This is a genomic window from Natronococcus amylolyticus DSM 10524 (assembly GCF_000337675.1).
GTDB lineage: Archaea > Halobacteriota > Halobacteria > Halobacteriales > Natrialbaceae > Natronococcus > Natronococcus amylolyticus.
In genome coordinates, this window is record NZ_AOIB01000037.1 from 56,668 (window position 1) to 101,311 (window position 44,644).

Here is a 44,644-nt window from a genome sequence, read left to right on the forward strand (position 1 = left end):
GACGTGGATCGTGCCGTCCTCGAGGATCGCGCGAAGGACCTCGCCGGTCTCGCCGGCGTGGTCGCCGCGCATGACTTCGACGGTGTCGCCCGCGTTGACACGGGTCCGTCGCGTGTCGTACTCCTCGCGGAGGTCATCCGAGAGCGTCGCGTGAAGCTGCTTCTGTCGCTTGTGCAGCGGTGCACGCTCCGTCTGCGTTCGCTGTTTGTGTGGTTGTTTGCTCATACTCAGACGATCATCGTTGCGGTCGAGGCGATCGCGCCGAAGCGTTCGGCGACTTCGCGAGCGATCGGGCCCTTGATCTCCGTTCCGCGGGGCTCTTCGTTTTCGTCGATGATGACCGCCGCGTTGTCCTCGAACTTCACGCGCGTCCCGTCGGGCCGGCGGATCGACTTCCGCTGGCGGACGATGACGGCCTCGAGGACCTGGCGGCGCATCTCGGGGGTACCCTTCGTGACCGAAACGGTCACCTTGTCACCGAGTCCCGCCTTCGGCTGGCGGTTCTTGGTGCCCTGGTAGCCCGAGACGCTGATGACCTTCAGTTCGCGTGCGCCGGTGTTGTCGGCACACGTGACCAGCGACCCCTTCTTGAGTCCCTGGGTGACGTCGGCTTTCATCGCCTCCATCACTGATCACCCTCGACGGCTTCCTCCTCGGCATCCTCGGTGACGTCGCCGGTCGAAAGCTCACGGTCAGGCTCGGCCTGACGGGTGAGCGCGGCGATGTCCTCCGCGGTTGCCTCTTCGGTTACTTCGACGACCACGTGCGATTTCGTCTTCGACAGTGGTCGGGTCTCTGCGATCTTGACCGTGTCACCGACCGAGAGCGGCTCGAGCACGCCCGGTACGTGGGCCGGGATGCGCGAGCGACGCTTCATCTGGCGGTCGTACTTCGGAACCGCCACGTCGTACTCTCGTTCGACGACCACGGTCTTGTCCATGTCCGTCGAGATGACGGTCCCCTCGAGGATCTGACCTCGGACGGAGAGCTCGCCGTAGAACGGACACTTCTCGTAGTCGTATTCCTCCGGGTTTTCCGGTTCCGGAGGGGTTTCAACGTCTAATCCTATTGCCATGGTGAGTCACCATTCGTTTCCGTGCGTCGGGCGGGTTGTGAGAGCAGTCGCGAGCCATCGACCGTAACGTAGGCCACGTCCTCGCCGGCAGCGTGGCGGCGATTCCGTGAAGAATCGTCGCCACGACAGTCGGCGGCATCGCCGCCGACTCGGTCTGCGAGGACGGACGAATCGTCCGCCCCTGCAGGTTGAGTGTCGGCCAGTTTGGACGCGGTCCCCGACGCCTTCGCGGCGTCGGCGGCGTCATCTGTGATCGCGAACTCGAACGTCGAGCCCGACTTCGGCACCATCACGACCCGAGACGCGCCCTGCTCTCGAATTTCGACGGAGAGCGTGTTGGTCGTCTCGATGACGACCCGTCCCTCAAGACCGACCCGCGAGGCGTCGTCACTCTCGACGACGCGGACGGGCAGGCCGTTGAGTTCGTGTCGGGGCAGCGTTTCGGGTGTCAGTGCCATTGTGTGTCTGTTATTCGTCGTCTTCGAAGTCGCCTTCCTCTCGCTGGATCGTCTTGATCCGAGCGATGGTGCGACTCAGTTCGCCGATTCGACCCGGGTTTTCCGGGGCGCCACCGGCCGCGAGGACGGACTTCTGGTTGAGCAGCTCGGTCTCGAGCTCCTCGAGTTCGGCCTCGCGTTCGGCAGCGGTCATGTCGCGAACCTCTTCGACGTGGAGGATCGCCATCAGGCGTCACCTCCCTCGTCTTCGTCTTCGTCTTCGTCTTCCTCGTCCATCTCGGCCATCAGCTCCTCGGCCTCGGCTTCGACGTCCTCCTCGAGCTCGTCGAGGTCCTCCTCGATCGGGGCCTCGTCGGGAATGTCGACATCGTCGTCCTCGGCAGCGTCGACTTCCGCTTCGATGACCTCTTCGATGTCCTCTTCCTCGGGCTCGGGCTCGACGGCGTCCTCGGCGGGGGCTTCGGCGCCTTCCTCGGCGGCCTCGGCCTCCTCGGGCTCGCCTTCGAGCAGCTCCTCGACGCCCTCGGCCTCGTTGGCCTCGACGGCGTCGGGGACGACCTCTTCGGGGTCCATCTCGTCGTGGACCTGGAAGTCGTCGGGGAGTTTGGCACCCGGCGGGATGATCTTCACGTCGACGCCGATCGTGCCGAGTTTCATGACCGCGACGCCCTGGCCGTGGTCGACGACCTCTTCGGCGGGCTCGCCGTTGTGCTTGATGTAGCCGCGGTTGAACTTCTCGACGCGTGAGCGAGCGCCCGTGACCTTCCCGGAGAGGACGATCTCTGCGCCGAGCGCGCCCGAATCCATGATCCGGTCGATCGTCGTGTGTCCGGCCTTCCGGAAGTACCAGCCACGCTCGAGTGCGTTGGCCAGTCGGTCCGCGACGATCCGTGCGTTGAGGTCGGGTTCGTCGACCTCCTGGACGTCGATCTGGGGGTCCTCGAGGTTGAACTTCTCCTCGAGGGCCGTCGTGACCTTCCGGATGTTCTCGCCGCCCTTGCCGATGACCATCCCTGGCTTCTCGGCCTTGAGAACGATCTGGGTACCCATCGGCGTCTTGGCGACGTCCATACCGCCGTAGCCCGCGCGGCCGAGCTCTTCTTCGAAGAACTCGTCGATCTGGGACCGCTGCAGGCCGTTTTCGATGAACTGGTGTTCGTCAGCCATTAGTTCTCATCCTCCTCGTTCTCGTCGGCTTCCTCGACGACGATCTCAACGTCGACCTCCGGCGTGTTCCAGGCGGTCGCACGCCCCATCGCGCGGGGCTTGCGGCCGACGGACTCGCCGACCTTGTGGGCGGCGATGTGAACGATCTCCATCGAGGCGCCGTCGAAACCCTGGTGGTCGGCGTTGGATTCGACGTTCTCGAGCAGATCGAGGAACTCGCCCGAGACCTTCTCGGGGTACTTGCCGGCGTCCCAGCCCTCGACGTCCGAGCGGTGACCCGCACCGGAGTTGTGGGACTTGAAGGGTACCGACTGCTCCTCGTCGATTACGTCCTGAAGGTACGCCTGGGCGTCCGCGACGGTTCGGCCCTTGATCTCGCGGGCGACCTCCTTGCTGTGCTTGTGGCTCATGTGACGCTCCCGGAGCATCGCTTTCGCGGTGGAGTCCGGATCCGCGTCGACTGAGTAGTTGATTCCCATACGATGATCACTTCAGTGGGACGAACTTCGACGATCGAGTCGCGCCGATACCCGCCTGTCCGTGCTCGACGGAGGTGCGGGTCAGCTGGAACTCGCCGAGATAGTGTCCGATCATCTCGGGTTCGACGCGAACGCGCTCGAAGGACTGTCCGTTGTACACGGAGAAGGTCAGTCCGACGAACTCCGGCAGCACCGGCATGTCGCGCAGGTGCGTCCGGATCGGCGCGTTGGCGGTCTCTTCCTCGCCTTTCCCGCGGGCCTTCTCGAGCAGCTTCTCCTGCTCGACGGAAAGTCCGCGCGTGATACTTCGCCGCTTGCGTGCGGGCAGCAGTTCCACAACCTCGTCGAGCTCCATCTCCTGCAGCTCCTCGAGCGTGTGACCGCGGTAGGTGAACTCACCTTCGCGGCCGGTTCTGTACTCCTGACTCATTTGTTTCCACCTCGGCCGGTACGGCGCGAGGAGATGTCACCGACCTTCCGTCCCGGCGGGGCATCCCGCGAGACGGACTTCGGTTTGCCGGGGTGCTGTCGGCCACCGCCACCGAACGGGTGGTCGATCGCGTTCATTGCAACACCGCGGACGCGGGGCCACTTGGTACCCCGGGCTTTCATCTTGTGATACTTGTTTCCGGCTTTGACCATCGGCTTCTCCGTGCGTCCGCCACCGGCGACGACGCCGATGGTGGCACGACACTGCGGATCGAGGCGCTTGACCTCGCCGCTGGGAAGCTGGATGACCGCAGCGTTGCGGTCGTGGGTGATCAGGTCCGCGTTGACACCCGAGGCGCGGGCGAACCGACCGCCGTCGCCGGGGTTGGCCTCGATGTTACAGACCGGAACCCCTTCCGGGATCTCGGCCAGCGGCATCGTGTTGCCGGGCTTGATCTCCGCCGAGACGCCGACCTGGATCTCCTCGCCGACGGTGATCCCTTCGGGGGCCAATACGAGGCGCTGGTCGCCGTCCTCGAACTCGATGGCCGCGACGGGCGCCGAGCGAGCGGGGTCGTGTTCGATATCCACGACGGTCCCGCGGATCACGTCGTCGTCTTCCTCTTTCTTGTGGTCGAGCTTCGCCTTGTATCGGTGCGACGGGGCACGGAACGTCGGGGTTCCGCGACCGCGTCGTTGTCCCTGAATTCGTCGTCCCATTGTTAGAACACCCCGATACGCGAGGCGACTTCCTGGGCGTCGTCGTCCTCGGAGAGTTTGACGGTTGCTTTCTTCTTCCCGTTCATCGTCATCTGTGTGTTGACGCTATCGACCGAGACCTCGAAGCGTCGCTCGACTTCCTCCCGGATCTCGGGTTTGGTGGCGTCGGGGTTGGCGACGAACTGGAGCTTGTTCTCGAAGTCCATGTCGTTCATCGCCTTTTCGGTCACGAGCGGGTGGTCGATCGCTCCGCTCATCGGTCGGCCACCTCCTCGAGTGCGCTCTCGGTCCAAACGGTCAGCCGTCCGGGCTGGGTGCCCGGCGCAAGATCCTCCGCGTTGACCTCCGCGGCCGTCGTGACGTCCGCGCCGGCGAGGTTCCGGGCCGCACGGGACGGGCCGGACTCACTGGAGGTGACGAAGAGGATCGACTTGGGCTGTTTGTACTTGCGTCCGCGGGTCTTTCCGCGACCCGAGCGCACGCTGCGACCCTCGTCGGCTCGCTCGACGTCGTCGGCGAGACCGGCGGCCTCGAGGAACTCGACGACCTCCTTGGTCTTCTGGAGGTCCTCGAACTCGTCGCTGACGACGATCGGTGCCTCGACGTCCGCGTCGAACTCGTGGCCACGGTCGGCGACGAGCTCGGCGTCGGTCGTCGCGGCGATGGCGCTGCGGACGGCCAGCTTCTTCTCTTTCGTGTTGATCGATTCGGTCCAGTCCTTCTCGGCTTTCGGCGGGTGTCCCTTTCGTCCCTTGACGGTCTGGGGAACGCGTCGAGCGCGTCCGTTCTGTCGGGGGACGTGGGCCATCCCACGGCCGCTACCGAACGATTCGGCCGGCGTTCGAAGGCCGGCGAACTCGTCGGCGCCGTAGTCCTGTTTTCGGTTGGCCTGGGCGGCGCGAACGGCACGGGCGATCAGGTCCGGGCGGTACTGCGTCTCGAAGACCGCCGGGAGCTCGATCGTGTCCGCGTCCGAGCCGTCCAGGTTGCGTACTGTTGCGTCCATATGTTATCCCTGGTTGGATGCGGTGGAGACGAACCGGACCTCGGGATCGAGGCGCGGCTGGTCTCCGGGTCGGATCGCCGGGCGGAAGCGTACGAGACGCTTGTTCGGCCCGGGGAGCGAGCCCTTGATCAACGCGTGCGGTCCGTCGACCTCGCCGTAGTTGACGAAGCCGCCGTCGACCGTCGCGTCGGCGCCGTCGCCGATGTCGACGAGGCGCTTGTTCAGTTCCGTCCGCTGGTGATATCCGGTCTGTCCCTGCTGGGGGACCGTCGAGCGGACGCGGGAGGGGTTCCAGGGGCCGAGGTTGCCGATGCGACGGCGCCAGCCCTGCCGGGCGTGTTTGCCCTTGCGTTTCTGGACGCCCCATCGCTTGACGGGACCCTGGGTCCCTTTCCCTTTCGTGACGCCGCTCGCGTCGACGTACTCGCCGGCGCGGAACGTGTCGTTCATGACGTGTTCCCCGCCGTCGGCGATCAGCTCGAGCGCGAAGTCGACGCGCTCGTCGACCGAGCCGCCGCCGACGCGCGTCTCCATCACGTCCGGTTTCTTCTTCGGTACCGATGGTACCGCCGAAGGCACCGTGTGCGTGATGACGCGAACGTCGTCGACGCGGCCGTCCTCGAGCAGCTCTCGAAGCTCGTCTTCGGCCGTGTCGGCGTCGTAGTCGTCACCGGGAAGGTCCAGAACGCGGTCGAGTTCGGGAACGAACTCGTCGGTCCAGACCTCGGTGATCGGTTTCTTTCCGTACGGTGTGTCCTCGTACGCACGCAGGGCGACCGCGCGCATCGGCGGCGTCTCCACGATCGTGACGGGGACGGTCTCCTCCATCCCCTCGGTCGGCGAGTTCGCTTCGTCGTCGACCATCACGACGTGGGTCATGCCGGCCTTGTAGCCCGCGAAACCCTGGAGCGTCGGCTGTCCGTCGTCGTCCGGCCACGAGTTAAAGCGCGGAACCTCCGAAGAGGCGCGCTGTCGTGGGCCGAACCCGAGTGAGCCTTTGCGTGGTGAATTTGGTTGTGGCATTCTATCACTCTCTGAGAGTGAGGGATGCGAGCGTGGCGAACAGAGCCTCTTCCGTTCGCACCACGTCGCTTCCCTGGTCCGGAACCGTATTCAGCCAGAGGTCGAACCCCGGATCGATGGGTTCGACTCCGTCACCGTCGACGCCGTCCCAGTTGGACAGCGCGTCGACGGCCTCCTCGTCCATTCCGAGGATGTCCGGCAGCCCTCTCTCGGGTGCCCCGAAGACGACGGTCATCCCGTCGCGCTCGCGGCGTCCGGCCAGCGTCCCCAGCCGCCCGACGGTGAGTTCTGCACCGAATCGGGAGGCTGCGATGCGGACGCCGGCGTCCTCACGGCCGAGTGCTGCCTGGAGGTCCGTCCGCTCGACGTCGAGCCCCGGAAGGGGCTCGTCCTCGAGTTTCGCCCGGACCGGTCGTCGCGAAGAGATCCTGACGGTCACGCGCTCCCCCTCCTCGAGCTCCATACCGGGAGGCACGTTGAGGGAGATCGGGTGTTGCAAGCCGCAATTGACCCGCACGCGTTGATCAGGTCCGACCTCGGTCACGATTCCTTGTCTTGACGACCCCGAACCGTTCGATTCGGAGCCGGTCTGTGACACGGCGCGGAGCGGGGGCAGGATGCCCGCGTACTCGAGTTCGTCGCGCATCCCCCAGGCCTCGTTTCGGAGGTAGGGGGGCGTCGTCGCGTACCGCAAGACGGTGTCGACGAACTCGCCGCCGAATCGCCCGCGTTCGCCCTCCCGATCGGGGAAGACGACGAGCCGATCCGCCCGGAACACGGTCGCCGCGCGGGCGACGTATCCGAGCTTGCGAGTTGCCTCGCGTTTGTCCTCGGCTTCGCGGGTGAGCGACGACGGCACGAGCACGCTAACGGTCATGCCCACGCTTCGGCGCCGCGTCACTAGACTGTAGCGATGTCTTGCCGACAAAGTCTTAAAAGGGTAGCGGATTCGATTCCGGCTGTGAACGGCTCACAGGTGGGAAATCGACGCATACGGGTCTTCGGGGCATACTGTCACGAGTGACGACCCGTTTTCCGCGCGAGCGCGTCCTCGAGACCGTGAGACGGTCACTACGCGATGGAGAGCGGTCGACGAATGGTACGCCTGGACGAGTCACACATCCCTCGATTCGCAATCCTTATACAGCTACCAGAGATAGGTGAGAGTGCAACAGGGCGCTGGTAGTGTAGTGGTATCACGTGACCTTGCCATGGTCACAACCTGGGTTCAAATCCCAGCCAGCGCATTTTCACTGAACAACAACGACGAGCGTCGCGTGGCGCTACGCGCCACGGTATTGCGAACGGCGAAGCCGTGAGCGAAGCGAGTCGGCTGTTCAGTGAAAATCGCACTAGATTTGAACGAGAGAAGTCGCAGCGCCGAGCGAAGCGAGGCGACCGTCTTCGCGTTGTTCAAATCCCAGCCAGCGCACGACACCGACGAACGCCTCGAGTCGCTCGAACAACTCGAGCATCCTACCGAAGCGATCCAGGTCGCTGCCGATTACCGGGATGGGGTCGGGCGGTCAGATCCGGGCTCGAGTCGAGCGATTCGTAACCCTTATCAATTCACTCGAGAGACGTGAAATTGCAACAGGGCGCTGGTAGTGTAGTGGTATCACGTGACCTTGCCATGGTCACAACCTGGGTTCAAATCCCAGCCAGCGCACTTCTCCGACTACAACACCGCGAGCACTGCGTAGCAGTGCGAGTATTCGTAGTCGGAGAAATCGTTCTTGGATTTGAATCAGGCCAGTCGCGCGCAGCGCAGCGAGCACGTCTGGCCGTGGTTCAAATCCCAGCCAGCGCACTTCTACGGCGAACAACTTCGACGAGCACCGCGTAGCGTGTGCTCGTCAACCCGTGAGCCGTGAAGTCGCCCTGAATTTGAACGAGAGAAGTCGCAGCGCCGAGCGAAGCGAGGCGACCGCCTTCGCGTTGTTCAAATCCCAGCCAGCACACGGCTTCCAGAAACGCCTCGAGGACCCCGAACCCCCTCCCTCGAGAACCCCGCGCTTTCACGACCGAGTCCTCCGTTCCGAATTTCTGGAAACCGTTCGTCCTCGAGTCGCACGGTTCGACGGCGAGTTGCCAACCGTCGATTGGCGCGAGTAACTCGAGATGAACCGCAGTCGCGCTCCCCGCCGACGTGAAACCACTGGCGGGCTTTAAGTCGGCTCGTGGCGGCGTCGAACCCGGGATGATCGGACCAGACGACGAGCGAACGAGAGAGCTGGGTGTCGAGTTCGGACCGCTCGCTCGCGAACTCGAGGAGCATCAGTATCCGGCGACGAGCGACGAACTGGCCGAGCGCTACGGCGACGCGGTACTGGGACTCCCGAACGGCGAGCAGACGCTGCGCGAGCTGTTCGAGCTGGTCCCCGACGAGCGCTTCGAGTCCGCGGCGGACGCGCGGGTCGCGATCTTCAACACCGTCGGCGATCGGGCGATCGGACGGAAGGGGTACAGCGACCGAACCCCGCCGGCGCTGGGCGAGCGCGAGGAGTGGCCCCACGAGTCGTTCTGACTCGAAGTCAGGGCGTTACAAGCGCGGTCGTCGAGCGAATCCAACCGCGACGTATCGACGCCGTTCGCCGAAGCGATCAACGCCCACGACTGTCGGTTCCGAGAAGCGTTTCCGACTGCGAGTAGCTTTTATACTCCGGGACGATACCCACCAGCGAACAGCCGAACGAACAGGTTCCCATGCAAACTGAGTCCACATCAAGAGACGAGAGCGGCGAACTCCAGTATGAACAGGGCGACGACCGCTACGTCTTCCACTACGACGACGACGACACGGCGACGCTAACCGCGACGATCGTCCACGCGCTCGCGTCGATCGCGGACACGGACGTTTCCCAGGGGGAGTTCTCGCTGTACGACAGCATCGATCCCGACGCCCTCGATCGGATCTTCCGGCCGAAGGCCGACGGCACCGAGCGCACCGGCGGCCACATCGCCTTCACGGCCCTCGAGCACGAGGTGTACGTCTACGCCAACGGCGACATCGTCATCTACCCGCCCGCCGAAACCCGTCGGCCGGGACCGCGTCGATAACCTCCCCTCGAGTTCGTCGGCTGCTTTTTTCGAGCCCGAGAGTACGTCCAGCGTCGTCTGCAGGGATCGAATTTACGGGCCGCAGTGCGGACAGTGTCGAGTATGACCGTTGTTGCACTACTCAGCGTCGCACCGGTAACCGAACAGAGCATGGCCGACGAGGTCGCGAAGGCCGTCGAGGCCCTCGAGGAGTACGACGTCGGCTACGAGACGAACCCGATGGGAACGGTGATCGAGGCCGACTCGACCGACGAGCTGTTCGCGGCGGCCCAGGCGGCCCACGAGGCCGTCGACGGCGACCGGGTGAGCACCGTGTTGAAGATCGACGACAAGCGAACCCGCGACGCCGCCGCCTCGGAGAAGGTCGAGGCCGTCGAGGAGGCGCTCGGCCGTCCCGCGTCGAGCGACCGATAGTACGGTCAGCTCGGGACGACCATTACCGGATGGTTCGTCTCGAGTAGCACCGACTGGGCGACGCTTCCGAACACCGCTTTACCGACGGGCGACCGACGGCGAGCGCTGAGGACGACCAGGTCCGCATCGAAGCGTTCGGCCGCGTCGAGGATCGCCGGCTCGGGACGGCCGGTCGCCGCGTGGACGTCGGTCTCGACCCCCGCCTCCCGCAGCGCCGTAGCGATTCTCGAGACCGTCTCCGGGAGCCCCTTGAGCTCCGTTAGCTCCTCCTCGAGCGTGCCGACGGCGACGTCGTCGATATCCTCGGCTGAGAAGTCGAGTTCCTCCCGCGCGTGGAGTACGTCGACGGCGATCGATTCGTTCCCCGCGGCCAGCTCGCGGACGGCCTCGAGCTGTGCGTCGACCCGGTCGCCATCGCCGTCGACCGGAACCAGAACCGTGTACATGCTCGAACCGACTGCGGGGACGCATATCAAACCACGAGTCGGTAGCCGGCGGCCGGCCGACCAATGCGGAAGACCGAACTGTCCCGAGTCGCGACCGGGAGTATGGAACAGACGACCATCGACGTACGCGGGATGTCCTGTGGCGGCTGCGAGGAGAACGTCACCGACGCCCTCGAGGCGCTCGAGGGCGTGTCGTCGGCCACCGCGAACCACGAGGCCAACGAGGTTCGCGTCGAACACGACGAGGGAACGACCGTCGACGCGATCGGGAGCGCGATCGAGGACGCGGGGTACGAGGCCGACGCCTGAGACGGTTCGTCGTAACGACAGACAGCAGCCAGTGTGGATTCCCGCGACGACGGTCGAGGGACCGAACTGACAAACTGTTTTACGCCAGACGCTAGAGGGAGGGTATGGAGAGTCTCAACCGGATGGCGATCGAGCTGGTCGACGAAGCCCTCGACTACGCCGAGGAGCTGAACATCGGCGGGTTCGACCTCGAGAACGAGGCGACCGTGCTCGACTTCGGCGTCGAGTTCGACGGTGGGGTCGAGGCGGGACTGCTGCTGACGGAGATCCAGACTGCGGGGATGGCGACGCCGAGCCACCTGCTTGGCGAGGTCGACGGCACCTCGATCCCCTACGTCGAGCTGACGTCCGACCAGCCCGCGCTCTCGCTGCTGTGTTCGCAGAAGGCCGGCTGGGAGCTCGCGACCGAGGACTTCGAGGGGCTCGGCAGCGGCCCCGCACGCGCGCTTGTCGCGCGCGAAGAGGAGTTTCGACGGGTCGGCTACACCGACGCGTTCGATCTGACCGCGCTGGCCGTCGAGAGCGACGAGCTGCCGCCGGCGTCGGCCGCCGAACAGGTCGCCGAACTCGCGGAGGTCGAACCGAGCAGCGTCTTCCTGCTCGCCTACCGGACGGCGAGTCTCGCGGGCAGCATCACGTCCGCGGCGCGGGCGGCCGAGCTCGCGACCTACCGGTTGACGGAGCTCGGGTACGACCCGAACGATATCGTCTCCGCGACAGGGCGGGCACCGGTCGCGCCGATCGCGGGCGACGAACAGACCGCGATCGCCCGGACGAACGACGCGCTGGCCTACGGCGGCCGGGCCCACCTGACGGTCCGGAAGGACGACGACGTCTTCGACTCGATTCCCTCGACGGCCGCGGACGCACACGGCCGTCCGTTCGCCGAGGTGTTCGACGATCTCGACTGGCAGTTCGAGGAGGTTCCCGCGGATCTGTTCGCGCCCGCGGCGGTCACCGTCGACGTCCTCGGCGGGCCGACCTACAGCCACGGCGAGACCGACGAGGAGCTCCTCGCGGAGTCCTTCGGCCTGTAGGCCGGTCCGAGGGTCACCGGCGATCGACCGATTTTTCTCCCGATCGCGCCTTCCGACGATCGATGAGCGATTCGATCGACACCGTTCTTTTCGATCTCGACGATACCCTCTGTCGGTATCGCCGTGGCGCCGACGAGGTGCTTGAGCTCGCGTTCGAGCGCGCGGGCGTCGGCCCCGTTTTCGAGCCGACGACCTACTACGCTCGGTACCGCGAGTACCTGGAGCGGGCCGACGGTTTCGCCGACTTCCACGAGCGGTGTTTCGGCGATCTGGCCGTCGACGCGGGCCACGATCGCGCGGACGGCATCGCGGTCGCCCGCGAGTTCCGCGAGGAACGCGACCAGCGCAACGTCGAGGCGCTACCGGGAGCGGCGGCGACGCTGGAGGCGCTGGCCGACGAGTACGCGCTGGGGCTGATTACGAACGGGCTGTCAGCGATGCAACGACAGAAACTCGAGGCGACCGGACTCGATCGCGCGTTCGAGACGACCGTGTTCGCGGGCGAGGACACCGCGCCGAAACCCGATCCCGAGCCGTTCTCGGTCGCTCTCGACGAACTCGGCTCGAGCCCGGAGCGGGCGGTGTACGTCGGGAACTCCCTCTCGTCCGACGTCGCCGGCGCTCGAGCCGCGGGGCTCGATTCGGTGTGGGTTCCTCGAGGAACGAAAACAACGAATCCGGAGCCACGGCCAAGCTACGTCCTCGAGTCGCTGGCCGAACTGCAGTCCCCGCCCTGGCGGTAACGCTGCTGCTTGCGACCGGCGCGAGGCCGACTAGTCCGCCGGACGGACGTCGGTGACGGTACCGACGCCCTTGCTTCGTCCCTCCCGGAAGACGAACTTCTGGCCCTCCTCGATCAGGTACGGACGGAACTTGAACCGGACCGTGGTTTCGCCGGTGTCGCCCGGCAGCAGCCGTCCGTTCTCGGGCGAGAAGGAGGCGGCCTCGCCGATCGTCTCGAGGTGGACGACCGGTTCGTAGCCGTCGCCGATTCTGGTGGGATGGTTCAACACCATCACCTCGGCCTCGAACTCGCGGACCGGATCGGGGTCGGCCTCGCGGGGGAGCAACACCATTCCGCGCTCGATCGCGCTCTCCTTGACGCCCTTGAGCGCGATCCCGACGATCCGGCCGGCGCTGGCCTGGTCGACGCGGTGGTAGTGCATCTCGATCGAGCGGACCTCCACCTCCTGGAAGCGCCCGTCGGGCATCGGCCCGAGCAGGAGTTCGTCGCCGGCCTCGACCTCGCCGGACATGACGGTGCCGGACGCCACGGCGCCGACGCCGGTGACGGAGTAGCTCCGGTCGACGTACATCCGGAACTCCCCGGCGTCCTGGGAAGTCTTCGGCAGTCGGTCGAACAGCTCGTCGAGCGTGTCGAGCCCGTCCATCGTGATCGCGCTGGTCGTCACGATCGGGACGACGCGCTCGCTGATCTCCTCTACGGCGGCGTCGACGCCGTGGCGAGCGACCCGCAGCGGCGACTTGTCGACGTCCCGGAGGAGCCGTTCGACCTCGCGTTCGACCTCCTCGCACCGCTCGTCGGAGACGGCGTCGGTCTTCGTGATCGCGACGATCGTCGGCAGCTCCGTCGCCAGCAGGACGCCGAGGTGTTCGCGGGTCGTCTGGGTCGGTCCGTCGTCGGCGGCGACGACGAGCAGCCCGTAGTCGAGTTTCTGGCCGACGAGCCCGCGGATCGTCGTTCGCAGCCAGGGCTCGTGCCCGACGGTGTCGACGAACGAGACGAGTCGATCGGCCTCCTCGACGACCTTCGCGCGGTCGGCCTTGCGGTCTGGGTTGCGAACGTGGACCGGACCGTCGTCGTCGAAGCCGTAGACGGCGTAGGAGAGATCCGCCGAGAGGCCGCGCTCGACCTCGTGGGGCTGGACGTCGAGGTACGCACGGGTCGCGCCGTCGCCGTCGTCGGCGGTGCCGGTGACGAGCGATCCGACCAGCGTGCTCTTGCCGTGGTCGACGTGGCCGGCCGTTCCGACGACGAGGTGTTCGTCGTCGGTCTCGAGGATCGATCCGTCCCGAACCTGCGCGACGCCGACGAGCCCATCCTCGACGCCCCAGGTCTGGACGTCGTCAATATGGGCGTCGGCCTCCTCGGCGAGCAGGGAGAGGACGTCCATCGATTCGGAGAAGGTGTCGTGGCCGATGCCGGCGAGCCCGCCGTCGTCGGTGACGCCGACGACGTACGTCGCCTCGCCGTCACCCGACAGCAGGCGATGTCGAAGCTGCGCGGCCAGACTCTCCCGGCGTCCGCCCTCGAGGTGGACGTCCCGGAGGAGCCGCTCCTTGAACTCGACGCTTCCGCCGTCCTGTTCGCCACGGTCCAGGGCCCGTTCGAGGAGGACCCGGTCACGGCTCATGAGAGGGGGTAGCTGGCGAGCCGATAAAAACTTCCCGGCGGAGAGACGTGTTAGCACGGGACTCTGTTGGTCGACGGGCGCGCGGCCGACGGCGGGCCCGTTTCGTCGGTCACAATAGCTGATTAACCCCGCCCGCGGGTCGGTAACAGTCGTCTACTCTCGATCGGGCGTGCCACCTGTTCCGGAACAACGACTATCGATCCGGGCGTAGTTAACCGACTAATAGCTATTCCTCGTGAAGCGGTATCGTTCGACGCGATGTCCTCGAACAACGATACGTTACGGACGTTCCTCGCGGAGCACCCACGACTGATCGGCGCCCTGTTCGCGGCCTGTCTCCTGCTCTCGCAGGTCGGAACGGCCGCGGCGGACGTCGGAATCGCCGGCAACGGCGGCGGCACCTGGTAGGCCGTCCTTACTCGGCGAACCGATCGTCCGTCGACCAGTACCATTCTTCGCCCCAACGAACCGGGATCTCCGCCAGCCTGAGGAACCGCGAGACCGCCCCATCGGAGACCACTATCGGCGGGAGTTCGGTGCCCGCGAGGAAGTGTCGGTCGACGCCGTCGATGTAGGGGACGTACTGGGCGCCGGGTCCGCTATCGACGTGGTGAAGCTCGAGTCGAAGCCGGCGCTCGCCGTCCCCGATCGGTTCGACTCGGGCGGTGTTCGGGACCCCACTGCCGGCCTGACCGACGGTAACGCTCCCGTCGCCGACGACGGTGTACTGGTTGCCGACGAGGCGCTGACTGCGGGCGATCGAGGTCGCGTCCCGGATCGAGAATCCGTTGTTCAACAGCCGCGCGACGAGCCGGCCGACGGCGATCGCGTCCCGGTTGCCGACGTCGCTGAGCGTGACGACGCCGCCGACGCCGCCCCGTTCGATCACACGAACGCCGACGTCGTACGAGCGACAGCCGTTGATCAGGAAGGCGTCGACGCCGACGTCGACCAGCGTTCCCGCCTCGAGCGACCCGTCCGAGCAAACGAACGCGCCGTTCTCGACGTGGCCGGCGTAGTGGAGGAAGTCGATGTCGGTCGCGAACAGCTCCCGGAGCTCCTCGGCGGAGACGGATCTGTGTACCGTCACCTCGAACGGGAGCTTCTCGCGTTCCCCGTAGAGGGCGCCGTCGGTCGTATCGAACTCCGCGACCATCTCGGGGTCGTTGCAGACGATCGCTACCTCGACGGCGTCGCCCGAGGACGAGCGCTCGAGCCCGTTCTCGAAGGCGCTTCGCAGGAGCTTGGTCGCGCCGATCGGGACGCCCTCGCCCAGCCACGCCTGGCCGAAGGCGTCGGTCGACGGCGGGGAGACGTACGAAAACTCCGCCCCGCGGTCGACTCCCGCGCGAGAACGCGTAAACTCGTCTATCGCGAGCGCTGTCGGCGGGGTCGGGTCGGTCCCGGACCGGTCCTCGGGTGCCGGTCGCACGATCGACAGTACGTCGGCGAGGTACGGAAGCACGGTCGCGTTCTCCGGCTCGGCCGTCGCGTGCGTAACGAGGTTCCACCGCGGCAGGAGGTCCGCGATCGAGTCGTACGGAATCGAGAGGACGGGTTCGAGCCGGTCGGCGAGCTCGGCCTCGTACAGTTCGCCGAGTGCGAGATCGAATCGCTCCTCGAACCGGTCGCGCTCGTGGAGATCGACCCGATAGAGCCCCTCCGTCCGGGCCACGCAGTCGACGAAGAACACCTGCTCGAGCGCGCGTTCGATCGCTCGGACGACGGACTCGGTCGTCTCCCCGAGCGGATAGACGAATCCGCCCTCGGTTTCGATCCGCGGGTCTGTCCCTGTCTCGACCGTCGCCGCGAGATAGTACGCAAGTGGGCTGGCGGCGTAGATCGCCGACCGATCCGGGGGGACGACGAGGCGGACGCCCGAGTCGGGCGTGTCGACTGCCGACGGAATTCGAACCGCCGATCCCAGCTCCAGTCGGGGCGGGTGGCCCCGAAGCGACGGCAGCGAGCGATCGCAGCTGTGGGTCTTCAACGCCGAGCCGAACGTCGAGACGGCACGCGCCAGGTCCGCCGGCTCGGCCGTCGTTGTAACCGTGGCGGCGGGACGTTCGTGTCGCGACCGCGCCCCGAGACGCACCGTCGTCGACTCGCCGAAGTCGAACGCCAGCCGGTCGTCAGCCGACGCGATCGTCACCGGACTTCGGACGCGAACGTAGAGCTGGATCGGCGCCATCAGCTCGAGGACGTACTCTCCCTCGGGGAGCCGTTCGTAGGCACAGGAGTCGGTCTCGAGCAACATCTCGCCGGTCGGGTCGCGGACGTACACGGGGACGACGTACGGAAACACCAGTTCGGAAGTCGTCAGCTCGACGGCGCCGTCGACGGGGCGGGAGAATCCGGAGGGTTCGATCGACCGGGGCGAGACCGGGTCGTCAGTTCGGAACGGACACTGTCTGTTCTCGATCGGATCGACGACGGTGAGCCCGGCGCCGTCGTCGAACGGCTGGAATCGCGGATCGGCGGTCATCGCTCGCCGGATCGGGCGAGTCCGATCCAGTCGGTCGTATACCCGCTTTCGTGGAGGTGCCAGCGCTGCTGGGGACCGCAGTCGCCGACGCGAAGTTCGACGGTTGCGTCGAACAGCGACTCGAGGGCGTCGACGAGGGGCTCGTCGCGGTCGACCGGCAACACGTAGTGGCCGAGTCCCGAGACGTCCCGGACCGCCTCGCAGATCGGCTCGAGGAGGGCGACGGTGCCGTCGGTCCCGTGCTCGTCGAGCATCGGCCGCAGCGAGTCGATACAGAGCCGGAGGTCTCCGGGTTCGGAGAGGGGTGTCTCGGTTCCGAACGCGCGGATCCGTGCATCGACCGCCCCCTCGAGTTCGTCGAGATCGGTGGGTTCGTCGACGACGGCGACCGCGTCGGTGACGGGCGTTCCCGTCGACGCGACCGAACGTGCGGTCATCGCGTAGTCGACGATCTGTGCCGACGCGATATCGGTCGGCGCCAGTCGATCGGAGACGACCCGTCGGTCGCGATCGAGCAGCGCGAAGAGGTGACGGCGGTGTCGGTCGGGATCGCCGAGGAGGTTCGCGCTGGCGACGTCGACGAGGTCGTCGGGGACGCCGCCGGCGATCAGCACGTTCCCGCCCGTTCGCTTCAGCCGTCCGAGCGTGGAGCCGACGCTGACCGTCCCACCGGGGTCGACGACGACGTCGTGGCCGAGCACCGAGAACAAGACCGTCGCGCCGGGGCGCGAGATCCCGTTCTCCCGCTGCTGGCTGAGGCGGGCCAGTGCGTCCGGATCGATCACGTCTTCGATCGCCGTCCGTACTCGGTCTCGGTCCCGGCTGGATCGACTCGCGATGGCCGACGCGATGCGTACTACGACGGCTCGCTCGCCGGGTTCCGCGACGATCGAGACGTGAGTCCACTCGTCGATGGCGGAGACGTCGGTCTCGTCCGGGTTCGTGAGTTCGATCACTCCGTCGGCGGTCGCCCGAATCCGGCGGTTCGCGTACCGGAAGACGACGGTCGGCCACGGACTGTTCGGATCGTCGGCTTCGAGCAGTCGGTCGAGCGCGTCGACGTCTACCGTCTCGTTCAGCGGCGGTAACTCGAGGGGGGACCGATCGGTTCCGTCCGCGACCCGTTCGACGATCGAGATACTCGGACGAGACTGGATCCCGACGGCTGTTTCGTCTCTCCCGTCGACTTCGGCCTCGTTCCGGGATCGGTCGTTCGTCATCCGTCACCCGGTACGACGGTCGCTTAGGAAAAGCTCGCGGATGTTATGCAACTTCTGAGAATAAGACCAAGCCAGGAATGGACAAATTTATTTAATTTTCCCGGCTAGTTTTTGTATTGATTTCGTACGTTCCGGCGTAACAGCTCTCTAGCAAGTTTATTAGCGTCGATCAATATCGGACAGATATATGGTTGACTATCGTTCGGAAGACCGGGAGGACCACGCTACGACGGCCGACTCGGGTGTCGAACTACCCGCCGTCGGCGAGCAGCGATCGTCGGTGGACGAGTCCCTCTCGCTTCTCAGTAACCGGCGACGCCGCGACGTACTCTACTGCCTTTCCGAAACGGAGGTCGCGAGCATCGAGTCGCTGGCAACGGCGATCGCCGCTCGCGAGCTATCGGTCCCTGCCGAACGGGTTTCTCCCGACGATCGGGAGCAGCTACTGATCGACCTCTATCACACCCACCTCCCGAAGCTGGCGGATCGGGGACTGATCGAGTACGATCAGCGAAGCGGAACCGTCAGATGGTCCACGGTCAGCGACGAACTCGAGGCGCTGCTCGAGCGCTGCTACGAACTCGAGATCGGAAGCGCGTGATCGACGGTCGCCGTCTGTCGGGACCGGATCGGTCGAGTGGGCGTTGCCGGGTTCCCTTTCAAGCCGCTCGAGTCCGTACGATCTATCATGAGCATCAGTGGCCTCTGCCAGATCTGTGAGTCGGAGCCGGCTCAGGAGCGGTGTGCCAACTGCGGGACGCTCACGTGTAAAAAACACTACGAGCCGGGACCGGGGCTGTGTACCGACTGCGTGGCTCAGGGCCAGCCCGACCGTCAGTCCGACGACGTCGACGTCCACCGGTTCTGAGATGGCAGGTACCCGCCGATGACGTCGATCCGCGACCTGCTGGGCGACTCCCTCGCCGTCGGCGAGCGGTTCCGCCTCGAACTCGAGCAGCGAGACGGGACTCTCGTCGCCGCGCACCCTCACGACGCCAGTCCGATGGACGTCGCCGTCGTCGAGGGGCTCGGGAAACTCGGGGAGCAGCCGCCTCGAGAGCCCGTCGAGGTCGAGATCGTCGGCCGGGTGGTCGACGGCATGGTCGCGGGACGGGTCGTCTCGACGGCTTGCGGGGACGGCGACACCGCCGGTCGAACCGAGTAGAGTCGACGCGAGACGGATCAGGCGTCGCGGTACCGGTTCAGTCGTTTCTTGAGCCGTTTTGCCGCCTGTCCGCTGGCGTTGGCAAAGCCTTCGCCACGATCCTCGCCCGCGAAGATGATCTCCCTCGAGGAGTTGACCAGCCCGACGCCGTCGGTGAGCCCATACTCGACGGCGGCCTCGGCATCCCCGCCCTGGGCACCGATCCCCGGGACGAGGAAGGGGAGGTCGGGTACCTGCTCGCGCAGGTCCTCGAGCTCTTCGGGCTTCGTCGCGCCGACCACGAGCCCGACGTTGTCGTTCTCGTTCCAGAGGTCCGCGAGCGCGGCCACGCGCTCGTAGACGGCCTCACCGCTCGCGAGCTCGAGGTCCTGGAGGTCCTCACCGCCCGGGTTCGACGTGCGACAGAGGACGAACACTCCCGCCTCCTCGTCGGCCAGAAACGGCTGGAGCGAGTCCCGACCCATGTAGGGGTTCACCGTGATCGCGTCCGCGCGCTCGAGCAATTCGGCGTACTGCCGGGTCGTGTTTCCGATGTCGGCTCGCTTGGCGTCGAGCAGGACGGGAACGCCCTTTCCGTGGGCGTAGGCGATCGTCTCCTCTAAGGCGCGCCAGCCGTCGGGATCCTCGTAGAACGCCGCGTTCGGCTTGAACACGGCCGCGTGTTCGTGCGTGGCGTCGATGATCCGCCGGTTGAACGCCCACCGCGGGAGGTCGTGTTCGGCGAGGTGGTCGGGGATCCTCGAGGGGTCGGGATCGAGTCCGACCGAGACGACGCTGTCGACCGTTCGGATTCGGTCATGCAGGCGGTCGAAGAAGTTCATGCTCGATCCTGGTCCGGGCCGGTCGAAAAGATTGCCATCCTCGAGAGCGACCGCCGAGAAAGGATCGCCGGGCGAAAACAACTCTAAACCCTCGGTAGATTTCCCCGATCGTGAGAATCGAGTTCCCTGTATATGACGGTGGGTGGCCTACGGTAAACTGTAAAGGTGACCGATAATGTCTACAACGACTCGAAACCGGCTCGAAAGCCGATACGGGGGGATCGACCTTGTCGGCGAACCCCACGCGCTCAGCGCGTGGTTCGTCGTCGCACTACGGGCCGTCATGGGGGGGATGATGCTGTTCGCCGGCCTCGGCAAGTTCGCGTTCGTCAGCGGCGAGGCGTTCGACGCCAGCGGCTTCCTGGTCCAGGGCGTCGACCCCGCAAGTCCCGTCAGCGGGCTGTACGCCGCGATGGCGGGTAACGCAATGTTGCTCGAGGTCATCAACGTCGTGGTCCCGGTTACGCAGGTGCTGATCGGCGTGGCGCTGATCGCGGGCGCGTTCGTCCGGCTGGCCGCCCTGGGGGGAGCCATCCAGATGAGTATGTTCTACCTCGGCGGCTGGGAGGGCGCCTGGCTCGCAGCGTTCGACTACACCCTGATCTACGCCGTCGTCTTCCTGGCCATCGCGGCCTTCGGCGCCGGCCGGATCCTCGGGCTGGACCGCTACATCATGCGGATCCAGGTCGGCGGCGAGGCGCTCGTCGAGCGCTTCCCCAAGCTCCGGTACGTCCTGAGCTAAACTCCTCTTCTGCCGTTACGTTTCCAGTATTTCGACGAGGTTTTCCTCCGGATCCCGCAGAAAACAGATCGACGTCCCGCTCGCGGTGGTCCGAGGCTCGCTGATCGTCGGCACGTCCTCGGGGAGGTTGGCGTAGAACGCCTCGAGGTCCCCGACTGCGAGCCCGACGTGGGTCGCGCCGGGCTCGTTGAGCTCCGGCGTCGGTCGGGGGTCGGCTTCGGGGTCGTACTCGACGAGCTCGAGGCGGACGCCGTTCGCGTCGAGGTGGACGAAGTCGGCACCCGCGCCGTCGACGCCGACGGCGTCGGCAAAGGCCTCGCCCCCGACCGAGAACCGGTCGAGGACCTCGAGTCCGAGGACGTCGCGGTAGAACTGGAGCGTCTCCTCGAGATCGTCGACGGTGACGCCGACGTGGTGTGCGCTGAGTTCCGTCATGGTGTCGTTCGTGCGATCGACTCCCAAAAGCGCTTCCGTTCTCCGGTTCGGCCAGCGTTATGGTTCCCTGTGACAATATCGGCCTATGACACGCGTCGCGCTCATCGCCCACGACGAGAAGAAATCGGACCTGATCGAATTCGCACAGAATCACGAGGACCAGCTCCAGGAGTACGAGCTGATCGCGACCGGAACCACCGGAAAGCGACTGATGGAGGAGGCGGATCTCGAAATCGAACGCAAGCAGTCGGGTCCGCTCGGCGGCGACCTGATGATCGGCTCGGAGGTCGCCGAGGGCAGACTCGACGGGATCATCTTCCTGCGCGATCCGCTTCGTGCCCAGCCCCACGAGCCCGACATCTCGGCGCTGTTGCGGATCTGTGACGTCCACGACACGGCGATCGCGACGAACGTCACCTCGGCGGAGTTCCTCATCGAGGGACTCGCCGAGTAGCCGCGGTCGATTCCGGTCGTCCAGGACCGATCGTCTGCGGACTGGATCGCCCGCAGGCTGATTGCGCGGTCGGAACGCAATACATAAAACCGGACTGTGCAAACACAGAGACGACCTGGCCCGAAATGAGTGAGATCGCGCTCGCTGCCGACTTCGCTATCATCATCGTCGTCGCCACAGCTGTCGGGTTGATCGCCCGGCAGACGGGCCAGCCGACGATCATCGCCTACATTCTGACCGGAATCATCCTCGGTCCGGTGATGTTCGACGTCGTCACCGACGAGGGGCTCGTCGATCTGATGGCCGAACTCGGGCTCGGCTTTCTGCTGTTCTTGCTGGGGATGAAGATGCGTTTCGAGGACATTCGGGAGATCCTCCGTCCGATCACGAACGTCGCGATCGGACAGACGGTGCTCCAGACCGCACTCGCGTTCCTGGTCGCGCTCGTCCTCGGCTTCGACACGACCGAGGTGCTCGTCATCGCGCTGGCGACCGTCTTCGGCGCGACGCCGATCATCGTCAAGGTCCTCACCGACAAGGACGAGATCACGTCGCTACCCGGCAAGATCGACGTCGGCGTGCTCATCGTTCAGGACATCTATCTCGTCGTCGTGCTGGCGCTTTTCAGCGCCGACTCGCTCGACAACGCGGGCGAGATCGCCACGACGCTCGCCGTGATCTTCGTCATGATGGGCTTTATCGGCCTGTTCTCGATCGCTTCCTCGCGCTACCTCCTGCCGCGGGTCTTCCGGCGGATCGCCAACAACAAGGACGTCTTCCTGATCGTCGCGATCGCCTGGGCGTTTCTGTTTATCGCGATCGCGGAAGGGTTCGATCTCTCCGTCGAGGTCGGCGCGTTCCTGGCGGGGATCAGCCTCGCACAGCTCCCCTACAGTAAGGAGCTCGAGGACCGGATTACGCCGATTACCGACTTCTTCATCCTCGTGTTCTTCGCGAGCATCGGGCTCCAGATCGAGGGTGTCGGCGCCCTGCTGGCCTACTGGCAGGAGGCGATCATCGCGTCGATCGTCTTGATGGTCGGCAACTTCTGGATCATGTTCTACCTCATCGACCGCGAGGGGTTCAGCGTCGAGACCTCGTTCCTGGGCTCGATCAACATGGTCCAGGTCAGCGAGTTCTCGCTCGTCGTCGGCGCACTCGCCTTTACGCAGGGGTACATCGGATCGGACGTACTGGGCTACCTGAGCCTGATGGCGCTGCTGACGATGAGCGTCTCCACGTACATCATCTCGTACAACCACACGATCTACCGCTGGGTGAAGCCGTGGTTCAGTCGGTTCGAGTCCGAGGAGAAGATCGACACCGACCTTGCGGAGTACAAGAACCACGCCATCGCGATCGGCTACGACGAGGTCACCGAGCGAGCGCTTCCAGTTCTCGAGGAGCGGTACGGAACCGTCGTCGTCATCGACCGCAAGACCGAACACATCGACGAGATCGAGCAGGAGGGGCGCTACGACCACATCTTCGGCGACTTCCGCCACGGCGAAGTCCGAAAGGCGGCGAACTTGAAGAACGCCAGCTTCGTCCTGAGCTCGAGCGTTCAGGTCGACGTCAACAAGGCCGTCCTCGACGAAGCGCCGGACGACACGGCGGTGTTCGTCGAGGCCGAGCGGATCGACGACGCTCGCGAGCTCTACGATCGCGGCGCGGCGTACGTCATCATGAGCACGTACCTGACCGCCGAGAAGCTGAGCGAGTTCCTCGAGCAGTACGTCACCGACCGAGCAGCCTTCATGGACGCCATCGAGCAAGACATCGAGCGGATTCGACGCGAGGGGCGTATCGAAGCGGACGAACTACGACCGGAATCGGCGCGAGCCGAGAGCGGAGGTGAGACCGATGGCTGAGCTGGTCATCGCCCTCTCGGTCGTCTTCGTTACCGCCGGGATCCTGTTGCTGTTCGCGAACCACTTCGGGCTCTCGCCGATCCCGTTTTACATCATCGCGGGCCTGATCGTCGGCTTCGCGGGCGAGATGGGAGTGGTCACGATCGAACAGACCGATCTCGTCGAACTCGCCCAGTGGGGAATCGCCTTCCTGGTGTTCGTCTTCGGTATCCGCGTCGAGTTCGACGCGCTCCGATCCGTTATCAGGGACGGCGAGGGGGCGGCGATCACGCTGTTGGTCGTCGTCGCGCCGATCGCGTTCGGCATCGGCTACCTCTTCGGCGAGTGGTTCGGCTTCGCCGATCCCGTCAGAAACGCGATCTACTTCAGCGCCGCGGCGACCCTGAGCTCGACGATCGTCGGCGCCGGACTGCTCGAGACGGAGATCCGCGACAACCTCGTCCACGGACGGCTCGCCAACTCGATCCACTTCTTCGACGACCTCGTCGCGATCGGGCTCATCCTGATCCTCTCGGCCGAGGCGTTTACCGCGGACGTCGTTACGTCACAGATCGGGTACGGCGTCCTGTTTCTGATCGCGGCGCTGCTCATCTATCGCCACGGGTTCCCGCTCCTGATTCGGCTGGCCGATGGCGTCGAGGAACTCATCCTGATGGGGAGCATCTCGATTCTCATCGGCTTTATCGCCGCCGCGGAGTACGTCGGTATCTCGATCGTCGTCGGCGCGTTCGCGGCCGGGATCGCCGTCCGCAGCGAGGGCGCCGAGTCGCTCGGCGTTCGAAACGGGATCAGCTCGATCAGGGACTTCTTCGTCGCCATTTTCTTCGTCACCGTGGGCGCGCTCGTCCAGTTTCCCACCGTGGAGATGGCGACCATCGCGCTCGCGCTCGTCGGTCTCGTGCTCGTCGTCAATCCGATCGTCCTCATGCTCGCCTTTACGTACGAAGGGTACGACGCCCGCACGGGCTATCTCGCCAGCTCGAGCCTGAACCAGGTCAGCGAGCTTTCACTCGTTATCGCGATCCAGGCGCTGCTTCTCGGAACCATCGCCCCGACCCTGTTCGACGCGATCATCCTCGCCGCGGCGGTCACGATGATCCTCACCTCGGCCGCCAGACGGTACGAGGACGCCGTGTACGAGCGGGTCGTCAACCGGTTCGTCGGCAGGCGCCAGACCAGAAAGATCGACGAGCGCAGCTACGTCAGAGACGGGCTCGAGGATCACATCGTTCTGGTCGGCTACGGACGCCAGGGCCGGTGGCTCGTCGAGACGTTCGAACGGATCGACGCGGAGTACGTCGTCATCGAGAACGACCCGGTCATCTGGGACGACCTCCGCGCCGAGTGTCGCAACTACGTGCTCGGTGACGCGATGGCTCGGTACCCCTGGCAGAAAGCGAACGTCGACGCGGCGTCGCTCGTCGTCTCGACCGTCGAGCACCGGCCCGTCTCGGAGGCGATCCTCGAGCAGGCGGACTGCGATACGATCCTCCGGGCCGAAACCTCGCGGGAGGGTCGCGAACTGCTCGACGAGGGAGCGACGTTCGTCAACGTTCCGAACGTCCTCGCGGCGGATCAACTCGTCGAGACCGTCGAGACGGTGGTCGCGGACGAGCGCTCGCGGGAGACGCTCCGAGAACAACACCGGGACACCCTCGCCACGCTCGAACGCTACGGGTTCGCCACACAATTCGGCGACGGCTGAAACGGTTTACTGGAACGGGTTCTCGGAGCGGTCGCGTGACTGTTACGATCGCTCCGGAACCGTCGTACAGGGGGGTCCGCCAGCGTCCTCAGATGGGACCACCGAGATACTCGTGGACGACGACGACGAGCGCGAGCCCGCCGACGAACAGCACCATCGCGAGGAGTACGGACAGCTCTATCGCGTCGGCGAGCGCGAGCGCTCCGAACACGGCGAGTCCGACCCCGACGGCGTATATTCCGAGGTTTCGAACGAGATCGGCGACGGCAACTGAGTCGAGCATAGTCGTCGATACGGCGGACCCGCTAGTAAATCCGGCCTTTCGTACCGCCCCGTCGGGCTCCGACCGAACGGTAGCTTCAAACGAGTCGAACCCCTTCGGTCGGATATGTTACAGGCGGTCGTCTTCGACCTCGATTACACGCTCGCGGTTCCCCAGCGGGATCGGACGACGATTCTCGAGGCGGCGACCGACGCCGCCGGCGCACCTGAGCTGTCCCGTGCCGACTACCTCGAGGCCCATCGTCGGAACCTCACGCAGGAAACCCGGGAGCCGATCTTCACCGAGCTGCTCGAGGATCGGGAGACCGATGCCGAGCCGGCCGAGGTCGCCGCGGCCTACCGCGACGAGATCGCCGCCGACCTCGAGCCCCTGCCGGGCGTCGAGTCCATGCTCGCAACGCTACACGAGCGCTACCGGATCGGACTGCTGACGAACGGTCCCGTCCGCGCCCAGCGGGATAAACTCGAGACGCTGGGCTGGGAGGACGCCTTCGACGCGGCGCTCGTCACGGGTGAACTCGAGGCTGGCAAGCCCGACGTCCGCGCCTTCGAGGCGATCGCGGACGAGCTCGCCGTCGATCCCGAACGGACGGTGTACGTCGGCGACGAGGTCGAGGCCGACGTCGAGGGTGCGACCGGAGCCGGGATGACCGCAATCCAGATCCTGCTCGAGGACGGCCCCGAGCCCGACCCGCGTGCGGCCGCCCACGTCGAACAGGAGGCCGTCGCGACGGCGGTCCCCGAGGCGGTCGCCGCGCTCGAGGAGACGAACTCGGCGATCGGATCGTAGCGCTCGAGGAACGTTAGCCGTCCGCGACGACGGCGTCGACGACGTCGGTCGCTCGTTTTACCGCAGCGCCGCTCTCGACGAACACCAGCGTTTTCGGGGGTTGTGACGCCTTCGGTCGGACGCGCAACTCGAGGTTCGTCGCCGTCTCGGCCGCGAGCTCCTGCCCGCGCTCGAACTCGAGGCGGAGCCGATCCGGGTGGACGAACACCCGGGCGATGCGGTCGGCCTCCGTTCCGGCGACGAGGTCGTACGCCCGCGCGCCGTCGGCCGATGGTTCGACGTTCCGGTCTGCGTCCGTGACCGAGACGCCCTCGAGCGCCCCGTCCTCGCGTCCGTCGAGCTCCGAGGCGAGCAGCTCGGCGATCCGTCGGCCGTCAGTAGTTCGTTCCTCGACCATGGCCGAGGTCGGTCGTCGGCGACCTAACGCTCTTCGATCAGCGCCGAGCGAGCGACCGGGACGAGTTCGGAGACGTCGATCCCCCGGCGGCGAGCGTAGACGACGGCCGCAGTTTCGATCGTCACCCCCAGCTCTCCCTGCAGGCCGTTTATCGCGCCGACCGCCTCGTGTTTCTCGACGCCCTCGGCGACGAGGCCGTCGAGAACCCGCTCGAACGCCGACCGTTCCCGAAGCAGGTCCTCGTCGGGGACGAACTCCTCGGGGATCCGAACGTCGGTCGGATCGAAGGCGGCGACGAGGTCGCCGTCCTCGTGGTCGAGCAGCCCCTCCTGGGTCGCGACGTCGATCAGCCGCTTCGCCTGATCGGGCGAGAACCAGTCGCGATCCAGCGAGAGCGCGACGACGACGGCGTGTTCCTGCAGGCGGTCGGTTCCGTGCTGGATGAAGGGGGCTGCGACGGCGACGCGAAGACTCATCGAGGACGACTCTCTCGAGGGACGGAAAAACGGTGGCGGTTCCGGTCGGGCTCAGTCCGAGGCGCGGCCTCCCCCGTTGCGGTCGGCCCGCGAGGGCGGCGGGAACTCGGTCGGCGCGGTCGCCTCGGGCGGTTCGGGAAGGACACAGCGATCGGGTTCGCGGTTGACGTGCTGGTACTGTGCCGGCGCGTTCGCGAGCGGATGAGCGGGGTTCTGATCGCTGTCGATCCGTGCGGCGCGGATCTCCGCGAAGCCGTTGAGTCGTGCCTGAATCCCGCGCCAGTGGTACCGCGTCGCCGTCGGCACCGAGATCGGCTGTGGTGGCTTCCGGTCGGGGTGACCGATGGCGAGGACGGTGTTGTTGACGTTGCTGGCGAGGGCATCGTGATCGATGAGAACGCCGACTCGAGCGTCCGCCGGGGCTCGGGCCGCCAGCACGTCGAGACCGAGATGTAGCGCTCGGTACTCGGCGACGTTGTTGTCCGGCGGCGCGTCCGCGGTCGCGATCCGAGCGACGCGGGTGCCGTCGCGCGTTTCGATGACGGCGCCCAGGCCACCGCCCGACTCGCGAAACGACCCATCGGTGGCGACGTAGAAGTCGCGGTGGTGGGTTCGTGGAGGGTGGGCGATGTGGGGCGTGGGCGACTCGTCGAACAGGTCCCGCAGGGCAGACCGGCCGTGAGCGGCCATACTGGGTGTAGGTCATCTAGCTCACTTAAACTTGTGGCCGGTATCAGCCAGAGCAATCGAGCGATCGCCACAAACTCGAGCTCGGTTGTAAATAGTTGTACAGTATGGCTTCTTACTGTCGATACCTGCACGGATCTGGTCCAAAACCGCGTAACAAACAACCAACCTTTATATTACATACACCTATTTCATAGGGTATGAAGGGTGCTGACAACCTGTATTCCGGTCGGCGATCCGTGCTGAAGGCCACCGGTATAATTGGTGCAACGGCCGGTTTGGGTGCCATCGCGGGCTGTCTCGACGATCCGACCGACGACGAGAACGGCGACACCGACGAACTGGTGATCACACAGGGGGAGTTCATCGAGAACCCGGATCCGAACGACCACATCACGGGACCGTACTTCAACGTCCTCGACCCCGTCTACGAGCCGCTGTTCAACGTGACGCCGGAGTTCGAGTTCGAATCCCGGATCGTCGAGGAGTGGGAGGACACCGACGAGGGCGCCGAGCTCACGCTCCGTGACGACGTCGTCTTCCACAACGGCGACGAGATGACCGCCGAGGACGTCGCCTACACGTTCAACCGAATGATCGACCCCGATCTCGGCATCGAAAGCGACCAGGCCGCAGGTCTGGGTGCCATCGAGAGCGCCGAAGCGCTCGACGAGACGACCGTGCTCTTGGAGCACGACGTCGCGCCGTCGCTCGCGGAGTTCGAGTACGCGAACTACGGCCGTGTGGTCAACGAGGAGTGGATCGAGGAGCAAGAACAGCCGGTCGCCGGCGACGACGAGGAGGCGTTCAACGGCACCGGCCCGTACCAGGTCGTCGAGTACGAACCCGACGTCCAGCTCGTCCTCGAGCCCTTCGAGGACTACTGGGGCGAGGAAGCGACGTTCGAACGCGTCGTCTTCAACGAGGACGGCGAGTCCAGCGGCCGCGTCAACGCGCTCCAGACCGGCGAGAGCGACATCGTCGACAACGTCATCCCCGAGGACGTTCCGGACGTCGACGACGAGGACGGTATCGAGATCCGCAACGAGACCAGCCTGCGCAACGTCTTCCTGGTGATGAACACCGGCGTCGAGCCGTTCGACAGCATGGAGTTCCGCCAGGCGCTGAACTACGCCGTCGACAACGAAGGGATCGTCAACGACATCCTCGGCGGTTACGGCGAGCCGATGACCCAGCCGATTCCGGACGGCGTCTTCGGTCACAACCCCGACCTCGAGCCCTACGAACAGGACCTAGAGCAGGCCGAGGAGCTGATCGAGGAGAGCGGCTACGCGGGCGAGGAGATCACCCTCTACGCGCCGGAGGGCCGCTACCTCAACGACGCCGACGTCGCCCAAACCGCCGCCGACCAGATCGACCAGCTCGAGAACGTCGACTGCGAGCTCGACATCGTCCCGTTCCCGGACATCTCCGACGCCAACAGCGCGCCCTACGACGACGACGAGATGCCGTTTTACCTCATCGGATGGGGTGTCATCACGGGCGACTCCGACTACGGCCTCGCGCCGTTTTTCACCGAGGAGGCCCCCCAGGAGACCTACCGCAACGAGGAGATCTCCGAGATGATCTTCGAGAGCCAGACGATCGAGGACGAGGACGAGCGCGAGGAGCTGCTCCAGGAGATCAACGAGCAACTCCGCGACGACGCCGCCTGGGTGTACCTCCACTCCCAGGACAGCGTCTACGGCGTCCGCGAGGACCTCGAGTGGGAGCCGCGAACGGACGAGGACATCCACCTCTGGGAGATCGATAGCTGAGCGCTCTCCCGGTTAGAAGGGGGAACAGAGTCGGACGATCGGCGTTCCGGAAGAACCACATACTTCCGGCAAAAATTCGCAGATCGATACCGCCGTGGTACACGATTGAGAGACAATGGCTTTCGGAAAATTCTTGCTCAAGCGCTCCTTGCAGGGAGTTCTCGTCGTCTGGGGGGTCGTAACGGTTCTGTTCGGGCTCCGGGCGGTCACGCCCGGTGACCCGGTCAACCTGATCGTCGACCCGGCCGTCGACCACGAGACCCGCGAACGGATCCGACAGGAGCTCGGCCTCGACCAACCGATATACGTACAGTACTTCGAGTATTTACAGGATCTCCTCGTCGGCGATCTAGGCTACTCCTATCAGTCGAGTCGGCCGGTTACGACGATGGTCATAGAGCGTGTTCCCGCAACCCTCGAGCTGGCGCTCGCGGCGACGGTCGTTGCGCTCGTGATCGCGATTCCGCTCGGCGTCATCAGCGGTACACGACGCAACGAGCCGGCCGACTACGGTGCGACGTCGTTCTCGCTCGTGGGGATCAGCACCCCGAACTTCTGGCTCGGGATCATGCTCATCCTGTTGCTGGCCGTTCAGCTCGACGTCTTCCCGACGGGACGGCGTCCCGTTGCGTTCCACGACGCGCTGTGGATGTTTCTGACGACGTTCTACGTCGGCGATCTGCTGACCTGGTTCCATCACATCATCTTGCCGGCGGTCACCCTGGGAACGTACTTTACGGCCCTCATCACCCGGCTGACCAGAAGCGGGATGCTCGACGAGTACGGGAAACCGTACGTAACGGCGACCCAGGCCAAGGGGATTCCGGAGACGCTGGTCAGGTACAAACACGTCCTCCGAAACACGATGATTCCGATCATCACCGTCCTGGGGCTGCAGCTCGGGACGCTGATCGGGGGCGCGGTCGTCACGGAGACGGTCTTCTCCTGGCCCGGACTCGGGCTGCGGCTCATCGCCGCGATCCACAACCTGGACTGGCCGCTGATCCAGGGCATCATTATCTTCGTCGGTATTAGCTACGTGATCATCAACATCGCAGTCGACGCGATCTACGCGAAGCTCAACCCGCGGGTGTTAGACGAATGATCTCCGATCGAATCAAATCCAATCTCAGACAGGAGTTCAAAACGAGCCTGCTGCCGAAGGTCGGGCTCGTGATCCTGATCGCCATCGTCTTTATGGCGCTGTTCGCACCCGTCCTCGCGACGCATAACCCGAACACGACGGGTCACTTCGACGACGGCAACGCCTACCCGCCGATAGGGGTTAGCTACGACTCCTACGAGGTCGTCGACGGCGAACGGGAGCCCTACACCGTCGAGTTCTCGAGCGACCACTACCTCGGCACGAACAACGTCGGACAGGACGTCTTCTCGAGGCTGCTGTACGGCGCCCGCACCTCGTTGCTCGTCGGCGTGCTCGGCACGGGGCTGGCGGTGTTGATGGGGGTTCCCTTCGGCCTGGTGTCCGGCTACTACGGGGGCCGGGTCGACGACGCGATGATGCGCGTCGCGGACGTCATGCTCGCGTTCCCGTCGCTCGTGCTGGCGCTGGCGCTGATCGGCGTGTTCGGCTCGATGTCGATACCCGTCCCCGACCCGATCGTGACGGCCGGCTTCGCCGAGGGAATGCCCGCCGCGACGACCCTCCCCGGAACCGTGACCCTCGTCGTTGGGCTCGTCACGTGGGTGTGGTTCGCCCGGGTCGCCCGCGGCGAGGCGATGGCGATCCGCAACGAGGAGTACGTCAAGGCCGCGCGTAGCCTCGGCGCGAGCAACGCGACGATCCTGCTCAAACACGTGCTGCCGAACAGCCTGACGCCGGTAATCGTGCTTGCGACGATCCAGGTCGCCGCGATCATCCTCCTCGAGAGCTCGCTGTCGTACCTGGGCTTTTCAGGTACGACCCTCTCGTGGGGGTACGAGATCCAGCAGGGCCAGGACTACCTCCGAACGGCCTGGTGGGTCTCGACGGTCCCTGGAATCGGGATCGTGCTGTCGGTGATCAGTATCAACCTCCTCGGTGACTGGCTCCGGGACTCGCTGGATCCGAACATCGAGGGCGAAGGAGGGGGTGCCTAACATGACAGAGGATATTCTCCGCGTAAACGGACTGTCGACGCGATTCTTCACGGAACAGGGACAGGTGAACGCGGTCTCGGACCTCGACCTCCGGATCGAACGGGGCGAGGTGGTCGGGATCGTCGGCGAGAGCGGCAGCGGAAAGAGCGTGACCGCCCGATCGGTGATCGACCTCATCGAGTCGCCGGGCGAGATCACCGAGGGTGAGATCTGGTTCAACGAACCTGACCTCGCCGACGCGGTTGCCGACGACTACCCCGAGGCCGTCGACGGCTCGTTCGTGAACTTACTCGAGGTGCCAAAGCAGGTTCGACGATCGCTTCGGGGCTCGTCGTTCAGCATGATCTTCCAGGATCCCGAAAGCAGCTTCAACCCGAGCCTCACCGTCGGCGAACAGATCGCCGAGGCCGTCGAGGTCCAGCAGCGGGCGAGCGCGAACCCCCGGTCGACGCGGGCGAAGACCCAGGAGTACTCGCTCGGCAGGCTGATGCTGTCGACCGTGTTGCCCTCGAAGAAGTACGTCAGCGAGGCCAGCCGCGAGCGGGCGATCGAACTGCTCGAGCTAGTTGGCATCCCCGATCCCGTCGAGCGGGCCGACGAGTACCCCCACGAATACTCCGGCGGGATGCTCCAGCGGGCGATGATCGCTCAGGCGTTAGCCGGCGAGCCCGACATCCTGGTCGCCGACGAGCCGACGACGGCCCTGGACGTGACGATCCAGGCCCAGGTGCTCGACCTGCTCGACGACTTACAGGACGAGACCGGCATGACGATCCTGCTGATCACGCACAACCTAGGGGTCGTCGCCCGAATGTGCAACCGCGTCGGCGTCATGTACGCCGGCGAGATCGTCGAGCGGGGCACGCTCGAGGACGTCTTCGACGACCACGTCCACCCCTACACCGAGGGGCTGTTGGGGTCGATTCCCGACCTCGAGAGTGCAGGGGGGCGTCTCGAGCCGATTCCGGGCAACGTGCCGAGCCTGCTCGACCACGAGATGCCGGATCGGTGTTACTTCGCGGATCGCTGTCCGAAGGCGATGGAGGACTGCCTCTCCCATCCTCCGGAGTACGAGGGGAGGGGTACCGACGAACACGAGGTGCGCTGTGTCCTCGCAACCCAGGAGTACTCCGAGGCGCGCGCGCTGTCGGCCGACTACTTCGGGAAGGATGACCGGACGGCGGTCGACAAACATGCCGACCCCGACGGGTTCGAGGACGACGTCCAGCCCGAGCGGGCCGAGTCGACCGTCGAGGGATCGGGAGGTGAGCGCCGATGAGTGCCGACGATCCCCTCGTCCGCGTCGACGGGCTCGAAAAGTACTTCTGGGAGAACGACTCCGTCCTCGATCGACTGCTCGGCGACGATCCGGTTCCGGTTCGGGCCGTCGACGGCGTGAGCTTCGACATCCGTCCCGGCGAAACGCTCGGACTCGTCGGCGAGTCCGGCTGCGGGAAGTCGACCACGGGCGAGACCGTCCTTCGCCTCCAGGAGCCGACCGACGGCGACGTCGCCTTCGACGGAAGCAGTGTCTACGACCTCGAGGGCAAGTCGCTGACCGAGTTCCGGCGGAACGCCCAGGTCGTCTTCCAGGATCCGTTCTCGAGTCTGGATCCCCGGATGACGATCGGCGGAATCGTCACTCAGCCCCTCGAGATCCACGACTGGCCCTGGACTGACGCCGACGTCGAGAGCCGCGCCGAGTTGCGAACTGACGGGATCTCCGCGGATATCGTCTCGGTGACCGTCGACGACGACGTCGACAAGCTCGTCTCGCCGGTCGACGGGGTCGCGACGGTCCACGTCACCGTCCGCTCGAGCGACGTCGCTGGCGACGTCGACCCCGACGAGCGGGGCATCGCCGAGGCCGAGGGCGCCGTCGCGGAGGTCGCCGAGGACCTCTCGATCGACGTCGAGCGCGGCGACGGGATCGAAGTCCACGTTTCGGTCGGCCGTTCGACGAAGCAGCTCCGACTCGACCGCGCGCGGGACCTCCTCGAGCGGGTCGGGCTCTCGGTCGACCAGCTCGATCGCTACCCTCACGAGTTCTCGGGCGGCCAGCGCCAGCGCATCGGCATCGCCCGGGCGCTCGCGCTCGAGCCGGAGTTTATGGTGCTCGACGAGCCGACCTCGGCGCTGGACGTCTCAGTCCAGGCGCAGGTGCTGAACCTGCTCAACGATCTGCAGACGGAGTTCGATCTTACCTACCTGCTGATCAGCCACGATCTCTCGGTGATCCGCCACGTCTGTGACCGGGTCGCCGTGATGTACCTCGGCGAGATCGTCGAGATCGGTCCCGTCGACGAGCTGTTCGAGGACCCGAAACACCCCTACACGCGGGCGTTGCTCGACAGCGTGCCGCGAGCCTCGACCGACGAGCGCGACCGCGAGCGCGAAACCCTCTCGGGGGACGTCCCCTCGCCGCGGGATCCGCCCAGCGGCTGTCGGTTCCGGACCCGGTGTCCGAAGGTGATCCCGCCCGCGGATCTCGAGATCGACCAGGAGACCTTCCGCGAGCTGATGACGCTCCGCGAGCGTGTCGAGAGCCGCGATATCTCCCTCGAGACCGTCGGCGACGAGGACGAGTTCGACCTCGAGGGCGGGACCGTTGTCGCGGCCGACGCCGACGCGTTCGCGAGGGCACTGAAGGGACGACTGCTCGAGACCGAGCTTCCGCCGCGACACGACGAGATCGTCGAGGACGCGCTGGCGTCAGTCGCGGTCGGCGACTGGGAGGAGGCAACCGAGCGGCTCCGCGAGGAGTACGAGAGCGTCTGCGAGCGGCAAAACCCGGCCCTCGAGGCCGATGACCATCCCGTTGCCTGCCACCTCTACGACGAGGAGGCCGGGCGACGCGAGGCGCCCGCACCGGAGCGGTAGTCGGCCGTCCACCTTTTTTTCGAGCAGCCGAATGCGAGACCATCACTCGCTCGGCCCAAACCGTTTTGGCAGCAGGTGTAATTACAAACGGCGGCTTCCCTCAGGTATGACGCAGACCCCATCTCGTATGGAAGCTGCCTGTTCGCTGCTGGCCGAGTCCGAGCGTCGGTACCTCCTCTACCAGCTAGCCGAGACGCGGCGGGGCAACCTCGAGGACGTCGTCTCCGAGATTGCCGCCTGGGAGCGCGGCGAGGGCGGCCCGATCGACTCGGAGGACAGACAGCGCGTATACGTCTCGCTGATCCACAACCACCTCCCGCGGCTGGCCGATTACGGTATCCTCGACTACGACCTCCGAAGCGGCGATATCGTCCTGACGGAGGGGTTCGACGACATCCGACCGCTGCTCGAGCAGTTCAAACAGACCGAGTCGGAGCCGGAGATCCGCGAGAAGCCGCTGCTGTAGATTCGAAACGCATAGCAGGTCGCCCGCGAAACGGCGACCGTGAGCCGCTACCGAAACCTCGCTCTCTTCTTGGTTCTTGCCGCCGCCTGGGGTAGTTCGTTCGTCGCGATCAGTGCGGGACTCGGTCACTTTCCGCCGGTGTTGTTCGCGGCGCTTCGCTACGACATCGCGGGCGTCGTGATGCTTGCGTACGCGATCTACGCCGTCGATCACTGGCGACCCGTCGGGCGCGAGGAGTGGGCGACCGTCGCGGTCGGCGCGGCGCTATTGATCGGCGCCTATCACGTCTTTCTCTTCGTCGGCCAGCAGCACACGACCGCCGCCGCCGCGGCGGTGCTGGTGAGTCTCTCCCCGGTGTTGACGACCGGGTTCGCGCGGGTGCTCGTTCCGTCCGATGCGCTGTCGCCCGTCGGCGTCGCCGGCGTCTGCGTCGGTCTCGTCGGAGTCGGCGTCGTCGTCCAGCCCGACCCGTCGAACCTGTTCGCGACCGACGCCGTCGCGAAGCTGCTGGTGTTCTGTGCGGCCGCGGCGTTCGCGCTCGGCAGCGTCCTCACGAGACGACTCGAGGCCGACCTGCCGATCGAGACGATGGAGGCCTGGTCGATGCTCGGCGGGGCCGCCCTGATGCACGTCGTGAGCCTCGGCCTCCGCGAACCGATCGAGCCGACTGCCTGGACCGATCTCGAGGCGATCGGCGCGCTCGCGTACCTCTCGCTCGTCGCGAGCGCGCTCGGCTTTCTGCTGTACTTCGACCTGCTCGAGCGACTCGGCGCCGTCGAGATCAACATGGTCTCTTACGTCGCTCCGGTGTTCACGGCGATCGTCGGCTGGCTGTACCTCGGCGAGGTGATCGATGCGGCGACGATCGCCGGGTTCGCGCTGATCGCCTGTGGGTTCGTCCTCGTGAAGCGTCGTGCGATCAGCCAGGAGGTCGCCGCGGTCAGGCGGTGGGGATCGAGCTAACGGCCCGTCCTACCGGCCGTGCGCGTGGCCGACGTAGAGCGCGGCGAGGTTGAGCCCGAGCAGGGCCAGAAACGTGGCGGTCTCGGTCGCCGTCGACAGGCCGGTCGCCAGCAGCGGGACGTACAGAAAGGGGAGCACGATCGCCGACCAGAAGCCGGCCTTTCGAACGGAGTCGGCGACGTGGGGGGCGAGTCGCTCGAGGAGCCGATCACCGCCTCGTCCCTCGGTACTCTCGGCGCGGGAGTCGTGAGTCGTTGAAGAGTTAGCCATCGAAACACCTGACCACGTCTCGCGTTCCCACCCGGCGCCACATATATCGGCGCGACCGTTTCGACCGGTTGTATACGGTTCATCCAAATAAGGGTCGAACTGAACCGAACCGAACGCGGACTCGCGGTCGGTGAGAGCGGTTGCGCCCGCAGCGCGCCCTCAGAGCCACGACTCGAGAACCTGATCGTGTAGCTAGAGGTTCCGATTGTTCGGCCGAGCGAACGACCGACCGAACCACCGGAAACGAACATCGAACCGTTCGAACCGACCGACGGCGCGGCGTCGTCGCGAGAACGAAACCGTTCGGAAACCGAATCGGTAGCGATCGAACGGAGCATAAACCGAACCCTATCGCCGGCAAAACGGAGGTCGAGTCGCTACTGGAACCCGATCCGGCTGCCGCGGCGACCGGTCGGATCCGGGCCGCTCGAGCCGCCCTGGAACTCCTCTTCGATCCGCTCGTAGTAGTCGAGGATGTCGTCGGTGATCGTCGGCCGGACGTTCTCCATGGCCTGGCGGAAGTGGCGCATCTCGACGGTGTCGGCCTCGTGGTCCTCCCGGAGCGCCTCGATGGCGGCCTCGCGGGCGATCGACTCGAGGTCGCTGCCGACGTAGCCGTCGGTGATCTCGGCGATTTCCTGGAGGTTGACGTCCGCGGCCAGCGGCGTCCCCTGGGTGTGGATGTCGAGGATCCGTTCGCGACCCTCGATGTCGGGCTCGCCGATCATCACCAGCCGGTCGAACCGCCCCGACCGCAGCAGGGCGGGGTCGATCATGTCCGGTCGGTTCGTCGCGCCGATGACCATCACGTTCTCCATCTCCTCGAGCCCGTCGAGTTCCGTGAGGAGCTGATTGACGACTCGTTCGGAGACGTTCGAGCCGGTCTCACCGCCCCGCCCGGGCGCCAGCGCGTCGAGCTCGTCGAAGAAGATCACCGTCGGCGAGACCTGTCGGGCCTTCCGGAAGGTCTGGCGAATCGCCTTCTCCGATTCGCCGACCCACTTGCTGAGCAACTGCGGGCCCCGAACCGAGATGAAGTTGGCGTTCGTCTCGTTGGCGACGGCTTTCGCCATCAGCGTCTTCCCCGTTCCGGGCGGCCCGTACAGCAGGACGCCGGCCGGCGGATCGATCCCCAGCCGCTCGAACCGATCGGGATTGTTCAGGGGCCACTCGACGGACTCCTGGACCTGCTCCTGGGCGTCTTGAAGGCCACCGACGTCGTCCCAGGAGATCTTCGGTAGCTCGACGAGCACCTCCCGCATCGCCGAGGGCTCGACCTCGTTCAGGGCGCCGCGGAAGTCCTGGCGCTTGACGATCATTCGGTCGATCAGACTCGGCGGGATGTCCTCCTCGTCCAGGTCGATCTCCGGGAGGTATCGGCGCAGGGCCTTCATCGCGGCCTCCTTGGTCAGACTCTCGATGTCGGCGCCGACGAAGCCGTGGGTCTCGTCGGCCATGTGGGCCAGATCCACGTCGTCCGACAGCGGCATCCCGCGCGTGTGGATCTGGAGGATCTCCTCGCGACCCACTTCATCGGGGACGCCGATCTCGATCTCGCGGTCGAACCGGCCTGGCCGACGCAGGGCGGGATCGACGCTGTCGACCCGGTTGGTCGCGGCGATGACGATCACCTGGCCCCGGGCCTCGAGGCCGTCCATCATCGTCAGCAGCTGGGCGACGACCCGGCGCTCGACCTCGCCGGTCACGTCCTCCCGTTTGGGCGCGATGGAGTCGAGTTCGTCGATGAAGATGATCGCGGGCGACTCCTCGCTTGCGTCCTCGAAGATCTCCCTGAGTTGCTGTTCGCTTTCCCCGTAGTACTTCGAGATGATCTCCGGACCGGCGATGGAGAAGAAACTCGCCGAGGTCTCGTTGGCCACCGCCTTGGCGAGCAGGGTCTTCCCGGTGCCGGGCGGGCCGTGTAGCAGGACGCCCTGTGGCGGCTCGATCCCCAACTTCTTGAAGATCTGGGGATGTTTCATCGGTAACTCGACCATCTCGCGGACCCGCTGGATCTCGTCTTGCAGGCCACCGATGTCCTCGTAGGTGATCCCGCCGCCGGTCTTTTCGAAGCCGCTGATGGGTTCCTCGCGGAGTTCGACGTCGGTGTCCTCGGTGATCAAAACCACGCCCTCGGGCTCGGTTTCGACGGCGATCAGCGGGATCGCCTGCCCCGGCGAGCGCATGAAGGGGTGGTTCGTCGAGCTCATCACGGGGACGATGTCGCGGCCGACGACCGGGCGCTTGAGGATCTGGCGTTTGACCATGCCGGCGGCGTCGGAGCCGAACTGGACCGACGCCTCCTCGGGCGGTGCGAGGACGAGCTCGTCGGCCTTTGTCGCCTCGGCCTTCCGGATCGTCACTCGCTCGCCGATACCGACGTCGGCGTTCTGTCGGGTGAAGCCGTCGATCCGGACGGTGTCCGTGTTCCAGTCCTGTCGATCCGCACGCCACACCTTCGCGGCAGTCGTATCCGCGCCTTCGATCTCGATGATGTCGCCCGGACTGAGCTTTAGATGTAACAGCGTGTCCGGGTCGAGTCGGGCGATACCGCGACCCGAGTCGTTCGGGTACGCTTTCGCAACCTCCAGTTGGACTTCGTTCATGATTCGGGATGGACGGCGATGTCAGTGATTCCGATTCGGTACCGGATAGGCTTTTTGCTACCGTGAACCCACACCGTGCTAGTTGTCACCACATCTAACTGAGGTGGCAAGACACATAGAGGTACCGCCTTCGGTCGCGGGCGCCCCTTCCGCCCGCAAAGAAGGTGGCTTTTTGCCCGCGCCAGTCGCCCCTACGAGTATGCACACGCTCGCGTTCGACGGCCGACTGGGTGCAAGCGGCGACATGCTCCTCGCCGCGTTGCTCGACGCTGGCGCCGACCCGGCCGCCCTCGAGCCCGTTACGAACGAACTCGACCTCGAGTACCGGATCGACGACGCCGTCAAGTGCGGAATCGCGGCGACGACCGTCGACGTCGTGCTGACAGATGCTGACGAGGGTTCCGACTCGAGTTCCCGCGACGGAAGTCACGTTCACGATCACGATCGAGGGGACTCGGAGTCCCACGGCTACGGACACACCCACGACCTCGACGATAACGATCCGGATCAGCATGGTCACGGCCACGTTCACGACCACGGTGACTCGAGCGACGCAGTTCCAGCCGAGGGCCACGGCCCCCACCGAAGCTACCTCGAGGTCTGCGAGATCGTCGAAGGGATGAGTCTCGACGAAGCGGTCGAACGCGACGCTCTCGCGATCTTCGAGCTGCTCGGCGAGGCCGAGGCGAGCGTCCACGGCGAAGCCCTCGAGGAAATCCACTTCCACGAGGTCGGCGCCGACGACGCCATCGCCGACGTCGTCGGTGCGGTCGCGCTCGTTCACGACCTCGAGCCAGAGCGGATCGTCACGACCCCGTTGGCCACCGGCGGCGGCAGCGTCGGGATGAGTCACGGTGAGTACCCCATCCCCACCCCTGCAGTCGTCGAGATCGCCGAGCGTGCCGACTGGTCGTTGAGGGGTGGTCCCGTCGACGCCGAACTGCTGACGCCGACGGGGGCGGCGATCCTGGGCCACCTCGCCGACGGCGTGGAGTCGCTGCCCGCACTGGAGCTCGAGGCCTCGGGCTACGGCGCCGGCGGCTACGACCTCGACCCCCATCCGAACGTGCTTCGAGTGCTGGTGGGTGACGGCGGAAGCGAACTCGTGCGAGACGACATCACCGTCCTCGAGACGAACCTCGACGACGCGACGCCGGAGGTGCTCGGCGGTCTCCAGGAGACACTCGCGGACGCGGGCGCACGCGACGTTACGATCGTCCCGGCAACGATGAAGAAGTCCCGACCGGGCCACCTCGTGAAGGTGATCTGCAAACCCGAAGATCGGAAGCGGATTGCGCGAACGCTGGCCGAGGAGACCGGAACGCTCGGTATCAGGGAGGCCGGCGCGACCCACCGCTGGATCGCCGAGCGGGAGTTCGAGACCGTCGAACTCGAGCTCGAGGGCGATCGCCACGAAATCACAGTGAAGATCGCCAGCGACGCCAACGGTACGATGTACGACGTCAGCGCGGAGTACGACGACGCCGCGCGGGTGGCTCGAGCGAGCGGCCTCCCGGTTCGGGAGGTCGCCCGCCGCGCCGAATCCGCTGTTTTAGACGAAGAGATTGAACGCTGACGAGACGGTTACCGAGTGTCGACGAGACGGCGTCGATCGACGGCGGCCGCCGATTCGTTCGCGGGTTCGGCCGGTTCGAGCGCCTTCGATCGGAGCGCTCTCGCTATCCTCGAGGAGCGAACGGTAACGATCCTGGGCGAGTAGAGAGGTGGCGTTCACTCGTTCTCGTCGCCGGTGTCGTCGATCGGGATCGAGGTCGGATCGTCCCAGTCGTCCCCGGACGGCGTGGTCGAAGACTGCGAGACGTTCGTCGACTGTGAGACACTCGAAGACTGCGAGACGTTCGAAGATCGCGAGACGTTCGTCGAACGGGTGACCGACGTGCTGCTGGATTGGGAGACGGCCGTACTTGCGGTGTCCGAGAACTGGTCACCGAAGTCGTCAGTTCGGACGGTCGACCTCGAGGTCGTGACAGTAGCCGTCGGGACCGAACTCCGAGAGGTACTCGGGCTCGCTGGGATCGCTCACGTCGTAAATGAGGATTCCCGGCTCCTCTCCGTCCTTGTCGATCGGGTAGAGAATCGGCTCGTCGGGGTGTTCCTCGAGCTTGTGGACGCCGGTTCGGGGCGTCTCGACCGTGGCGACGATCTCGGGCTCCTCGACGGTGCCGACGTCGTAGCCGTAGTCGATCACCTGAAACCCCATCTCGGCGCCGTCGACGTTGGGCTCGAGGGTTCGGTAGTAGAGCCCGTCGCGCGGGTCGAACTTCACGTCGTTCTGTCGGTTCGTGTTGGCCGAGGGAACTCGGTGGGCCTGCTCGGGATTCTCCAGATCCGAGAGGTCGACGAGGAAGCTCCCGCCCTCGCCGTAGTAGCCGCCCATTACGGCGTACTTCCCGTCGTCGCGTACCGCACCGTAGGTGTAGATCCCCGGCGGGTTCTCGAGGAAGTCGTGGCCGAGTCGCTCGAGGGTACCCGGAACGCCGCTGCCGTCGTCGTCCGTCGCTCCCTCGCCCCCGCTCACCGTTCCGGTTCCGACCCCGCCGGCCGCGACGGCCGCGATCCCGCTGTACTTCAGGACGTCCCGCCGTGAACTGTCGAACATGCCGGTTGGACCAATCGACTAAACTGTATTATCGTTAGTCAAGATCTTCACGGATTGAGGCGTTCACAAAGTTATATTATTCCGTTGTCACCTAGATGGAAGGGCAAACGAGACGACCGACGACCGCTCCGGTCGCGTCTGCCCCCTCTGAGACAGGGGACGGGGGTAGCCTACGAGGAGCGACGGACGACAAAACTTTTGCGACGGCGACGAGGTGTGAAGATGATGGCCACCGAGACCGATGATCGGGTCTACTACGTGATCAGCGACCTCCACATCGGCGGCGACGAACAGCTCGAGGACGTCGAGTTCCTCGACGAACTGCTCGAGTTCCTCGAACGACTCGAGGAGACCGACGAGAACGCCGAGCTGATCATCAACGGCGACGCGTTCGGGCTCTGGGAGTTTACGACCGTCGAGGGGATCGAGAAGTTCGAGGTGCTCGAGCGCACCTATCCGACGCTGTTCGAACAGTTTCGGGCAACTGGCGAGAACGTGCCAATCACGCTGTTGCCGGGCAACCACGACCACGAGCTGGCAGCCTACGACGAGTACGTCGAGCGTTTCGCCGAGTACAACGTCGAGCTTGTCCAGGACCGGTGGATCAGCCGGGAGATCGGCGACCAGGCGATCCACTTCGAGCACGGCCACCAGCACGACGCCAACAACCGGATCGAGGACTGGGGCAACCCCCACGCGACGCCGCTCGGCTACTACTACAACACCCTCGTGACGAGCCGAGCGGGCCAGCTCTCCGATCGGGGACGGTACAACTGGATGAAAGACGTCCAGGCGGTGACCCCGACCGAACGGATGCCCGTCTGGCTCCTCTCGAAGTACTTCTACCGGGAGATGAACCCGCTGTTGCGGTACTCGATGTTCCCGTTCCTGTTACTGTTCAACATCAGTGTCATCCTCGCGGTGCTCGCGGGACTCGATCTCGCGGGGATCTGGTCGATGCCCGTCGACCGAACCGAAGCCTTCCTCGGCCAGTTCGGTGCGGCCGGGACGGCGGCCTGGTTCTTCCTCGCGCTCAACGTCACCGTCGGCGGGCTGCTGACGCTCGTCGGCATCCCGCTGTACTTCATTCGCCGGGATATTCGGAAGACCGTCGACCGCTTCGGCGTCTTCGAGACCGAACTCACCGTCGATCCCCAGCAGCCCTACGAGAGCGCTGCCCGGGAGATCTTCTCCGAGCAGCCGGGAACGACGATCTTCTGCTACGGGCACACCCACCGACCGGGCGTCCGGGAGGTCGACGGCGGACTGCTGGTCAACAGCGGGACCTGGCTCAAGCGGCTCCACCGACGGGACGGGATCATCGGGATCCTCCCGCCGGTGTTTTACCCGTCCTACCAGCTGCCGGCCGTCCGCATCTCGGCGGACTCGGAGGGCGTCGCCGTCGAGTACGAACGGATGGCAAAGCCCAGCCCGGCCTCCGAGGAGCTGACTCGCACCGAGCGGTTCTTTACGGTCGGCCGGGAACCCGAACCGGATCTGCCCGACCGACACGTCGTCGAACCGCCACGCGAGAAACAGGTCGCGGAAGCGACTGACTGATCGTCAGTCCGCGCTTTCAGTCGGTCGGCTGTGGCTCCCGGAGTGAGACCGGCGGGCCAGGAGGACGAACGGAACTACCGTCGCCAGCGTCACGACCAGCAGTAGCTCCGCCCCCACGGAGAGCCCGACCAGGACCGAGACGTCGGCGTAGAACGTAAAGAGCAGAAACGCCGGGAAGACGGTCCCGATCGCGTACCGCCAGGGAACCACGAGCGGGCTCGAGATCGGTCCCGCACCGTTACGGAGCTCCTCGACCGCTTCCGGTCCGAGGACCCAGGCGGTGTAGACCATGAACCCGGTTAGCCCGAGCACCAGGAGCAGATCGACGAGGTGGTCAGCGAACAGGGTAAACACGGCGGGACTGAACGCGTTTACGCCGCCGGTGACCGCGACCAGGGCGAACAGTCCGCGAGTCGCGGTCGAGCGCTCGAGGTCGAACTCGTCGACCAGGAACGAGACTGGGATCTCGAGCATGCTGATCAGACTCGTGAGGGCGGCGAGCAGGACGACCAGAAAGAAGACGGTTCCGAGGATGCGACCGCCGGGCAGGTTCGCGAACGCGCCGGCGATCCCGACGAACAGGGCACCGGGGCCGCCCTCCGTCGGCCCCGCAGCGAACGAGAACAGCAACGGGAACAACACGAGCCCGGCCAGAATTCCGATACCGAGGTTGAGTACGGCGATAGCCGAGGCGTCGAGGGGGAGCGAGCGGTCGTCGTCGACGTAGGATGCGTAGGTGATCATTGTCCCGCCGCCGATCGAGAGGGTAAACAGCGCCTGGCCGGCGGCCGATCCGAGCACCGACAGAAAGTTCTCCGTGAGGTAGGCGCCGTCGAATCCGAGGTAGAACTCGTACCCTTCTGTGGCTGCGGGTTGCTGGGCTGCCCAGATCGCAAGCGCGGCGAGAAGGAAGACGATCCCGGGCAGCATTACCTTCGTCGTCGCCTCGATACCGCGTCTGATCCCCGCGGTGACGATCACCGCGGTGGCCGCCAGCACCGCCAGCTGGTAGCCAAACGCCTCGGGCCCGTAGCTGATCGCCGCGAAGTGGGCCCCCGGATCCGCGAAGTACGCGCCCGTCGCGCTCTCGAGGAAGTACCGAAGGATCCACCCGCCGACGACGCTGTAGAACGACATCAGCAGGATCGCGGTGACGACACAGAGCACGCCGAGCGCCGTCCAGGCCCGCGATCCCGCGAGCGAGCTGAACGCCCCGACCGGGTTCCGGTTCGAGCGCCGGCCGATCACGAACGCAGCCAGTAGCCCGGGAACGCCGACGAAAAGGACGATGAGCAGGTACAACAGCAGAAAGGCGCTCCCACCGTTCTCGGCGGTCATCCACGGGAACCGCCAGATGTTCCCCAGTCCGATCGCGCTCCCGACCGCGGCCAGGATGAACCCGGCCCGGCTCGCCCAACTCTCTCGTGCCATTCTGTCTCGGGCGAGCGGGTCGCCGCGCATAAGGCTTATCGTTAAATTGAAAGGAACTATCGTAACGATTCCTCGGAAACCGAAATATTTGCTTCAGGGAACGACCAGTCCAACATCTGATGACAGAGCTATTAGTGTGTGGAACTTTAGGTTTTGCTCCCGACTCGATTCCGCAACTCGAGTCGAAAACCGAAACGGTCGCGACGGATCCGTCCGGCCGTCAGCTTTCCCGGGGCTCGTCCGTCGGTTCGGACCAGTACGTTCTCCTTTCCTTATCATTGCTAACTATTATCGAGGATTTCGCCGAACGTACTCGACGGAGTGATAGTACGTGACTAAGAGACGACTTTCGAGACGCGGGTTCGGAGCACTGGGCGTGAGCGCGGCGCTGTTCGCCGGTGCCGGGCGGGGCGAAGGCGGGTTCGACGTCGAGGCGGGCCTC

Annotated in this window: 52 protein-coding genes and 2 tRNA genes (1 of these 54 cut by a window edge); 27 read left to right on the forward strand and 27 right to left on the reverse strand. The window is 65.5% G+C overall.

Translation table 11 applies throughout. The features are described from left to right. The 13 genes in view from rplX to C491_RS18825 are tightly spaced (at most 10 nt apart) and all read right to left on the reverse strand, a layout consistent with a single transcriptional unit that may run on beyond the window. Nucleotides 1-225: the 5' portion of a 50S ribosomal protein L24 gene (rplX, locus tag C491_RS18765; RefSeq protein ID WP_005559254.1), read on the reverse strand. 159 nt of this gene lie to the left of the window's left edge; 225 of the gene's 384 nt are visible here — the first part of the coding sequence; its start codon is at nt 223-225; the stop codon falls past the left edge of the window. Between the two features lie 2 nt (nt 226-227). Then, entirely contained in the window at nt 228-626 is a 399-nt protein-coding gene (locus C491_RS18770; RefSeq protein WP_005559258.1) for a 50S ribosomal protein L14, read from the reverse strand. Further along, entirely contained in the window at nt 626-1,075 is a 450-nt protein-coding gene (locus C491_RS18775) for a 30S ribosomal protein S17 (RefSeq protein ID WP_005559259.1), read from the reverse strand. Before C491_RS18775 ends, C491_RS18770 begins: the two co-directional genes overlap by 1 nt. Next, on the reverse strand, nt 1,066-1,533 hold the full coding sequence (locus C491_RS18780) for a ribonuclease P protein component 1 (protein ID WP_005559260.1): 468 nt from the start codon (nt 1,531-1,533) through the stop codon (nt 1,066-1,068). The genes C491_RS18775 and C491_RS18780 overlap by 10 nt, the downstream gene beginning before the upstream one ends. Nucleotides 1,534-1,543: 10 nt before the next feature. Then, nucleotides 1,544-1,759, reverse strand: a complete 216-nt coding sequence (gene rpmC, locus C491_RS18785) for a 50S ribosomal protein L29 (protein WP_005559261.1) — start codon at nt 1,757-1,759, stop codon at nt 1,544-1,546. Continuing rightward, entirely contained in the window at nt 1,759-2,700 is a 942-nt protein-coding gene (locus C491_RS18790; RefSeq protein WP_005559262.1) for a 30S ribosomal protein S3, read from the reverse strand. Before C491_RS18790 ends, rpmC begins: the two co-directional genes overlap by 1 nt. Next, complete coding sequence (locus C491_RS18795; RefSeq protein ID WP_005559263.1) at nt 2,700-3,179, reverse strand: 50S ribosomal protein L22; 480 nt, start codon at nt 3,177-3,179, stop codon at nt 2,700-2,702. The genes C491_RS18790 and C491_RS18795 overlap by 1 nt, the downstream gene beginning before the upstream one ends. A gap of 7 nt (nt 3,180-3,186) precedes the next feature. Next, the gene (locus C491_RS18800; RefSeq protein ID WP_005559264.1) at nt 3,187-3,609 is read right to left on the reverse strand and encodes a 30S ribosomal protein S19; all 423 of its coding nucleotides are present in this window, start codon (nt 3,607-3,609) and stop codon (nt 3,187-3,189) included. Beyond that, a complete protein-coding gene (locus C491_RS18805; protein ID WP_005559265.1) occupies nt 3,606-4,328 on the reverse strand; it encodes a 50S ribosomal protein L2 in 723 nt (240 codons plus the stop codon). The genes C491_RS18800 and C491_RS18805 overlap by 4 nt, the downstream gene beginning before the upstream one ends. Before the next feature lie 2 nt (nt 4,329-4,330). Further along, a complete protein-coding gene (locus C491_RS18810; protein WP_005559266.1) occupies nt 4,331-4,585 on the reverse strand; it encodes a 50S ribosomal protein L23 in 255 nt (84 codons plus the stop codon). After that, the gene (gene rpl4p / locus C491_RS18815; protein ID WP_005559267.1) at nt 4,582-5,334 is read right to left on the reverse strand and encodes a 50S ribosomal protein L4; all 753 of its coding nucleotides are present in this window, start codon (nt 5,332-5,334) and stop codon (nt 4,582-4,584) included. Before rpl4p ends, C491_RS18810 begins: the two co-directional genes overlap by 4 nt. A 3-nt stretch (nt 5,335-5,337) precedes the next feature. After that, a complete protein-coding gene (locus C491_RS18820; protein WP_005559268.1) occupies nt 5,338-6,357 on the reverse strand; it encodes a 50S ribosomal protein L3 in 1,020 nt (339 codons plus the stop codon). A gap of 4 nt (nt 6,358-6,361) precedes the next feature. Then, the gene (locus C491_RS18825) at nt 6,362-7,234 is read right to left on the reverse strand and encodes a putative RNA uridine N3 methyltransferase (protein ID WP_005559269.1); all 873 of its coding nucleotides are present in this window, start codon (nt 7,232-7,234) and stop codon (nt 6,362-6,364) included. A 299-nt stretch (nt 7,235-7,533) separates the two neighbouring features. On the opposite strand from C491_RS18825, the gene C491_RS18830 reads away from it, so the two are divergent. The 5 genes from C491_RS18830 (at nt 7,534) to C491_RS18855 (ending at nt 9,831) form a co-directional block, all read left to right on the forward strand. Next, a tRNA-Gly gene (locus C491_RS18830) sits at nt 7,534-7,604 on the forward strand. A 351-nt stretch (nt 7,605-7,955) separates the two neighbouring features. Continuing rightward, nucleotides 7,956-8,026 (forward strand) — tRNA-Gly (locus C491_RS18835). A 531-nt stretch (nt 8,027-8,557) separates the two neighbouring features. Next, nucleotides 8,558-8,884 carry a DUF5789 family protein gene (locus tag C491_RS18845; RefSeq protein ID WP_005559273.1) on the forward strand — a complete coding sequence of 109 codons (327 nt, stop codon included), beginning with the start codon at nt 8,558-8,560 and terminating at the stop codon, nt 8,882-8,884. Nucleotides 8,885-9,063: 179 nt separating this feature from the next. Beyond that, entirely contained in the window at nt 9,064-9,417 is a 354-nt protein-coding gene (locus C491_RS18850; RefSeq protein WP_005559274.1) for a HalOD1 output domain-containing protein, read from the forward strand. A 102-nt stretch (nt 9,418-9,519) separates the two neighbouring features. Further along, nucleotides 9,520-9,831 carry an MTH1187 family thiamine-binding protein gene (locus tag C491_RS18855; protein ID WP_005559275.1) on the forward strand — a complete coding sequence of 104 codons (312 nt, stop codon included), beginning with the start codon at nt 9,520-9,522 and terminating at the stop codon, nt 9,829-9,831. Nucleotides 9,832-9,836: 5 nt separating this feature from the next. Here the strand turns inward: C491_RS18855 and C491_RS18860 are convergent, their stop codons facing one another. Next, complete coding sequence (locus C491_RS18860; RefSeq protein WP_005559276.1) at nt 9,837-10,277, reverse strand: universal stress protein; 441 nt, start codon at nt 10,275-10,277, stop codon at nt 9,837-9,839. Between the two features lie 102 nt (nt 10,278-10,379). Between C491_RS18860 and C491_RS18865 the strand changes: the two genes are divergently transcribed. The 3 genes from C491_RS18865 (at nt 10,380) to C491_RS18875 (ending at nt 12,366) form a co-directional block, all read left to right on the forward strand. Further along, nucleotides 10,380-10,586 (forward strand): heavy-metal-associated domain-containing protein, encoded by a 207-nt coding sequence (locus C491_RS18865; protein ID WP_049892374.1) that lies wholly within the window; start codon nt 10,380-10,382, stop codon nt 10,584-10,586. A 104-nt stretch (nt 10,587-10,690) separates the two neighbouring features. Continuing rightward, nucleotides 10,691-11,623 (forward strand): methenyltetrahydromethanopterin cyclohydrolase, encoded by a 933-nt coding sequence (gene mch / locus C491_RS18870; RefSeq protein ID WP_005559278.1) that lies wholly within the window; start codon nt 10,691-10,693, stop codon nt 11,621-11,623. Between the two features lie 62 nt (nt 11,624-11,685). After that, on the forward strand, nt 11,686-12,366 hold the full coding sequence (locus C491_RS18875) for an HAD family hydrolase (protein ID WP_005559279.1): 681 nt from the start codon (nt 11,686-11,688) through the stop codon (nt 12,364-12,366). Nucleotides 12,367-12,396: 30 nt separating this feature from the next. Here C491_RS18875 and C491_RS18880 read toward each other — a convergent pair whose 3' ends face one another. Next, nucleotides 12,397-13,998, reverse strand: coding sequence for a GTPBP1 family GTP-binding protein (locus C491_RS18880; RefSeq protein ID WP_005559280.1), 1,602 nt, complete (start codon nt 13,996-13,998; stop codon nt 12,397-12,399). A 258-nt stretch (nt 13,999-14,256) separates the two neighbouring features. Between C491_RS18880 and C491_RS23430 the strand changes: the two genes are divergently transcribed. Further along, complete coding sequence (locus C491_RS23430) at nt 14,257-14,406, forward strand: DUF7503 family protein (protein WP_169331751.1); 150 nt, start codon at nt 14,257-14,259, stop codon at nt 14,404-14,406. A 7-nt stretch (nt 14,407-14,413) separates the two neighbouring features. Here C491_RS23430 and C491_RS18885 read toward each other — a convergent pair whose 3' ends face one another. Together C491_RS18885 and C491_RS18890 are read right to left on the reverse strand one after the other, a co-directional pair. After that, entirely contained in the window at nt 14,414-16,483 is a 2,070-nt protein-coding gene (locus C491_RS18885) for a hypothetical protein (protein ID WP_005559281.1), read from the reverse strand. After that, nucleotides 16,480-17,703, reverse strand: a complete 1,224-nt coding sequence (locus C491_RS18890; protein ID WP_005559282.1) for a DUF7504 family protein — start codon at nt 17,701-17,703, stop codon at nt 16,480-16,482. The genes C491_RS18885 and C491_RS18890 overlap by 4 nt, the downstream gene beginning before the upstream one ends. A 187-nt stretch (nt 17,704-17,890) precedes the next feature. Between C491_RS18890 and C491_RS18895 the strand changes: the two genes are divergently transcribed. The 3 genes from C491_RS18895 (at nt 17,891) to C491_RS18905 (ending at nt 18,868) form a co-directional block, all read left to right on the forward strand. Beyond that, nucleotides 17,891-18,304: a DUF7344 domain-containing protein gene (locus C491_RS18895; RefSeq protein WP_005559283.1), complete on the forward strand. Its 414-nt coding sequence runs from the start codon at nt 17,891-17,893 to the stop codon at nt 18,302-18,304. Nucleotides 18,305-18,391: 87 nt separating this feature from the next. After that, entirely contained in the window at nt 18,392-18,571 is a 180-nt protein-coding gene (locus tag C491_RS18900) for a hypothetical protein (protein WP_005559285.1), read from the forward strand. A gap of 18 nt (nt 18,572-18,589) precedes the next feature. Continuing rightward, entirely contained in the window at nt 18,590-18,868 is a 279-nt protein-coding gene (locus C491_RS18905) for a hypothetical protein (RefSeq protein ID WP_005559287.1), read from the forward strand. 17 nt (nt 18,869-18,885) lie between these two features. Here the strand turns inward: C491_RS18905 and pyrF are convergent, their stop codons facing one another. Further along, the gene (gene pyrF / locus C491_RS18910; RefSeq protein WP_005559289.1) at nt 18,886-19,689 is read right to left on the reverse strand and encodes an orotidine-5'-phosphate decarboxylase; all 804 of its coding nucleotides are present in this window, start codon (nt 19,687-19,689) and stop codon (nt 18,886-18,888) included. 175 nt (nt 19,690-19,864) lie between these two features. On the opposite strand from pyrF, the gene C491_RS18915 reads away from it, so the two are divergent. Beyond that, nucleotides 19,865-20,431, forward strand: a complete 567-nt coding sequence (locus C491_RS18915; protein WP_005559290.1) for a DoxX family protein — start codon at nt 19,865-19,867, stop codon at nt 20,429-20,431. Between the two features lie 15 nt (nt 20,432-20,446). Here the strand turns inward: C491_RS18915 and C491_RS18920 are convergent, their stop codons facing one another. Next, nucleotides 20,447-20,866: a VOC family protein gene (locus C491_RS18920; protein WP_005559291.1), complete on the reverse strand. Its 420-nt coding sequence runs from the start codon at nt 20,864-20,866 to the stop codon at nt 20,447-20,449. A gap of 85 nt (nt 20,867-20,951) precedes the next feature. On the opposite strand from C491_RS18920, the gene C491_RS18925 reads away from it, so the two are divergent. From C491_RS18925 to C491_RS18935, 3 genes are all read left to right on the forward strand, one after another. Further along, nucleotides 20,952-21,320, forward strand: a complete 369-nt coding sequence (locus C491_RS18925; protein ID WP_005559292.1) for a methylglyoxal synthase — start codon at nt 20,952-20,954, stop codon at nt 21,318-21,320. Between the two features lie 125 nt (nt 21,321-21,445). Then, entirely contained in the window at nt 21,446-23,191 is a 1,746-nt protein-coding gene (locus C491_RS18930; protein ID WP_005559293.1) for a cation:proton antiporter, read from the forward strand. Then, nucleotides 23,184-24,896 carry a cation:proton antiporter gene (locus tag C491_RS18935; protein WP_005559294.1) on the forward strand — a complete coding sequence of 571 codons (1,713 nt, stop codon included), beginning with the start codon at nt 23,184-23,186 and terminating at the stop codon, nt 24,894-24,896. The genes C491_RS18930 and C491_RS18935 overlap by 8 nt, the downstream gene beginning before the upstream one ends. 88 nt (nt 24,897-24,984) lie before the next feature. On the opposite strand, the gene C491_RS18940 is transcribed toward C491_RS18935, so the two are convergent. Continuing rightward, on the reverse strand, nt 24,985-25,179 hold the full coding sequence (locus C491_RS18940; protein ID WP_049892356.1) for a hypothetical protein: 195 nt from the start codon (nt 25,177-25,179) through the stop codon (nt 24,985-24,987). 105 nt (nt 25,180-25,284) lie between these two features. Between C491_RS18940 and C491_RS18945 the strand changes: the two genes are divergently transcribed. Then, nucleotides 25,285-25,968 carry an HAD family hydrolase gene (locus C491_RS18945; RefSeq protein ID WP_005559295.1) on the forward strand — a complete coding sequence of 228 codons (684 nt, stop codon included), beginning with the start codon at nt 25,285-25,287 and terminating at the stop codon, nt 25,966-25,968. Between the two features lie 13 nt (nt 25,969-25,981). On the opposite strand, the gene C491_RS18950 is transcribed toward C491_RS18945, so the two are convergent. The 3 genes from C491_RS18950 to C491_RS18960 are packed head-to-tail and all read right to left on the reverse strand — an operon-like array spanning nt 25,982 to nt 27,531. Beyond that, a complete protein-coding gene (locus C491_RS18950) occupies nt 25,982-26,365 on the reverse strand; it encodes a hypothetical protein (protein ID WP_005559296.1) in 384 nt (127 codons plus the stop codon). A gap of 23 nt (nt 26,366-26,388) precedes the next feature. Beyond that, nucleotides 26,389-26,841 carry a DUF2240 family protein gene (locus C491_RS18955; RefSeq protein WP_005559297.1) on the reverse strand — a complete coding sequence of 151 codons (453 nt, stop codon included), beginning with the start codon at nt 26,839-26,841 and terminating at the stop codon, nt 26,389-26,391. 51 nt (nt 26,842-26,892) lie between these two features. Further along, entirely contained in the window at nt 26,893-27,531 is a 639-nt protein-coding gene (locus C491_RS18960) for a hypothetical protein (RefSeq protein WP_005559299.1), read from the reverse strand. A 197-nt stretch (nt 27,532-27,728) separates the two neighbouring features. Between C491_RS18960 and C491_RS18965 the strand changes: the two genes are divergently transcribed. The 7 genes from C491_RS18965 (at nt 27,729) to C491_RS18995 (ending at nt 35,715) form a co-directional block, all read left to right on the forward strand. Continuing rightward, on the forward strand, nt 27,729-29,306 hold the full coding sequence (locus tag C491_RS18965; RefSeq protein ID WP_049892359.1) for an ABC transporter substrate-binding protein: 1,578 nt from the start codon (nt 27,729-27,731) through the stop codon (nt 29,304-29,306). Nucleotides 29,307-29,421: 115 nt separating this feature from the next. Continuing rightward, the gene (locus C491_RS18970; RefSeq protein WP_005559302.1) at nt 29,422-30,411 is read left to right on the forward strand and encodes an ABC transporter permease; all 990 of its coding nucleotides are present in this window, start codon (nt 29,422-29,424) and stop codon (nt 30,409-30,411) included. Beyond that, nucleotides 30,408-31,406, forward strand: coding sequence for an ABC transporter permease (locus tag C491_RS18975; protein WP_005559303.1), 999 nt, complete (start codon nt 30,408-30,410; stop codon nt 31,404-31,406). The genes C491_RS18970 and C491_RS18975 overlap by 4 nt, the downstream gene beginning before the upstream one ends. 1 nt (nt 31,407) lies before the next feature. Beyond that, a complete protein-coding gene (locus tag C491_RS18980; protein WP_005559304.1) occupies nt 31,408-32,685 on the forward strand; it encodes an ABC transporter ATP-binding protein in 1,278 nt (425 codons plus the stop codon). Continuing rightward, complete coding sequence (locus C491_RS18985; protein ID WP_005559305.1) at nt 32,682-34,286, forward strand: ABC transporter ATP-binding protein; 1,605 nt, start codon at nt 32,682-32,684, stop codon at nt 34,284-34,286. Before C491_RS18980 ends, C491_RS18985 begins: the two co-directional genes overlap by 4 nt. Nucleotides 34,287-34,392: 106 nt before the next feature. Then, nucleotides 34,393-34,752 (forward strand): DUF7344 domain-containing protein, encoded by a 360-nt coding sequence (locus C491_RS18990; protein ID WP_049892362.1) that lies wholly within the window; start codon nt 34,393-34,395, stop codon nt 34,750-34,752. A gap of 39 nt (nt 34,753-34,791) precedes the next feature. Beyond that, entirely contained in the window at nt 34,792-35,715 is a 924-nt protein-coding gene (locus C491_RS18995; RefSeq protein WP_005559309.1) for a DMT family transporter, read from the forward strand. Between the two features lie 9 nt (nt 35,716-35,724). Here the strand turns inward: C491_RS18995 and C491_RS19000 are convergent, their stop codons facing one another. Then, nucleotides 35,725-35,985 carry a hypothetical protein gene (locus C491_RS19000; RefSeq protein WP_005559311.1) on the reverse strand — a complete coding sequence of 87 codons (261 nt, stop codon included), beginning with the start codon at nt 35,983-35,985 and terminating at the stop codon, nt 35,725-35,727. Nucleotides 35,986-36,362: 377 nt separating this feature from the next. Further along, nucleotides 36,363-38,591: a CDC48 family AAA ATPase gene (locus C491_RS19005; protein WP_005559314.1), complete on the reverse strand. Its 2,229-nt coding sequence runs from the start codon at nt 38,589-38,591 to the stop codon at nt 36,363-36,365. A gap of 199 nt (nt 38,592-38,790) precedes the next feature. On the opposite strand from C491_RS19005, the gene larC reads away from it, so the two are divergent. Together larC and C491_RS24070 are read left to right on the forward strand one after the other, a co-directional pair. Continuing rightward, nucleotides 38,791-40,167, forward strand: coding sequence for a nickel pincer cofactor biosynthesis protein LarC (gene larC / locus C491_RS19010; RefSeq protein ID WP_005559315.1), 1,377 nt, complete (start codon nt 38,791-38,793; stop codon nt 40,165-40,167). A 15-nt stretch (nt 40,168-40,182) separates the two neighbouring features. Then, nucleotides 40,183-40,311, forward strand: a complete 129-nt coding sequence (locus C491_RS24070; RefSeq protein ID WP_275040025.1) for a hypothetical protein — start codon at nt 40,183-40,185, stop codon at nt 40,309-40,311. 237 nt (nt 40,312-40,548) lie between these two features. Here C491_RS24070 and C491_RS19015 read toward each other — a convergent pair whose 3' ends face one another. Continuing rightward, nucleotides 40,549-41,211, reverse strand: coding sequence for a twin-arginine translocation signal domain-containing protein (locus C491_RS19015; protein ID WP_005559318.1), 663 nt, complete (start codon nt 41,209-41,211; stop codon nt 40,549-40,551). Between the two features lie 225 nt (nt 41,212-41,436). Here C491_RS19015 and C491_RS19020 point away from each other — a divergent pair, with 225 nt between their 5' ends. Continuing rightward, entirely contained in the window at nt 41,437-42,771 is a 1,335-nt protein-coding gene (locus tag C491_RS19020; protein ID WP_005559320.1) for a metallophosphoesterase, read from the forward strand. A 3-nt stretch (nt 42,772-42,774) separates the two neighbouring features. On the opposite strand, the gene C491_RS19025 is transcribed toward C491_RS19020, so the two are convergent. Beyond that, nucleotides 42,775-44,202: a sodium-dependent transporter gene (locus C491_RS19025; RefSeq protein WP_049892375.1), complete on the reverse strand. Its 1,428-nt coding sequence runs from the start codon at nt 44,200-44,202 to the stop codon at nt 42,775-42,777. Nucleotides 44,203-44,644 lie beyond the last annotated feature (442 nt).

Excerpts from the sequence above, each read along its gene's own strand:
- C491_RS18975 (WP_005559303.1), top strand. The coding sequence starts at position 30,408 with ATGATCTCCGATCGAATCAAATCCAATCTCAGACAGGAGTTCAAAACG.
- C491_RS18850 (WP_005559274.1), top strand. The coding sequence starts at position 9,064 with ATGCAAACTGAGTCCACATCAAGAGACGAGAGCGGCGAACTCCAGTAT.
- C491_RS18950 (WP_005559296.1), bottom strand. The coding sequence starts at position 26,365 with ATGGTCGAGGAACGAACTACTGACGGCCGACGGATCGCCGAGCTGCTC.
- C491_RS18980 (WP_005559304.1), top strand. The coding sequence starts at position 31,408 with ATGACAGAGGATATTCTCCGCGTAAACGGACTGTCGACGCGATTCTTC.
- C491_RS23430 (WP_169331751.1), top strand. The coding sequence starts at position 14,257 with ATGTCCTCGAACAACGATACGTTACGGACGTTCCTCGCGGAGCACCCA.
- C491_RS18970 (WP_005559302.1), top strand. The coding sequence starts at position 29,422 with ATGGCTTTCGGAAAATTCTTGCTCAAGCGCTCCTTGCAGGGAGTTCTC.
- C491_RS18845 (WP_005559273.1), top strand. The coding sequence starts at position 8,558 with ATGATCGGACCAGACGACGAGCGAACGAGAGAGCTGGGTGTCGAGTTC.
- C491_RS18795 (WP_005559263.1), bottom strand. The coding sequence starts at position 3,179 with ATGGGAATCAACTACTCAGTCGACGCGGATCCGGACTCCACCGCGAAA.
- C491_RS18990 (WP_049892362.1), top strand. The coding sequence starts at position 34,393 with ATGACGCAGACCCCATCTCGTATGGAAGCTGCCTGTTCGCTGCTGGCC.
- C491_RS18965 (WP_049892359.1), top strand. The coding sequence starts at position 27,729 with ATGAAGGGTGCTGACAACCTGTATTCCGGTCGGCGATCCGTGCTGAAG.
- C491_RS18905 (WP_005559287.1), top strand. The coding sequence starts at position 18,590 with ATGACGTCGATCCGCGACCTGCTGGGCGACTCCCTCGCCGTCGGCGAG.
- C491_RS18900 (WP_005559285.1), top strand. The coding sequence starts at position 18,392 with ATGAGCATCAGTGGCCTCTGCCAGATCTGTGAGTCGGAGCCGGCTCAG.
- C491_RS18805 (WP_005559265.1), bottom strand. The coding sequence starts at position 4,328 with ATGGGACGACGAATTCAGGGACAACGACGCGGTCGCGGAACCCCGACG.
- C491_RS18875 (WP_005559279.1), top strand. The coding sequence starts at position 11,686 with ATGAGCGATTCGATCGACACCGTTCTTTTCGATCTCGACGATACCCTC.
- C491_RS18960 (WP_005559299.1), bottom strand. The coding sequence starts at position 27,531 with ATGGCCGCTCACGGCCGGTCTGCCCTGCGGGACCTGTTCGACGAGTCG.
- rpl4p (WP_005559267.1), bottom strand. The coding sequence starts at position 5,334 with ATGGACGCAACAGTACGCAACCTGGACGGCTCGGACGCGGACACGATC.
- C491_RS18770 (WP_005559258.1), bottom strand. The coding sequence starts at position 626 with ATGGAGGCGATGAAAGCCGACGTCACCCAGGGACTCAAGAAGGGGTCG.
- C491_RS18885 (WP_005559281.1), bottom strand. The coding sequence starts at position 16,483 with ATGACCGCCGATCCGCGATTCCAGCCGTTCGACGACGGCGCCGGGCTC.
- C491_RS18855 (WP_005559275.1), top strand. The coding sequence starts at position 9,520 with ATGACCGTTGTTGCACTACTCAGCGTCGCACCGGTAACCGAACAGAGC.
- C491_RS18880 (WP_005559280.1), bottom strand. The coding sequence starts at position 13,998 with ATGAGCCGTGACCGGGTCCTCCTCGAACGGGCCCTGGACCGTGGCGAA.
- pyrF (WP_005559289.1), bottom strand. The coding sequence starts at position 19,689 with ATGAACTTCTTCGACCGCCTGCATGACCGAATCCGAACGGTCGACAGC.
- C491_RS18775 (WP_005559259.1), bottom strand. The coding sequence starts at position 1,075 with ATGGCAATAGGATTAGACGTTGAAACCCCTCCGGAACCGGAAAACCCG.
- C491_RS18820 (WP_005559268.1), bottom strand. The coding sequence starts at position 6,357 with ATGCCACAACCAAATTCACCACGCAAAGGCTCACTCGGGTTCGGCCCA.
- C491_RS18925 (WP_005559292.1), top strand. The coding sequence starts at position 20,952 with ATGACACGCGTCGCGCTCATCGCCCACGACGAGAAGAAATCGGACCTG.
- mch (WP_005559278.1), top strand. The coding sequence starts at position 10,691 with ATGGAGAGTCTCAACCGGATGGCGATCGAGCTGGTCGACGAAGCCCTC.
- C491_RS18800 (WP_005559264.1), bottom strand. The coding sequence starts at position 3,609 with ATGAGTCAGGAGTACAGAACCGGCCGCGAAGGTGAGTTCACCTACCGC.
- C491_RS18935 (WP_005559294.1), top strand. The coding sequence starts at position 23,184 with ATGGCTGAGCTGGTCATCGCCCTCTCGGTCGTCTTCGTTACCGCCGGG.
- C491_RS18915 (WP_005559290.1), top strand. The coding sequence starts at position 19,865 with ATGTCTACAACGACTCGAAACCGGCTCGAAAGCCGATACGGGGGGATC.
- C491_RS18780 (WP_005559260.1), bottom strand. The coding sequence starts at position 1,533 with ATGGCACTGACACCCGAAACGCTGCCCCGACACGAACTCAACGGCCTG.
- C491_RS18985 (WP_005559305.1), top strand. The coding sequence starts at position 32,682 with ATGAGTGCCGACGATCCCCTCGTCCGCGTCGACGGGCTCGAAAAGTAC.
- C491_RS19000 (WP_005559311.1), bottom strand. The coding sequence starts at position 35,985 with ATGGCTAACTCTTCAACGACTCACGACTCCCGCGCCGAGAGTACCGAG.
- rpmC (WP_005559261.1), bottom strand. The coding sequence starts at position 1,759 with ATGGCGATCCTCCACGTCGAAGAGGTTCGCGACATGACCGCTGCCGAA.
- C491_RS19025 (WP_049892375.1), bottom strand. The coding sequence starts at position 44,202 with ATGGCACGAGAGAGTTGGGCGAGCCGGGCCGGGTTCATCCTGGCCGCG.
- C491_RS19015 (WP_005559318.1), bottom strand. The coding sequence starts at position 41,211 with ATGTTCGACAGTTCACGGCGGGACGTCCTGAAGTACAGCGGGATCGCG.
- C491_RS19020 (WP_005559320.1), top strand. The coding sequence starts at position 41,437 with ATGGCCACCGAGACCGATGATCGGGTCTACTACGTGATCAGCGACCTC.
- C491_RS19005 (WP_005559314.1), bottom strand. The coding sequence starts at position 38,591 with ATGAACGAAGTCCAACTGGAGGTTGCGAAAGCGTACCCGAACGACTCG.
- C491_RS18930 (WP_005559293.1), top strand. The coding sequence starts at position 21,446 with ATGAGTGAGATCGCGCTCGCTGCCGACTTCGCTATCATCATCGTCGTC.
- C491_RS18810 (WP_005559266.1), bottom strand. The coding sequence starts at position 4,585 with ATGAGCGGAGCGATCGACCACCCGCTCGTGACCGAAAAGGCGATGAAC.
- C491_RS18945 (WP_005559295.1), top strand. The coding sequence starts at position 25,285 with ATGTTACAGGCGGTCGTCTTCGACCTCGATTACACGCTCGCGGTTCCC.
- C491_RS18790 (WP_005559262.1), bottom strand. The coding sequence starts at position 2,700 with ATGGCTGACGAACACCAGTTCATCGAAAACGGCCTGCAGCGGTCCCAG.
- C491_RS18865 (WP_049892374.1), top strand. The coding sequence starts at position 10,380 with ATGGAACAGACGACCATCGACGTACGCGGGATGTCCTGTGGCGGCTGC.
- C491_RS18860 (WP_005559276.1), bottom strand. The coding sequence starts at position 10,277 with ATGTACACGGTTCTGGTTCCGGTCGACGGCGATGGCGACCGGGTCGAC.
- C491_RS18890 (WP_005559282.1), bottom strand. The coding sequence starts at position 17,703 with ATGACGAACGACCGATCCCGGAACGAGGCCGAAGTCGACGGGAGAGAC.
- C491_RS18955 (WP_005559297.1), bottom strand. The coding sequence starts at position 26,841 with ATGAGTCTTCGCGTCGCCGTCGCAGCCCCCTTCATCCAGCACGGAACC.
- C491_RS18940 (WP_049892356.1), bottom strand. The coding sequence starts at position 25,179 with ATGCTCGACTCAGTTGCCGTCGCCGATCTCGTTCGAAACCTCGGAATA.
- C491_RS18895 (WP_005559283.1), top strand. The coding sequence starts at position 17,891 with ATGGTTGACTATCGTTCGGAAGACCGGGAGGACCACGCTACGACGGCC.
- C491_RS18825 (WP_005559269.1), bottom strand. The coding sequence starts at position 7,234 with ATGACCGTTAGCGTGCTCGTGCCGTCGTCGCTCACCCGCGAAGCCGAG.
- C491_RS18920 (WP_005559291.1), bottom strand. The coding sequence starts at position 20,866 with ATGACGGAACTCAGCGCACACCACGTCGGCGTCACCGTCGACGATCTC.
- larC (WP_005559315.1), top strand. The coding sequence starts at position 38,791 with ATGCACACGCTCGCGTTCGACGGCCGACTGGGTGCAAGCGGCGACATG.